Annotated in this window: 46 protein-coding genes (2 of these 46 running past the window's edge); 26 read left to right on the top strand and 20 right to left on the bottom strand. The window is 68.4% G+C overall.

What is annotated here, in order from left to right; translation table 11 throughout:
- The 6 genes from CFB43_RS21155 to CFB43_RS21180 form a co-directional block, all read left to right on the top strand.
- A protein-coding gene (locus tag CFB43_RS21155; RefSeq protein WP_089429048.1) for an acyl-CoA dehydrogenase family protein crosses the window boundary here: on the top strand, nt 1-376 show its 3' portion. 758 nt of this gene lie to the left of the window's left edge; only the last 376 of its 1,134 coding nucleotides appear in the window; its start codon lies off the left edge, out of view; it ends in the stop codon at nt 374-376.
- A gap of 154 nt (nt 377-530) precedes the next feature.
- Entirely contained in the window at nt 531-2,237 is a 1,707-nt protein-coding gene (locus tag CFB43_RS21160) for an AMP-binding protein (RefSeq protein ID WP_089496427.1), read from the top strand.
- A 110-nt stretch (nt 2,238-2,347) separates the two neighbouring features.
- Nucleotides 2,348-3,862, top strand: a complete 1,515-nt coding sequence (locus CFB43_RS21165; protein ID WP_089496428.1) for a CoA-acylating methylmalonate-semialdehyde dehydrogenase — start codon at nt 2,348-2,350, stop codon at nt 3,860-3,862.
- An 18-nt stretch (nt 3,863-3,880) separates the two neighbouring features.
- Nucleotides 3,881-4,780: a 3-hydroxyisobutyrate dehydrogenase gene (mmsB, locus tag CFB43_RS21170; RefSeq protein ID WP_059640845.1), complete on the top strand. Its 900-nt coding sequence runs from the start codon at nt 3,881-3,883 to the stop codon at nt 4,778-4,780.
- Nucleotides 4,780-5,571, top strand: coding sequence for an enoyl-CoA hydratase (locus CFB43_RS21175; protein ID WP_089496429.1), 792 nt, complete (start codon nt 4,780-4,782; stop codon nt 5,569-5,571). Before mmsB ends, CFB43_RS21175 begins: the two co-directional genes overlap by 1 nt.
- Nucleotides 5,568-6,707 (top strand): enoyl-CoA hydratase/isomerase family protein, encoded by a 1,140-nt coding sequence (locus CFB43_RS21180; protein ID WP_089496430.1) that lies wholly within the window; start codon nt 5,568-5,570, stop codon nt 6,705-6,707. Before CFB43_RS21175 ends, CFB43_RS21180 begins: the two co-directional genes overlap by 4 nt.
- 61 nt (nt 6,708-6,768) lie before the next feature.
- Here the strand turns inward: CFB43_RS21180 and CFB43_RS21185 are convergent, their stop codons facing one another.
- On the bottom strand, nt 6,769-7,674 hold the full coding sequence (locus CFB43_RS21185; protein WP_089475351.1) for a LysR family transcriptional regulator: 906 nt from the start codon (nt 7,672-7,674) through the stop codon (nt 6,769-6,771).
- Between the two features lie 171 nt (nt 7,675-7,845).
- Between CFB43_RS21185 and CFB43_RS21190 the strand changes: the two genes are divergently transcribed.
- Entirely contained in the window at nt 7,846-9,384 is a 1,539-nt protein-coding gene (locus tag CFB43_RS21190; protein ID WP_089496431.1) for an MFS transporter, read from the top strand.
- A gap of 42 nt (nt 9,385-9,426) precedes the next feature.
- Here CFB43_RS21190 and CFB43_RS21195 read toward each other — a convergent pair whose 3' ends face one another.
- From CFB43_RS21195 to CFB43_RS21230, 8 genes are all read right to left on the bottom strand, one after another.
- Entirely contained in the window at nt 9,427-10,800 is a 1,374-nt protein-coding gene (locus CFB43_RS21195) for an efflux transporter outer membrane subunit (protein WP_089496432.1), read from the bottom strand.
- A gap of 13 nt (nt 10,801-10,813) precedes the next feature.
- Complete coding sequence (locus CFB43_RS21200; RefSeq protein ID WP_089496433.1) at nt 10,814-12,883, bottom strand: MacB family efflux pump subunit; 2,070 nt, start codon at nt 12,881-12,883, stop codon at nt 10,814-10,816.
- A gap of 2 nt (nt 12,884-12,885) precedes the next feature.
- Complete coding sequence (locus tag CFB43_RS21205) at nt 12,886-14,079, bottom strand: efflux RND transporter periplasmic adaptor subunit (protein ID WP_089496434.1); 1,194 nt, start codon at nt 14,077-14,079, stop codon at nt 12,886-12,888.
- Between the two features lie 296 nt (nt 14,080-14,375).
- On the bottom strand, nt 14,376-15,104 hold the full coding sequence (locus CFB43_RS21210) for a class I SAM-dependent methyltransferase (protein WP_089496435.1): 729 nt from the start codon (nt 15,102-15,104) through the stop codon (nt 14,376-14,378).
- 55 nt (nt 15,105-15,159) lie between these two features.
- Nucleotides 15,160-15,741: an HD domain-containing protein gene (locus tag CFB43_RS21215; RefSeq protein ID WP_089496436.1), complete on the bottom strand. Its 582-nt coding sequence runs from the start codon at nt 15,739-15,741 to the stop codon at nt 15,160-15,162.
- Between the two features lie 96 nt (nt 15,742-15,837).
- A complete protein-coding gene (locus tag CFB43_RS21220; protein ID WP_089496437.1) occupies nt 15,838-16,047 on the bottom strand; it encodes a hypothetical protein in 210 nt (69 codons plus the stop codon).
- Nucleotides 16,048-16,164: 117 nt separating this feature from the next.
- Nucleotides 16,165-16,731: a helix-turn-helix domain-containing protein gene (locus tag CFB43_RS21225; protein WP_089498093.1), complete on the bottom strand. Its 567-nt coding sequence runs from the start codon at nt 16,729-16,731 to the stop codon at nt 16,165-16,167.
- 65 nt (nt 16,732-16,796) lie between these two features.
- Nucleotides 16,797-17,471: a hypothetical protein gene (locus tag CFB43_RS21230; RefSeq protein ID WP_089496438.1), complete on the bottom strand. Its 675-nt coding sequence runs from the start codon at nt 17,469-17,471 to the stop codon at nt 16,797-16,799.
- 339 nt (nt 17,472-17,810) lie between these two features.
- Between CFB43_RS21230 and CFB43_RS21235 the strand changes: the two genes are divergently transcribed.
- From CFB43_RS21235 to CFB43_RS21245, 3 genes are all read left to right on the top strand, one after another.
- Nucleotides 17,811-19,214 carry an HdeD family acid-resistance protein gene (locus CFB43_RS21235; protein ID WP_089496439.1) on the top strand — a complete coding sequence of 468 codons (1,404 nt, stop codon included), beginning with the start codon at nt 17,811-17,813 and terminating at the stop codon, nt 19,212-19,214.
- A gap of 95 nt (nt 19,215-19,309) precedes the next feature.
- Nucleotides 19,310-19,888, top strand: coding sequence for a hypothetical protein (locus CFB43_RS21240; RefSeq protein ID WP_089496440.1), 579 nt, complete (start codon nt 19,310-19,312; stop codon nt 19,886-19,888).
- Nucleotides 19,889-20,098: 210 nt separating this feature from the next.
- Nucleotides 20,099-20,830: a ribonuclease T2 gene (locus tag CFB43_RS21245; RefSeq protein ID WP_069252254.1), complete on the top strand. Its 732-nt coding sequence runs from the start codon at nt 20,099-20,101 to the stop codon at nt 20,828-20,830.
- A 48-nt stretch (nt 20,831-20,878) separates the two neighbouring features.
- On the opposite strand, the gene CFB43_RS21250 is transcribed toward CFB43_RS21245, so the two are convergent.
- Nucleotides 20,879-22,339, bottom strand: a complete 1,461-nt coding sequence (locus CFB43_RS21250; protein ID WP_089496441.1) for a fatty acid desaturase family protein — start codon at nt 22,337-22,339, stop codon at nt 20,879-20,881.
- A 61-nt stretch (nt 22,340-22,400) separates the two neighbouring features.
- On the opposite strand from CFB43_RS21250, the gene CFB43_RS21255 reads away from it, so the two are divergent.
- Nucleotides 22,401-23,111: a hypothetical protein gene (locus CFB43_RS21255; RefSeq protein WP_089496442.1), complete on the top strand. Its 711-nt coding sequence runs from the start codon at nt 22,401-22,403 to the stop codon at nt 23,109-23,111.
- 9 nt (nt 23,112-23,120) lie between these two features.
- On the top strand, nt 23,121-24,236 hold the full coding sequence (locus CFB43_RS21260) for a hypothetical protein (protein ID WP_089496443.1): 1,116 nt from the start codon (nt 23,121-23,123) through the stop codon (nt 24,234-24,236).
- Here CFB43_RS21260 and CFB43_RS21265 read toward each other — a convergent pair.
- Together CFB43_RS21265 and CFB43_RS21270 are read right to left on the bottom strand one after the other, a co-directional pair.
- Complete coding sequence (locus CFB43_RS21265) at nt 24,224-25,123, bottom strand: hypothetical protein (RefSeq protein WP_089496444.1); 900 nt, start codon at nt 25,121-25,123, stop codon at nt 24,224-24,226. The two genes, CFB43_RS21260 and CFB43_RS21265, sit on opposite strands and share 13 nt — an antisense overlap.
- Nucleotides 25,120-26,007, bottom strand: a complete 888-nt coding sequence (locus tag CFB43_RS21270; RefSeq protein ID WP_089496445.1) for a metal-dependent hydrolase — start codon at nt 26,005-26,007, stop codon at nt 25,120-25,122. Before CFB43_RS21270 ends, CFB43_RS21265 begins: the two co-directional genes overlap by 4 nt.
- A gap of 95 nt (nt 26,008-26,102) precedes the next feature.
- On the opposite strand from CFB43_RS21270, the gene CFB43_RS21275 reads away from it, so the two are divergent.
- From CFB43_RS21275 to CFB43_RS21285, 3 genes are read left to right on the top strand one after another with little or no spacing between them, the layout of a single operon-like run.
- Nucleotides 26,103-27,041 (top strand): fatty acid desaturase, encoded by a 939-nt coding sequence (locus tag CFB43_RS21275; protein ID WP_089496446.1) that lies wholly within the window; start codon nt 26,103-26,105, stop codon nt 27,039-27,041.
- Nucleotides 27,041-28,639: a GH3 family domain-containing protein gene (locus tag CFB43_RS21280; protein ID WP_089496447.1), complete on the top strand. Its 1,599-nt coding sequence runs from the start codon at nt 27,041-27,043 to the stop codon at nt 28,637-28,639. Before CFB43_RS21275 ends, CFB43_RS21280 begins: the two co-directional genes overlap by 1 nt.
- Nucleotides 28,632-29,780 (top strand): aromatic ring-hydroxylating oxygenase subunit alpha, encoded by a 1,149-nt coding sequence (locus tag CFB43_RS21285; RefSeq protein WP_089496448.1) that lies wholly within the window; start codon nt 28,632-28,634, stop codon nt 29,778-29,780. The genes CFB43_RS21280 and CFB43_RS21285 overlap by 8 nt, the downstream gene beginning before the upstream one ends.
- A gap of 16 nt (nt 29,781-29,796) precedes the next feature.
- Here CFB43_RS21285 and CFB43_RS21290 read toward each other — a convergent pair whose 3' ends face one another.
- Both CFB43_RS21290 and CFB43_RS21295 read right to left on the bottom strand, forming a co-directional pair.
- Nucleotides 29,797-30,750 carry a fatty acid desaturase family protein gene (locus tag CFB43_RS21290; RefSeq protein WP_089496449.1) on the bottom strand — a complete coding sequence of 318 codons (954 nt, stop codon included), beginning with the start codon at nt 30,748-30,750 and terminating at the stop codon, nt 29,797-29,799.
- A gap of 252 nt (nt 30,751-31,002) precedes the next feature.
- Nucleotides 31,003-31,638, bottom strand: a complete 636-nt coding sequence (locus CFB43_RS21295; protein WP_089496450.1) for an isochorismatase family cysteine hydrolase — start codon at nt 31,636-31,638, stop codon at nt 31,003-31,005.
- A gap of 376 nt (nt 31,639-32,014) precedes the next feature.
- Between CFB43_RS21295 and CFB43_RS21300 the strand changes: the two genes are divergently transcribed.
- Nucleotides 32,015-33,028, top strand: a complete 1,014-nt coding sequence (locus tag CFB43_RS21300) for a hypothetical protein (protein WP_089496451.1) — start codon at nt 32,015-32,017, stop codon at nt 33,026-33,028.
- Between the two features lie 198 nt (nt 33,029-33,226).
- Here the strand turns inward: CFB43_RS21300 and CFB43_RS21305 are convergent, their stop codons facing one another.
- A complete protein-coding gene (locus CFB43_RS21305; protein ID WP_011354359.1) occupies nt 33,227-34,141 on the bottom strand; it encodes a glutaminase in 915 nt (304 codons plus the stop codon).
- A 222-nt stretch (nt 34,142-34,363) separates the two neighbouring features.
- Between CFB43_RS21305 and CFB43_RS21310 the strand changes: the two genes are divergently transcribed.
- The 3 genes from CFB43_RS21310 (at nt 34,364) to CFB43_RS21320 (ending at nt 37,217) form a co-directional block, all read left to right on the top strand.
- Entirely contained in the window at nt 34,364-35,074 is a 711-nt protein-coding gene (locus tag CFB43_RS21310; RefSeq protein WP_039366515.1) for a response regulator, read from the top strand.
- Nucleotides 35,075-35,138: 64 nt separating this feature from the next.
- Entirely contained in the window at nt 35,139-36,269 is a 1,131-nt protein-coding gene (locus CFB43_RS21315; RefSeq protein ID WP_046548399.1) for an ATP-binding protein, read from the top strand.
- Nucleotides 36,270-36,593: 324 nt separating this feature from the next.
- The gene (locus CFB43_RS21320; protein ID WP_089496452.1) at nt 36,594-37,217 is read left to right on the top strand and encodes an FMN-dependent NADH-azoreductase; all 624 of its coding nucleotides are present in this window, start codon (nt 36,594-36,596) and stop codon (nt 37,215-37,217) included.
- A 51-nt stretch (nt 37,218-37,268) separates the two neighbouring features.
- Here the strand turns inward: CFB43_RS21320 and CFB43_RS21325 are convergent, their stop codons facing one another.
- A complete protein-coding gene (locus CFB43_RS21325; protein WP_089496453.1) occupies nt 37,269-39,686 on the bottom strand; it encodes a patatin-like phospholipase family protein in 2,418 nt (805 codons plus the stop codon).
- Nucleotides 39,687-39,955: 269 nt separating this feature from the next.
- Between CFB43_RS21325 and CFB43_RS21330 the strand changes: the two genes are divergently transcribed.
- From CFB43_RS21330 to CFB43_RS21355, 6 genes are all read left to right on the top strand, one after another.
- A complete protein-coding gene (locus CFB43_RS21330; protein WP_089496454.1) occupies nt 39,956-40,996 on the top strand; it encodes a rod shape-determining protein in 1,041 nt (346 codons plus the stop codon).
- 234 nt (nt 40,997-41,230) lie between these two features.
- Nucleotides 41,231-41,890 carry a YdcF family protein gene (locus CFB43_RS21335; RefSeq protein WP_089496455.1) on the top strand — a complete coding sequence of 220 codons (660 nt, stop codon included), beginning with the start codon at nt 41,231-41,233 and terminating at the stop codon, nt 41,888-41,890.
- A gap of 51 nt (nt 41,891-41,941) precedes the next feature.
- Complete coding sequence (locus CFB43_RS37870) at nt 41,942-42,163, top strand: hypothetical protein (RefSeq protein WP_144023086.1); 222 nt, start codon at nt 41,942-41,944, stop codon at nt 42,161-42,163.
- A gap of 316 nt (nt 42,164-42,479) precedes the next feature.
- Nucleotides 42,480-50,486, top strand: a complete 8,007-nt coding sequence (locus tag CFB43_RS21340) for an autotransporter-associated beta strand repeat-containing protein (protein ID WP_089496456.1) — start codon at nt 42,480-42,482, stop codon at nt 50,484-50,486.
- 155 nt (nt 50,487-50,641) lie between these two features.
- The gene (locus CFB43_RS21345; RefSeq protein WP_089496457.1) at nt 50,642-52,864 is read left to right on the top strand and encodes an amylo-alpha-1,6-glucosidase; all 2,223 of its coding nucleotides are present in this window, start codon (nt 50,642-50,644) and stop codon (nt 52,862-52,864) included.
- A gap of 380 nt (nt 52,865-53,244) precedes the next feature.
- Nucleotides 53,245-53,496, top strand: a complete 252-nt coding sequence (locus CFB43_RS21355) for a hypothetical protein (protein WP_011354368.1) — start codon at nt 53,245-53,247, stop codon at nt 53,494-53,496.
- Between the two features lie 502 nt (nt 53,497-53,998).
- Here the strand turns inward: CFB43_RS21355 and penR are convergent.
- On the bottom strand, nt 53,999-54,889 hold the full coding sequence (gene penR / locus CFB43_RS21360; RefSeq protein ID WP_089433036.1) for a beta-lactamase transcriptional regulator PenR: 891 nt from the start codon (nt 54,887-54,889) through the stop codon (nt 53,999-54,001).
- A 128-nt stretch (nt 54,890-55,017) separates the two neighbouring features.
- On the opposite strand from penR, the gene blaPEN-bcc reads away from it, so the two are divergent.
- A complete protein-coding gene (gene blaPEN-bcc, locus CFB43_RS21365) occupies nt 55,018-55,938 on the top strand; it encodes a PEN family class A beta-lactamase, Bcc-type (RefSeq protein ID WP_089496459.1) in 921 nt (306 codons plus the stop codon).
- Nucleotides 55,939-56,416: 478 nt separating this feature from the next.
- Here blaPEN-bcc and CFB43_RS21370 read toward each other — a convergent pair whose 3' ends face one another.
- The 3 genes from CFB43_RS21370 to CFB43_RS21385 form a co-directional block, all read right to left on the bottom strand.
- On the bottom strand, nt 56,417-56,617 hold the full coding sequence (locus tag CFB43_RS21370) for a hypothetical protein (RefSeq protein ID WP_089496460.1): 201 nt from the start codon (nt 56,615-56,617) through the stop codon (nt 56,417-56,419).
- 572 nt (nt 56,618-57,189) lie between these two features.
- Complete coding sequence (locus CFB43_RS21380; protein WP_089441908.1) at nt 57,190-57,558, bottom strand: antibiotic biosynthesis monooxygenase family protein; 369 nt, start codon at nt 57,556-57,558, stop codon at nt 57,190-57,192.
- A 33-nt stretch (nt 57,559-57,591) separates the two neighbouring features.
- Nucleotides 57,592-57,671, bottom strand: partial view of a MarR family winged helix-turn-helix transcriptional regulator gene (locus tag CFB43_RS21385; RefSeq protein ID WP_089496462.1) — the 3' end only. The gene runs 367 nt beyond the window's last position; 80 of the gene's 447 nt are visible here — the last part of the coding sequence; its start codon lies off the right edge, out of view; it ends in the stop codon at nt 57,592-57,594.

Consider the following 57,671-nt stretch of genomic DNA (forward strand, 5'->3'; position numbering starts at 1 on the left):
CGCGCGCGCCGCATTCGACAAGGCACGCCGCTATGCGGGCGAGCGCGTGCAGTTCGGCAAGCCGATCGCCGAGCACCAGGCGATCCAGCAGAAACTCGCCGACATGGCCGTGCAGATCAACGCCGCGCGCCTGCTCGTGCATCACGCGGCGAAGCTGCGCACCGCCGGGCTGCCGTGCCTGTCGGAAGCGTCGCAGGCGAAGCTGTTCGCATCCGAGATGGCCGAACGCGTGTGCTCGGACGCGATCCAGATCCACGGCGGCTACGGTTACCTGGTCGATTACGAAGTCGAGCGTCACTATCGCGACGCGCGCATCACGCAGATTTACGAAGGCACCAGCGAAGTGCAGCGGATGGTGATCGCTCGGCAGCTTTGAGCCGCGGCGGTTACCCCGGCGACGACATCGCGCAGGGCACGAGGGCAGCGCGGCGAACGCGGCACGCAACGACGTGACCGTGCGCCGCAACGGAGGCAACCGGGCATGGGCTGCAGCGCATGTCCGGTTCGACGCATGGAGACTGGAGGACACGATGACGGTACAGGCATTCCTGGACGCGCGCGACTTTCTGCTGCGCCATCGCACCGACTACGAGACCGCGTACCGCGAGTTCGAGTGGCCGGTGCTCGACGCATTCAACTGGGCGCTCGACTACTTCGACCCGATGGCGCGCGGCAACGACCAGCCCGCGCTGTGGATCGTCGACGCGGCGACCGGCACGGGCGATCCGTATTCGTTCGCGCAGATGTCCGAGCGCTCGTCGCGGATCGCGAACTGGCTGCGTTCGATCGGCGTCGTGCGCGGCGACCGGATCCTGCTGATGCTGCCGAACCGCGTCGAGCTGTGGGACGCGATGCTCGCCGCGATGAAGCTCGGCGCGATCGTGCTGCCGGCCACCACGCAACTGTCGCCCGACGACGTACGCGATCGCGTGCAGATCGGCGGCGCGAAATACGCGATCGTCGACGAGAACGAAACCGCCAAGTTCGAACAGCCGGATCTCGGCCTCGCGCAGAAGATCGTCGCCGGCGCGCCGCGCGCGGGCTGGCTCGCGATGAACGACGGCTATGCGGCGAGCGCCGATTTCGAGCCGGACGCCATCACCCACGCGAACGATCCGATGCTGCTGTACTTCACGTCGGGCACGACGTCGAAGCCGAAGCTCGTCGAGCATACGCACCGCACTTACCCGGTCGGCCATCTGTCGACGATGTACTGGGTCGGCCTGCAACCGGGCGACATCCACTGGAACATCAGCTCGCCGGGCTGGGCCAAGCACGCGTGGAGCTGCTTCTTTGCGCCGTGGAATGCGCAGGCGTGCGTGTTCGCCTTCAACTACGCGCGTTTCGAGCCGAAGGTCGTGCTCGATGCGCTCGTCAAATACCAGGTGACGACGCTGTGCGCGCCGCCGACCGTGTGGCGCATGCTCGTGCAGCAGCCGCTCGCGTCGTTCGACGTGAAGCTGCGCGAGATCGTCGGCGCGGGCGAGCCGCTGAATCCCGAGATCATCGAGCGCGTGAAGAAGGCGTGGGGCATCGCGATCCGCGACGGCTACGGCCAGACCGAGACGACCTGCCTGATCGGCAACTCGCCGGGCCAGCCGGTCGTCGCGGGCTCGATGGGCCGGCCGCTGCCGGGCTACCGGATCGAGCTCCTCGACCCGGACGGCACGCCGGTGACCGAAGGCGAGGTCGCGTTGCCGATCGGCGCGGACGTCACGCGCCCGGTCGGGCTGATGAAAGGCTATGCGAACAACCCCGACGCGACGGCCTACGCGATGCGCGACGGCCACTACCGCACGTCGGACATCGCGATGCGCGGCGACGACGGTTACTACGTGTACATCGGCCGCGCGGACGACGTGTTCAAGTCGTCCGACTACCGGCTGAGCCCGTTCGAACTCGAAAGCGTGCTGATCGAGCATCCGGCGATCGCCGAGGCGGCCGTCGTGCCGAGCCCCGACCCCGTGCGGCTGTCGGTGCCGAAGACCTTCATCACGCTGCGGCAGGGCTACGAGGAGAGCCCCGAACTCGCGCTGGACATCTTCCGCTTCTCGCGCGAGAAGCTCGCGCCGTACAAGCGCATTCGCCGCCTGCAGTTCGCGGAGCTGCCGAAGACGATCTCGGGGAAGATCCGCCGCGTCGAATTGCGTCGCCGCGAGATCGAGCGCGGCGACGATGCCAGTGAACGGATGCCCGGCGAATACTGGGAAGAGGATTTCGCCGCCGAACTGAAGTGACGTGACCGCGGGCTGTGCGCGCCGCATTCCGCGGCCGCCGCCCGCAGCCGAATTGAACCGGCCGCGCGGCGATATCGCGCTTCGCGGCCCTCTGCCAGGAGATTGGATCGATGAACGCGAATTCGAAAGACGTGCCGACGGTCAAGCTGCTGATCGACGGCGCCTTCGTCGAGTCCGCCACGAACGAGTGGCGCGACATCGTCAACCCGGCGACGCAGCAGGTGCTCGCGCGCGTGCCGTTCGCGACCGTCGCGGAAGTCGACGCGGCCGTGCAGGCCGCGCACACCGCCTTCGCGACGTGGAAGAACACGCCGATCGCCGCGCGCATGCGCATCATGCTGAAGTTCCAGGATCTCGTGCGCACGAACCAGCAGCGCATCGCGAAGACGCTGACGGCCGAGCAGGGCAAGACGATTCCCGATGCCGAAGGCGACATCTTCCGCGGCCTCGAAGTGGTCGAGCACGCGTGCTCGATCGGTTCGCTGCAACTCGGCGAGTTCGCGGAGAACGTCGCGGGCGGGGTGGACACCTACACGCTGCGCCAGCCGCTCGGCGTGTGCGCGGGCATCACGCCGTTCAACTTCCCCGCGATGATTCCGTTGTGGATGTTTCCGATGGCGATCGTGTGCGGCAACACGTTCGTGCTGAAGCCGTCGGAGCAGGATCCGCTGTCGACGATGGAGCTCGTCGAACTCGCGGTCGAGGCCGGCGTACCGAAAGGGGTACTGAACGTCGTGCACGGCGGCAAGGAAGTCGTCGACGCGATCTGCACGCATCCGCTCGTGAAGGCGATCTCGTTCGTCGGCTCGACGGCGGTCGGCACGCACGTGTACAACCTCGGCAGCGCGCACGGCAAGCGCGTGCAGTCGATGATGGGCGCGAAGAATCACGCCGTCGTGCTGCCCGATGCAAACCGCGAGCAGGCGATCAACGCGCTCGTCGGCGCCGGCTTCGGCGCGGCCGGCCAGCGCTGCATGGCCACGTCGGTCGCGGTGCTCGTCGGCAACGCGCGCGACTGGCTGCCGGACATCGTCGCGAAGGCAAAGGCGCTGAAGGTCAATGCGGGCGCGGAAGCCGGCACGGACGTCGGGCCGGTCGTGTCGAAGGCCGCGAAGGAACGCATCCTGTCGCTGATCGACGCGGGCGTGAAGGAAGGCGCGAAGCTCGAGCTAGACGGCCGCGACGTGAAGGTGCCCGGCTACGAGCAGGGCAATTTCGTCGGTCCGACGATCTTCTCGGGCGTGAAGACGAACATGTCGGTCTACACGCATGAAATTTTCGGGCCCGTGCTGGTCGTGATGGAAGCCGACACGCTCGACGACGCGATCGCGCTCGTCAACGCGAATCCGTTCGGCAACGGCGTGGGCCTGTTCACGCAGAGCGGCGCGGCTGCGCGCAAGTTCCAGAGCGAGATCGACATCGGCCAGGTCGGCATCAACATCCCGATTCCGGTGCCCGTGCCGTTCTTCAGCTTCACGGGTTCGCGCGGCTCGAAGCTCGGCGATCTCGGCCCGTACGGCAAGCAGGTCGTGCAGTTCTACACGCAGACCAAGACGGTCACCGCGCGCTGGTTCGACGACGACACGACGGCCGGCCCGGTGAATACGACGATCCGGCTGCATTGAGCGGCGGAGGACACGAACATGAAAATCGGTTTTATCGGCCTTGGCCACATGGGCGCGCCGATGGCGCTGAACCTGCTGAAAGCAGGCCATGAAGTACATGCGTTCGACCTGAGCGCCGACGCATTGCGCGCGCTGCAGGACGCCGGCGCACAGGTGGCCGCGTCGCCGCGCGATGCGGCATCGGGCGCGACGTTCGTCATCACGATGCTGCCGGCCGCCCCGCACGTGCGCTCGGTACTCACCGGCGAGAACGGCGTGCTCGCCGGCCTCGGCGCGGGCGCGACCGTGATCGATTCGAGCACGATCGACCCGGCGAGCGCGCAGGCGTTCGGCGCGCTCGTGCGCGAGCACGGCGGCGCGTTCGTCGATGCGCCCGTGTCGGGCGGCACCGGCGGCGCGGCGGCCGGCACGTTGACCTTCATGGTCGGCGGCAGCGATGCGGATTTCGAGCGCGTGAAGCCGGTGCTCGCGGGCATGGGCAAGAACATCGTCCACTGCGGCGCGACGGGGATGGGGCAGGTCGCGAAGGTCTGCAACAACCTCGTGCTCGGCATCTCGATGGCGGCCGTGTCGGAGGCGATGTCGCTCGGCGTCGCGCTCGGCATCGACCCGAAGGTGCTGGCCGGCATCGTCAATACGTCGACGGGCCGCTGCTGGAGTTCGGATACGTACAACCCGTATCCGGGCGTGATCGAGACCGCGCCGTCGTCGCGCGGTTACTCGGGCGGTTTCGGCACCGACCTGATGCTGAAGGATCTCGGCCTCGCGAACGATGCCGCGAAGCAGGCGCGCCAGCCCGTCTATCTCGGCGCGCTCGCGCAGCAGCTGTACCAGACGATGAGCAGCCGCGGCGACGGCCAGCTCGATTTCTCGGCGGTGATCCGCCTGTACCAACCGGCAACGAAGAAGGACGCGTGATGATCGAACTCGACTACGTCGACGACGGCGCGATCGCGTGCGCGACGCTCAAGCGTCCGCCCGCGAACGCCTTTACCGCCGACGGGCTGCGGCAACTGCAGGAAACCGTCGCCGAACTGAATGCGAACCCGCGCGTGCGCGCGCTGGTGATCACCGGCGACGGCCCGAAGTTCTTCAGCGCGGGTGCCGATCTCAACACGTTCGCCGAAGGCGACCGCGCGGTGGCACGCGCGATGGCGTCGCGGTTCGGCGCGGCGTTCGAGGCGCTGCACGACGCGCGCGTCGTGACGATCGCGGCGATCAACGGCTACGCGATGGGTGGCGGGCTCGAATGCGCGCTCGCGTGCGACCTGCGGATCGCGGAGACGCATGCGCAGATGGCGCTGCCCGAACCGTCGGTCGGCCTGCTGCCGTGCGGCCTCGGCACGCAGACGCTGCCCTGGCTCGTCGGCGAAGGCTGGGCGAAGAAGATCATCCTGACCGGCGCGCGCGTCGACGCGGCCACCGCACTGCGGATCGGCCTCGTCGAGGACGTCGTGGCGTCGGGCGCATCGCGCGATGCCGCGCTGGCGCTGGCACGCAACGTCGCCCGGCAGAGCCCGCATGCGGTCGCTTACAGCAAGGAGCTGATCGGCCTCGCGCGCCGCGGCGTGCCGCGCGGCGCGGCGCTCGCGGTCGAGCGTGAACGTTTCGTCGACCTGTTCGACACGAACGATCCGCGCGAAGGCGTGGCTGCATTCCTCGGCAAGCGCGCGCCGCAGTGGCACAACGACGGAGAGCCGCAACGATGAGCACGCCGGTGACGAATCACGACGCGTTCGCGGAGCAGGCACCGGAGGTGCTGTTCCGCGTGGTGAACCGCGTGGCGCTGATCACGCTGAACCGGCCGGCCGCGCTCAATGCGCTGTCGTACCCGATGATCGGCGAGCTGGCCGCGCTGCTCGAGCGCTGCCGCAACGACGACCAGATCGTCGCGGTCGTGCTGCGCGGTGCGGGCGAGAAGGGTTTCTGCGCAGGCGGCGACGTGCGTGCGCTGTACCGGATGGTCGCGCAGCGCGAAACCTGGCTGCCGTTCTTCGTCGACGAATACCGGCTCGACTACGCGATCCATACGTTCCCGAAGCCGGTGGTCGCGCTGATGGACGGCGTGACGATGGGCGGCGGCATGGGCCTCGCACAGGGCGCGGCGCTGCGTGTCGCGACCGAGCGCAGCAAGATCGCGATGCCGGAGACGCGCATCGGCCTCGTGCCCGATGTCGGCGCGACGCATTTCCTGTCGCGCATGCCGGCCGAACTCGAGCTGTACGTCGGGCTGACCGGCGCGATGCTGTCGGGCGCCGACGCACTTACGGCGAAACTCGCGGATCTGTGCGTGCCGTCCGCGTGGCTCGACACGTTCGAGACGCGCATCGAAAGCGTCAAGTGGGAAGGCGATGCATTGCCGTTGCTGCGCAAGGTGTTCGAGCCGCCGTGCAACGTCGTGCCGCACGCGGCGCTCGACAGCCAGATGCCGTGGATCGTGCGTCACTTCGACAAGCGCTCGACCGTCGAGCGGATCGTCGCGACGCTGACGCAGGATCTTGCGCGCGAGGAGCTGTCGCGCGAGCACCGTCAATGGCTGCAGGCGACGCTCGATGCGCTCACCGGCCACTCGCCGACGATGCTGTGCGTGACCCGCGAGGCACTGCTGCGCGGCCGCCAGATGACGCTGGCCGAATCGTTCCGGATGGAGCTCGGCATCGTCGCGCGCGCGATCGAGGAAGGCGACTTCTGCGAAGGCGTGCGCGCGCATCTGGTCGACAAGGATCGCAAGCCGCGCTGGGCACCCGCGTCGCTCGTCGAGCTGCGCGCCGAACGCGTGCGGCATTTCCTGACGTCGCCGTGGAAGTTGTTCGCGCATCCGCTGGCCGATCTCGGCGCGGCGTGATGCTCCGACGCGCCCCCGCGGCGCGTCGGATTCATTTCATCCCATCCCATCCCGTCTCACCTCACCGTTCGATCATCGGCGGCACCGCCTGCGCGAGCGCGTCGATCACGCAGCGCGTCTTGCGCGGCAGGTAGCGCGTCTTCGGCCAGATCGCGTGGATGTCGCCTTCGCAGACGAAGCAGCGGTCGAGCACGACCGTCATCTCGCCGCGCTTCACGTAATGATCGAGCAGCCAGCTCGGCAGCCACGCGATCCCGAATCCCGACGCGCCGGCCGCCGCGATCGCCTGCACGTCGTCGAAACTGAGCTGGTGCGGCATGTCGACCCGCACCGTCGAGCCGTCCAGCGCACGCAAGTCCCACGGTTGAACCACGCCCGAGCGTGAATACGCGATCGTCCGGTGGTCTTTCAGGTCGTCGAGCGTCTTCGGCATCCCGTGGCGGGCGAGATACGACGGCGCCGCGCCGAGGCTGCCGTATTGCGTGCCGAGCCGCCGCACCGCGAGGCTCGTGCTGTCCGCGAGCGTGCCGATCCGCACCGCGAGGTCGATGCCTTCCTCGACGAGATCGACGAAACGGTCGGTGATCGACACGTCGATCCGCAAATGCGGATAGGTGCGCGCGAGATCGAGCACGATGGGCGTCACGCAGTGATGCCCGAACGCGAGCGGCACGCTCAGGCGCAACTTGCCGCGCGGCTCGTTGCGGCCGCAGTCGAGGTCGGCTTCGGCCGCTTCCAGTTCCGCGAGCGCGCGCACGCACCGGTCGTAGTACGCCTGGCCGTCGTCGGTCAGGCTCTGGCTGCGCGTCGTGCGCTGCAGCAGCCGCGCGCCGAGCCGCTTCTCGAGCCGCGCGATCGCTTTGCCGACGGCCGAACGCGTCATATCGAGGCGCTCCGCGGCGAGCGCGAAGCTGCCCGATTCCACTACCTGGACGAAGGTCGTTACACCGTCGAGTCTGTCGGTCATGGGCGGGATTGAGTCCTGAAATTCCCCAGTCTGGAGAAATCCGTGCGTCAATGGGGATGAAGATTCTCACTATAGTACCGATTCCTGTTCAGCGTGCGTCGCCGGCCGCACGCGGAGCATCCCTCTTACCTGGAGGCGCGCGGCCCGTTGCCGGGTCGCGGCGCAATACGCATGACGCAATCCGACTCCCGCAGGAATGCGGTCGCGCTCGCGGCCGTCTGTCTCACGTCGCTGATGTTCGGCCTCGAGATCTCGAGCGTGCCGGTGATCCTGCCGACGCTCGAACACGTGCTGCATGGCGATTTCAACGGCATGCAGTGGATCATGAACGCGTACACGATCGCGTGCACGACCGTGCTGATGGCCGCCGGCACGCTCGCCGACCGGTTCGGCCGCAAGCGCGTGTACGTGATCGGCACCGTGCTGTTCGGCGCGACGTCGCTGCTGTGCGGGCTCGCGCCGAACGTGCCGATGCTCGTCGCGGGGCGGCTGCTGCAGGGCGCCAGCGGCGGCGCGATGCTGATCTGCCAGATTGCGGTGCTGTCGCACCAGTTCCGCGAGGGCCGGGAGCGTGGCCGTGCGTTCGGGATCTGGGGGATCGTGTTCGGCATCGGGCTCGGGTTCGGGCCGATCGTCGGCGGCGCGATCGTCGCGCTGGCAAGCTGGCCGTGGGTGTTCCTCGTCCATGCGCCGCTCGCGGCCGTCGCGCTCGTGCTGATCGGCGGCGCGGTGCAGGAGTCGCGCGATCCGCACGCGGGCAGGCTCGACGTCGCAGGCATCGTCACGTTGTCGCTCGCGGTGCTCGGCCTGGCGTTCTACATCACGCAAAGCGCGGCGCTCGGGCTGACCAGCGCGGCCGGCCTCAGCGTGCTCGGCGCGACCGTGCTGGCGCTGGCCGGCTTCTTCATCGCGGAACGCGCCAGTGCGCGGCCGATGTTCGATTTCTCGGTGTTCCGGATTCGCGCGTTCACCGGCGCGATCTTCGGTTCGATGGGGATGAACTTCAGCTTCTGGCCGTTCATGATCTACCTGCCGATCTGGTTCCAGGTCGCGCTCGGCTACGACAGCGTGACGGCCGGCCTCGCGTTGCTCGCATACACGTTGCCGACGCTGGTCGCGCCGCCGTTCGGCGAACGGCTCGCGCTGCGCTACGGGCCGGGCGTCGTGATCCCGGGCGGCCTGTTCACGATCGCCGCGGGGTTCGCGCTGATGCGGATCGGCAGCGCGGCCGACCACGCCAGCTGGATCACGATGCTGCCCGGCTGCGTGATCGCCGGCATCGGGCTCGGGCTCACGAATACCCCCGTGACCAACACGACGACGGGTGCGGTGCCGAGCTCGCGGGCCGGGATGGCGTCGGGCATCGACATGAGCGCGCGGATGATCTCGCTCGCGCTGAACATCGCGGCGATGGGTTTCGTGCTGGTCGCGGGGATCGTCGCGAGCCTGAAGGGCGGTGTCGCGGGCACGATCGGCGATGCGGCGCTGCGCCGGCTCGCGCAGGAGATTGCGTCGGGCCGCACGGACGGATTGCACGAGATCGCACCGGCGCTCGCGCAGGCCGACCCGAGCGGCGCGGCGTTGCACGCGGCGCTCGTGCACGGATTCGGCTGGGTGATGGTGTACGGCGCGGCGGGCGTGGCCGTGCTCGCGACGGCGAGCGCGGTGGCGTTCGCGCCGGCGCGGCGCAGAGCGCCCGTGTGTGAATGACACCGCGCCTGATCGGCGCGGCCGGCCCGGTGCGCGCTTCGGTCAGGACATCCCGCCGCCGAGCGCGCGGTACAGCGTCATCTGGTTGTTGAGCCGGTTCAGGCGCGTCAGTTCGTCGGCGCTTTGCGCGTCGCGCAGCCGCTGCTGCTGGTCGAGCCACGGCTGCACGGCGGTCGCGCCGGCCGCGAAGCGCGCGGCGGCCAGCTGTTCGGCGCGCTGCGCCTGGGTCAGCGACAGCGCGCGCTGCTCGGCTTCGCGTTCGAGCTGCACACGCGCCGACAGCGCGTTCTCGACTTCCGCGAGCGCCGTGTAGAGCTTCTGGCGGAACCCGACGACGGCTTCCTCGTACTGCGACTTCGACACCTTGATCTGCAGCTGCATCGTGTTCCACTGGATGAACGGCAGTGCCAGGCCGAGCCCGAGCGTGCCGACCGGATTCATCAGCACGCGCTCGAGGCTCGTGCTCGACGTACCGGCCTGCCCGGTCAGCGTGAAGGTCGGATAGAAGCTCGTGCGCGTCGCGTCGACTTGCGCCAGCGATTCGCGCAGCCGGAATTCCGCCGCGCGCAGGTCGGGACGCCGGCCGAGCAGGCTCGCGGGCAGGCCGGCCACGACTTCCGGCGGCGCCGCGACGGGCAGTGCGGATGGCTCGGCCGCGCGCTGCTGCGGCGGCCGGTCGAACAGGATCGCGAGCGCGTGGCGATTCTCGGTGCGCTGCTGGATCAGTTGCGTCTGCGCGGCGCGTTGCGCGGCGAGGCTCTGTTCGGCCTGCGCGAGATCGAGCCCCGACACGGCGCCGGCCGTGTGCCGCGACCGCACGACCGCGAGCGTGCGGACTGCATACGCGATGTTCGCGTCGCCGAGCGCGATCTGCCGGTTCAGATAACCGATCTGCCAGTACAGCGACGCCGTCGTGCCGATCAGCGACAGCCGCGCGGCTTCGAGATCGGCGGCCGTCGCGTCGGCTTCCCAGCGCGCGGCGTCGCGCAGCGCGGCCAGCCGGCCCCACAGGTCGATTTCATAGCTGAGCGAACCGGTCACGCCGCTCGTCCGGCTCATCCGGTGCGTATCGAGCGTGCGCGACACGGCGCCGTTCGCGCCGACCGACACGTTCGGCGTCAGGTTCGTATCCGCGAGCCCGGCTTGCAGTTGCGCGCGGTACACGCGGATCGCCGCGATCGCGAGGTCGTTGTTGGCACGCAGCGCGTCGTCGATCAGCGCGTCGAGTTGCGGATCGCCGAAGCTGCGCCACCAGTCGCGTGTGGTGGCCGGTGCATTGGCGGAAACCGGTGCCTCCCAGTTCGCGGGCATCGCGACAGGGGGCAGCGGTTCGTGGCGCGCGCCGGCGCAGCCGGCGAGCAGCGCGGCCGCGCACGTGACTGCGCCCAGGCGGTGAAGCGGTGAGGAATGCGTCATGACAGGTCTTTCTTCAATCGCGCGCGAGCGCATCGATCGGATCGAGCCGCGATGCGTTGCGCGCGGGCATGAAACCGAAAATCACACCGGTGAGCGTCGAGCAGACGAACGCGGTCACGATCGCGCCGGCCGAGAACACCATCTTCCACTGCACGACGAACATCGAGAACAGCGCGCCGAGCCCGAACGACAGCGCGATGCCGATCGTGCCGCCGAGCAGGCAGACGAGCACGGCCTCGACGAGAAACTGCTGCAGGATGTCGGATTGGCGCGCGCCGACCGCCATCCGGATGCCGATTTCGCGCGTACGCTCGGTGACCGACACCAGCATGATGTTCATCACGCCGATCCCGCCGACGACGAGCGAGATCACCGCGATCAGCGACAGCAGCAAGGTGAGCGACTGGCCGGTCTTCTCGACGGTCTTCACCACGCTGTCCATGTTGTACGTGAAGAAGTCCTTGCGGCCATGGCGCTGCGTCATCAGCTTTTCGAGGCTTTTCTCGGCGGCGGCGCTCGGCTGCCCGTCGCGCACGCGCACGGTGATGCTGTCGAGATGGCGTTGCCCGAACAGGCGCCCGCTCGCGGTGGTGTACGGCACCCACACGTTCAGGCTCTTCACGCTGCCGAACGCGCTCTTCTTGTCGGCGGTCACGCCGATCACGACGCACGGCACGTTGTCGATCAGGATCACTTCGCCGATCGGGTTGCGCGTCGCGCCGAACAGCTTGCGGCGCGTGTTCTGGTCGATCACGGCCACCTGCACCTGGCGGCGCACCGCGTCCTCGTCGAATGCGACACCCTGCGCGAAGCGCATCCCGCGCGCCTGGAAGAAGCGGTCGCCGACGCCGCTCACGAGCGCAGTCACGTCGACGTTGCGGTAGCGCAGCAGCAGCGTGCGCGACGTTTCGGGCGTCGCGCTGTCGACGTACGGCTGCTCGGCGAGCGCGGCGACATCGGCGGGCACGAGCGTCTGGATCGCGTCCGCGCGGCTGTCGCCCCAGTCGGTGCCCGGATAGAGGTTGATCGTGTTCGTGCCGATGCTGCCGATCTCGTCGAGCATGTAGCGCTTCGCGCCTTCGCCGATTGCGACGATCGACACGACCGACGTGATGCCGATAATGATGCCGAGCATCGTCAGCAGCGTGCGCAGCCGGTGCGATACGAGTGCAATCCACGCCATCCGGCAGGCCTCGGCGAAGCGGCCGGAGCCGGCGGCGAAGCGTGGCGTGCGCGTGCCGGGTTCGGTATCGGCGTGCGCCTCGGTGTCGACCGGTGCGGGCGGCGGTAACGTGTCGTGGCGATCACGGGCGGGTAGTGCGCTGGCTTCCGCTTCGGTCGCTTGTACTGCTTCCGCTGCGTCGACGCCCGCTTCCGCGAGCGCTTCCGCATAGTGCCGATTCGGCCGGTCGGCGACGATCTCGCCGTCGCTGATCTCGATGATGCGCTTCGCGTGGCGCGCGACGGCCTGGTCGTGCGTGACGATGACGATCGTATGGCCGAGCGCGTTCAGCTCGTGCAGGATGCGGATCACGTCCTGGCCGCTTTTCGTGTCGAGCGCGCCGGTCGGTTCGTCGGCGAGGATCACCTGGCCGCCGTTCATCAACGCACGCGCGATGCTCACGCGCTGCTGCTGGCCGCCGGACAGTTGTCCGGGCCGATGGTGCGCACGATCCGCGAGCCCGAGGCGTGCGAGCAGTTCGCGTGCGCGTGCGTGCCGTTCGGCGCGCGGCGTGCCGGCATAGATCGCGGGCATCTCGAGGTTCGCGACGGCGTCGACGTGCGGCAGCAGGTGGTAGCGCTGAAACACGAAGCCGAAATGCTCGCGACGCAGTTGCGCGAGCTCGTCGCTGTCGAGCATGTGCGTGTCGCGGCCGCCGACCGTGTAGGTGCCTTCGCTCGGGTGGTCGAGGCAGCCGAGGATGTTCATCAGCGTCGACTTCCCGGAGCCCGACGCGCCGACGATCGCGACGATCTCGCCCGCGTGGATCGACAGGTTGACGTTGTTCAGGACAACGACATCCTTGTCGCCGGCCGGAAAGCGTCGCGTGACGGCAGCGAGTTTCAGCAGGGGCTGGCCCATCGTCACACCACGTCCGCCAGCGGCGCGTGGTCGTCACCGGCCGCTTCGCCGATCACGACGCGTTCGCCGTCCTTCAGGCCGGCCAGGACTTCGACGCGCACGTTGTTGTTGATGCCGATGCGGATGCTGCGCGTTTCCGTGCTGCCGTCGGGGCGCAGCACGCGCACCGCGTAGGTGCCGTCCTTGCGTTTTTCGCCGAGCGCGGCGGCCGGAATGCTGAGCGCGTTGCGGGCGTTGCCGAGCACGATGTTGACTTGCGCGGTCATCGAGATGCGCAGCCGATGCTCGGGGTTCGGCACTTCGAACAGCGCGTTGTAGAACACGGCCGAATTCGGCTTCGTGCCGCCGCCCGCACCGCCGCCGAGCGGGCTCTGCGCTTCGGCATAGTTCTGCGGCGCCGGCTCGATCGCGCGCAGCTTGCCGTAGTGACGCTTGTCCGGTTCGCCGAGGATCGTGAAATACGCGGTCTGGCCGGCACGCACGCGGATCACGTCGGCTTCCGACACCTGCGCCTTCACGGTCATCGTGTCGAGATCGGCGAGCTTCAGGATCACCGGCGCCTGCTGCTGCGCGATCACGGTCTGGCCTTCCTGCGTGACGACCGCGACGACCTCGCCGTCGATCGGCGCGACGATGCGCGTGTAGCCGAGGTTCGCCTGCGCGGTCTCGATCTGGATGCGGGCCGAGCGGATCTGCGCGGCGAGCGACGCGAGGGTCGCACGCTGCACGTCGAGCGTCGCGCGTGCGGCCTCGAACGATTCGCGCGAGGTCGCATCGTCGGGCAGCATCGCCTGCTGGCGCTTGAACGCGAGTTCCGCCTGCGTGAGTTGCGCGGCGGTCGATTGCTGTTGCGCGCGCAGGCTTTCTTCGCTGGCGCGCGCCTGGCGCAGCGCGTTTTCCGAGATCACGGGATCGATCTCGGCGAGCCACTGGCCCTTCGTCACCTTGTCGCCGAGCTTGACTTTCAGCGATTTCAGCTGCCCCGACACCTGCGCACCGACGTCGACCTGCTTGAAGGCCTGAAGCGCGCCGGTCGCCAGCACCGCGTTCTCGAGATCGCCGCGCGAGACGGGCGCGGACAGGTATTGCGGATGCTTGTCGGGCGCGCACGCCTTCAGCGTGACGCCGGCGGCGATCGCCACGACGGCAAGGGTAGCCAGCACGATGCGCCGGCGGCGATGGGTCTTCTGAGTCATGAGCGTGCGGCGAGGATCAGGCAGTGCCGGCGATGCGTGCGGCCGGGCGGGACGATCCGGTCGGCGTCGCCTGTCGGGCAGGTTGCCCGCGACGGCATCCGCGTACGCATCGCGCGGGCGTGCCGAGTCGAATCAGCCGCTCATGGTAAGCGAGGACATCACGCCAAATCGTGTGGAAATTGTGCTGAATTGTGCGAACGCCGCACCGGAGCGGAGGCCGTGCGGCGCGATTGCCGCGGTCGGTGAGCGCGGCGGGCGAGGGGCCGCGTGCGTGTCGCGGCGTGCGCTGACGTGCGTTATCGCTGCGCCGCGACGAGCGCCATCATCGGCCGGTCGCGTTCCTCGTCGAGCGCGGGCAGCGCATCGACCTGCGCCTGCGTCGGTCCCCATTCGTCCAGGTGCGTGAGCGTGAAGCCGCTGCCGATCAGCAGGTTCACGAGCGTGCCGAGCGTGCGGTGCTGCTTGACGACGCCCGGCGCGAGCCAGTCGGTCACGCGTTCGCCTTCATGCTGGTAGCCGTCGAGCGGCCAGGCGCGGTTGCCCTGCGCATCGACGACGAAGCCGGGCCGGCGCGGCGCCGTATAAATGGGGTGCTCGATCGAGAACACGAGCCGCCCGCCGGGCACGAGCGCGCGATGAATCGTGCGCAGCAGCGTGTCGAGGTGCGCGACGTAGTGGAAAGCGAGCGAGCTGTAGGCCAGATCGAACGCGGCGTTGGGCAACGCGAGCGTTTCGAGATCGGCGCGGCGGTACGTGATCGCCGGGTGCGCGGCGGTCGAGGCCGCGCGTTCGAGCATGCGCTCGGAGACATCGATGCCGAGCACGCTTGCCGCGCCCTGGTCGGCCGCCCAGCGGCTGAACCAGCCGTAGCCGCAGCCGAGGTCGAGCACGTTGCGGCCGCGCAGGTCGGGCAGCAACGCGCGCAGCGCGGGCCATTCGGGTGCGCCGTCGAGGCCGTGAATCGAGCGGTTCAGGCGGCTGTAGCCTTCGAAGAAGGCCGGGTCGTCGTAGATGTTCTGCGTCATGCGTAGCGCCTCGTGCGGGCAGGGTGCGCGGTGCCGCACGCCCGATCCCGCGAGCTTACGCGCGCTGCCCGCCCGCGTCGATCCGGCGTTGCGTGTCCGCGTCGACGATGTCGCGGATCGCGCTGAACAGCGGCGCGGCGGCGGTGTAGCGGCGGCCGTAGCCGAGATTGAACGCGTAGTCGAAATCGGGCGGGTTGCTGCCCTGGTTGTGCTGCAGGATCGTCTCGAGCTTGTCGAGCGCCTTCGCCGCGCGTGCTTCCGGCGTCGCCGCCGCGTCGTATTCATCCCACAGCGCGACGATCTCGTCGCGCCGCGCGGGATCGAGCGATGCGGTCAGCGTCAGCAGGTCGTCGCGTTCTTGCGCGCTTTTGTCGGGGTGCGCGGCTTGCTCGATCGCGGGAATGTCGCCATGCAGCGCCTCGCCGAGATCGTGGACGATGCACAGCTTCAGCAGCTTCAGCGTGTCGATGCCGGGCAGCGCGTCGGCGAACACGAGCGCCATCAGGCACAGCCGCCAGCTGTGTTCGGCCGTGCTTTCCGCGCGCCCGGACGACGTGTGGCCGCTGCGCAGCACATCCTTCAGGCGTTCGGCTTCGCGCAGGAAAGCGAGCCGCACGTGGATCGTATCGGGGGTCATGGTCGGCGTCCTTGCGATGAGCCGCCTAGCGTAATGCGGGTGGGCGCGGGTCGTCCACGCATGAAATATGCGTGGCGGGGGCGCTTTGCCGGGCCGCTACTTCACGAAAAACCCGGCCCAGCAGAACAGCGCGAAGAAGCCCGTTTGAATACCGACGATCAGGCGGAACAGCCTGGGGCTGCTGCGGCGCGCCACCCGCCTGCCGCCGGCGTTGGCCACACCCGAGCGAAGCGCGACCAGCACGGCGGCGCCCGTATAGAGAATGAACGCGACGATCACGAGTTCTCGCATGACAAGCGTCGACATGTGGCATCTCCCTTGGGTGTGCTGCCATTCACGTTGGTATTGGTTGCGTGGCATGCCGGACACGTTGAGGGTTGCCGCACCGTTGCCGGTATGCGGTGCTTCATCGCGACCCGGCAATCACGCATCCTGGAGCGTCTCCACGAGCCGCACGGCCGAGCCGTCCGACAGCGTCATCCGCGTCCACCGGCACATGCTGCCGTGGATCGGTACGACGCGCGATGCATTCGCACCGGTGTCGAATTCGACGCTCGGCGGCCCCGCGTGGTCATGCCAGCCGAGCGTGTCGAGCGCGGTTTCCATGCGGACGATCTCCGGCGTTGCGTAGCGCCACAGCGACGTGCCGAGCAGCATCGACAGCGGTTGCGAGAATTCGGCCGCGCGCGCCGGAGAAGAAGCGAGCAGGCGGTGCGTGAGGTCGCACACGAGGTGCATGCGGCCCGCGCTGCCCGCGACGAGCCGCGCGAGCGCGTGATCGCCGGCCGAATCGAGGCGCGCGGCGAGCAACCGCTCGGCGGTCGCGCGCTCGTCGGGCGACATCTGCTGGCGGCCGGCTTCCCAGCGGGAGATCGTCGATTGCGCGACGCCGAACAGCTCGGCCGCATGGCTCTGCTTGACGCGATGCAGCGCGCGCCAGCGCTTGAGTTGCGGGCCGAGCGGCGGGGCGTGAAGCGGTGAGGCGGTCATGGTGGTGCTCCGTTCGGGGTGCGCATCGCGCTCGCGCCGCGTTGCGGCGGCGATGGAGGGAATCGTCATTCCGTTGGCGCCTGAATCGTGACGAGTTCGACGGGAACCAGCGCGGCGCCGCCGAGGACAAGATTGCCGTCGGCGGTGGCCGTGATCGGCGTGGGTTCGATCGCGAGATTCATGATTGCCACGGCCTCCGTCACATGCCGGGCATCAATCGTGTAGGGCCGGTCGAGCAGCTGCGCTGCCACCTTGGGCGGTATCTCGAAGCCTTGGGTGGCGTAACGCATTCCGGCGATGCTGCCTTCGAGCGCGAGACCGTCGTGTACGACGACAAACCCATGCGCGGCCGCCGTTACCCGATCGATTGCTGAAGCGCCATCCGGCAGCACGACGCGGAAATGGCCTTTGACATGGCCGCCCACCGCCCGGAATCCGTTGAACGACCAACGCAATGATGTCCGGTAGCTTGCCGACATGGCGGATCGCAGCGAGTCGGGCAGATCGAGGACGAAGTGGACGGGGCGGCCCAGCACGATCAGCTTCGCATGGTCTTTCGTGACCATGAAGCCGGATACTGCTTCATCGTACGGCTGTTCCCGAACCAGCCCCGACTTGAAAAACGGATCCTCGGGCGGCGGCTGTTCCGTGTGTACTGGTGGTTCGTGGCAGCCCGGCAGCGCGATGCAGCCCGCGATCAAGGCGGCGTGCCAGCACCGGCGTGCGATCGATATGGTCATGGTCTTGTCCCGTCTTGTGCGGTTCGGTTCTTTCGATGCCCTCGTAGCGGGATTCTGGCGGATCCACTGCGCGTTGTCGAACGGGAAATCTGCCGTGGCAGCAGTCGATGGCCCCTGACCGTGCCGTGCCGACGACGTTGTCGCCGCCGCTTTCAACCGTCTCCGCCATATCTTATTATTCGGCCAGTGCGGAGGGATACCGGCCACCCACGGTCATGTCGAGGCATGACGCGCCGGTACGAATTACCGCTTTTCGGCCAGCACTCTGCACGAGGCACGGTCGAAACGACAGGAAACGCGTGACCCGCGCGTATCCCAAAAAAATGACGAGAGCGCGCGATGGTACGACTGGTCTTGCTGCTGCTGGGCATCGAATACTTGCGCACCCGCTGGCGCGGCCTGACCGTGCTCGGCTGGGTGTGGGTCGTCGCGGGCGTCGTGATCTTCGTCGATGCGCTCGACGGCGCGTTGCACTTCCCGATCCAGATCTTTGCGTGGCTGTTCCTGATCGAGGGGCTCGCGACGCTTGCCGTGGCCGGCAGCGGCGTCGGCGGGCAGCGCATCCTGCGCTACGTGAAGGGGATCGTGGTGGTGGTCGCCGCCGGGCTCGTGTTCGCGGGGCATCACCATGGCCATTTCCTGCTGTCGATGATCTTCGGCACGCTGTTCCTCGTCGACGGGCTGCTGCAGTGCACTGCAGCGTGGATGGTGCGCTATCGCCGCTGGAACGTCGCATTCGCATGGGGCGTCGTCGAGATCCTGCTGGCGATCTTTTTCTACCAGCCGTATCCGACGCACTACGTGGGCACCGTGCCGTACTGCCTCGGCCTGCTGCTGATGTTCGGCGGGATGCACATGCTGAGCCTCGCCGCGCGCGTGCGGCGGCTGACGCGCAATCCGGCGTTCGCGACGTCGCCGGCGCCGGCGCTCGCGCCCGATCTCGACGACGCGCGCGACCGGCCGCATTTCGCGCAATCCGAATGGGACGGCCCGCCGGCCGACGGCGAGCATGCGCTCACCGTGCACGTGTGGACGCCGACCGGCACGTCGAAGGCCGAAGCGCAGCGCTATCCGGTGATCGACCGCTATATCGCGGCCGTGGACGTCAACGGTGTGATCTCCACCGGGCACGCGGCACTGGAGTCGCCCGAGGGCGTCTATATCAGCCTGTATCCAGGCGTCGAAATCGATCGTTCACCGGACGAATTCACGCGCATCCTGCGCGCGACCCGCGAAAACGACGTGCCGGGCTTGTTCCAGCCCGACTACGCGACCGAATCGAAGGCGTGGTGCCCGTCGACCGTGCGCGTGCGGATCCGCAACTACGATCCGTCGAAGCTGGATGCCTTCTGGACGTCGTACCGGCAGAACGTGACGTACAACCTCACGCACCGCAATTGCTCGAGCACGGTGTCGAACGCGCTCGAAGCCGCGCTCGACGGCGCGGTGTGGCGGCTGAAGGGCGCGCGGGCCGGGTGGGGCGCGTTCGTGCGGCTGCTGCTCACGCCGGAGCTGTGGGTCGCCGCGCAGATCCGCAAGCGCGCGGTGACGATGGCCTGGACGCCCGGGCTCACGCTCGACTATGCGCGCGCGCTGAGCATGCTCGCCGACCCGCGGCCGTTCGCGTGGTGGAAGGTCGCGCGCTCGGCCGTGAAGGCGATCATGACGTCGCGCCGCACGTGGCGCGAGCAGGACCACGCGGCGCTGTCGCCCGGCGGACCGGAGGCAGCGTCGATGAAGTGAGCGCATGCCGCCGGACGCGGGCCCGGCGTCACTGTGGCCGCCACCGTGCGGCCGCGCGAGGTTGCCCGCCACGAGACCCCCCAACGTAAACAACAATGAACAAGACGAGAGCCTTCCGCATCCTGATTCCCGCCGCGCTGGCGCTGACGAGCGCCGGCTTCGCGCAGGCGAGCGCGGACGAGGTGCCGCGCATGAGCGACGACGTGTACCGCATGTCGGTGTCGTTCTGCTCGAACGTCGCGGCCGCCGAGAAGATCGAGTGCCAGGGCGACATGATCGCCGCGGGCAGCCGGATCGTCGCGGCGATCGGCGGCCTGCCGCCGGCCTCCGCCACGTCGATCGACGAAGGCGCGCGCAACAAGCTGCCGGCGGCGGAGCGCAAGGGGCTCGCGCCGGTCGAGCCGCGCGCGATCGACAAGGATGACGACCTCGCCGGTCTCGCCGGCATGGTGCGTCTGTGCGACGTCTACGAATCCGAACCGGCGTCGCGCGCGCGGCATCACGCGGCGCTGAAGCAGCAGGCGCCGGACGCTGCACCGCGCGTCGAGGCGTTGCTGACCGATGCGTCGACGGCGGCGCGCCAGCGCGTCAGCATCGGCGTGTGGCAGATCCTCGCGCTCGAAGGCCCCGAATCGATCACGCGCGCGTGCACGCAGCTGGGCACCGGGTCGTGAGGGGCGGCGTGCCGCCGCATCGGCGGCGCGCTTCAGACATGTGACGCGGCGCGCGACGCGCCGGCGCGTACCCGCACCTGTGCGCGTGCCGCCGGAAATCTTTCGTCCACCTTCACATTCGTGCCATGTTGCGTCGGCAACAATCGCGGGCAGACATTCGACAACCTTGCGGCGCATCCCGCGACCGCAAGCCTTTTCCGAGGAAACGCCATGCTCAAGACGCTCGCCCGCGCCGCTGCCGCACTCGCCGTCGCTTCCGTTTCACTGCACGCCACCGCGCAGACCAGCTACGACTACCTGTTGCTCGCCGCGTCGTGGGAGCCCGGCTTCTGCGCGTCGCACGACACGCCCGAATGCACGAACCTCGCCGGCACGTACGCGGCGACGAGCCTGTCGCTGCATGGCCTGTGGCCGAACAATTACGACGGCAACCAGCCGTTCTACTGCGGCGTGCCGCAGAACGACATCGACCTCGACAATGCGCACCAGTGGTGCAGCATGGATGCGTACCCGATCAGCAGCGCGACCCGTAACACGCTGTCGACGTACATGCCGGGCGTCGCGTCGTGCCTCGACAAGCACGAGTGGTTCAAACACGGCACCTGCTCGAATTCGGCATCGCCCGACGCGTACTGGAACCAGGCGTCCGGCATGATCAGCCGGCTCGGCAACACGTCGTTCAACGCGTTCCTGCAGGCGAACGCGGGCAAGACGGTCACGCGTAACCAGTTGCTGTCGGCGTTCGAAGGTGCATTCGGCAGCAACACGCGCAGCGCAGTGTCGCTGAAGTGCACGAAGACGAATGGCGTCAGCTACTTCACCGAAGCGTGGATCGCGGTGAAGACGAATGCGACCACGCAGTTCCCGAGCGCTGCATCGCTCGTGACGGACGGCAATACGCAGGGCACGTGCCCGACGTCGGGTGTGTATATCGCGAAGTAACGGGGAAGGAAGGGGCGGTGCGCGCGACATCGGGCGCGCCGTCGCTTGTTACGGCTTCGGCGGGAGGCCCGACCACAGCAGCCGGGCCAGTTCCGGTGCGTCGAGTTGCGGCTCGTGTTCGTCGATCGCGTCGGGCAGTGCATGCCACGGCACCGCCGGATTCCGGTGATGCTGTAGATGAAGGTTGATGTGATACGGCCACACGAACACGCGGCCGATCCAGCCCGTTCGCCATGAATACGTCCAGTCGGCCCAGCCGGGCGTCGCGTGCGGGCCGCCGCTGTGCTCGGCCATGCTGCGGATCTTCTGCAGCAGGACCGACAGCGTGAGCAGCGTCACGAACCACAGCGCGGCGACCAGCAGGATCGTCTGCACGGTACAGGCCCATACGAGCAGCGCGACGATGACTCCCCACACCGCCGCGGCTGCCAGGAACGGCCGGCCGAGCCGCGTGTTCTGTCCGCCCGCGCGCCGGAATGCCGCCATGTTGCGCACCATGTTCAGCACGAGCAGGTCGTCGAGGAACTGCCGCGCAAGCGGCCATGCGTCGAGCGGCCGGAACTGCCACGGCTGGTCGTGATAGAGGAACTGCCGCTCCGGGTCCTGCGCGGTGCCGAGATGCCGGTGATGCGCGAGATGCAGCGGCCGGTAGAACTCGATGGGCACGAGCCCCGGCACGCCGATCGCGACGTTGATCAGGAAGTCGTTGAAACCGCGGCGGCGCGTGAGGTGATAGTGGGTCGCGTCGTGATACAGGATGAACAGCGCATGCTGCCGCGTCGCGACGACGAGTACGGCAAGCGCATACAGGTACCACGCGCCGAGCGCGGTGGCCACCCGGATCGCCACGACGATGCACGCCCATTCGAGCAGCGCGGCCGCCATCGTGCGCAGGTCGACTTTGGTGCGCAGCAGCGCGAGCGTGAGCGCGCCGGCCGCGATACCGGTCGCGCCGCCCCATGCGACGTCGGCGGCACGATGCTGGCCGGTGGTCAGGACCGTCACCATCAGCAGCGCGCTCCACGCGGCGAACAGCACGGCTGACCGTTGCCGCAGCGCCAGCAGCACGATGGCGATCGCGACCGGCAGCGCGACGTGCCCGCTCGGCGACGCGGCAAGCGGCGTGTCGATCCGCTGCAGCCACGCGATCCAGCCGTCATGAGCGGGCGGCCATGCGACGGCGGTCGGATGCAGCAGATGGCACACGAGGCAAATGCCGGCCGCGAGCGTGCCTGCGAAGAGCGCCGGCAGCAGCCATGCACGGCCACGCCCGAGCCACACGAGCGCGGGCATCACGAACAGGTAGCTGAGGTAAAGCGGCACGGTGCCGGGCAGCAGCGGAACCGCGCGATCGAGTGCGCTCGCCGGAATGATCGTGACCGGCCCGAGCGGCAGGTGCGTGACGAAGGAGTAGAACGCGCCCGTCACGACGAGATAGGCGACGAGCAGCCGCCATGGCCGGGCGATCGGCGCGTCGTTCGCATCCAGGCGGGAAACGGCGTTGGACATGGCGGGAGCAGGCGAGTAACGGGCTATCATAGCAAGCTGTTCAGTCTTGCAGGAGTACCCGATGGAGTTGCGTGCCACCGCCGTCGAACGTGCGGCCCTGGGCCCGGACGACATCGACCGGATGTTCTCGTTGTATGCGGCGTCCTATTGCGACACGGTTCGTGCGCAGTTCGACCGCGACCTCGGCGACAAGACGCACTGCATCGTGCTGCGCGACGGCGGCGGCGCGATCCAGGGCTTCTCGACGCTCAAGCAGTACGAGACACGCTGGCGCGACGCGTCGATCCGCGTGATCTTTTCCGGCGACACGATCATCGATCCCGCGCACTGGGGCACGCAGCATCTCGCGTTCGCGTGGATCCGCCACGCGGGCGACGTGTGGCGGCAGGCACCCGCCGTGCCGCTGTACTGGTTCCTGATCTGCAAGGGGCATCGCACCTATCGCTACCTGCGCGCGTTCGCGCGCGACTACGCGCCGCGTGCCGATCACCTGACCGCTCCGGTCACGCAGGACCTGATGGATTACCTGGCCGCGAGCCGCTACGGGCACGCGTACGACTCCGCCACCGGCCTGCTGTCGTTCGACACGCCGCAGGGCCGGCTTGCGCCCGTGCTCGCGGAGGTGCCGGCCGCGCACCGGCGGCTGGCCGACGTCGACTACTTCCTCGCACGCAATCCCGGCTACGCACAGGGCGACGAACTCGTGTGCCTGTGCGAACTGTCGGCGTCGAACCTGCGGCCGCTTGCGCGCCGGCTGTTCGACGGGGTGTGAGCCACGCGCATGCGGATCCGTCTCGCGCAATCGGCCGACAACGCGCGCATTCTCGATTTCCAGTCCCGTCATGCGATGCAGGGCAGCCTGCCGCTGCGCTTCGATCGTGCGCCTGACTACTTCGCGCTGCATCGCTGCCACGCGCCGCATCATGAGGTCTGGCTCGCGGAAGATGAGCGTGCGTCGTTGAAGGGGCTTGCGAGCCTCGTCGTGCGCGACGGCTATCTCGGCGAGCGCGCGCAGCCGGTCGCCTATCTCGGCGACCTGCGGCTGATGCACGACCGGCGGCTGTCGCGCGAGTGGACCGACTCGGTGCGCGCGCGCTTCGCGACGCTGCGCGCCGACGCCGGCGTGCAGCATGCGTATTGCTGCATGATCCGCGATAACCGGCTCGCGGTGCAGTCGCTGGTCCGCTCGCGGCGCGAGAACCGGCTGCGTTTCACGCACTGGCACGGCTACGAGAACGTGTCGATCTACGCGCAGCGCGGGCTGTCGTCGGTGCCGCGTTGCGTGCCGGGCGTGCGGATCGTCGATGCGCAGCCGCATCATGCGGACGCACTGCGCGCGTTTCTCGATGCCGAATCGCGCCGCCAGCCGTTCGGCGGCGTGTTCTCCGCGGACGAATTCGCGCGACGGCTCGACACGTGGCCATCGTTCGGCATCGACGCGTTCCTGCTGGCGCTCGACGCGTACGACAACCTGGTCGGCTGCGTCGCGCCGTGGGATGCGGGCGAGATCAAACGGATCGTGCTCGAACGGCTGCCGTTGCCGCTGCGGGCGGTCCGTGTCGCATTCAATGCGGTCGCACCCGCATTGCGCCGCCCGCGTATCGCGGCGCCCGGTGAGCCGTTGCGAGACGTCTATCTGACGCACCTGCAGGTGCGCGACCGCGATCCGTCCGTGTTCGCGGCGCTGCTCGATGCCGCGTGGTTGCGCGTGCGCAATAGCCATGCGCTGATGCAGTTGTGCCTGTACGACGGCGATCCGCTCGGGCCGGCGCTCGCGCGCTACCACGCGACGCGTACGCCGATGGATCTCTATACGCTGTCGACCGGCGAGCCGGTCGCGCCGATCGACGGCCTGCTGGCCGGCCGCGTGCCGGGTTTCGAGATCTACCTCGTCTGAGCGCGCGTGACGTGCAGCAGGTCGGCGAACGCGAGCCAGAAGCGGCCGGCGTCGAAGCCGAGCCCGCCGAGTACGGGCTGGCCGTGGTCGAGCCGCGGCAGGCAGACCTGCGGGATGCCGGGCATCACCTGGTGGTCGAGATAGAACTGTCCGTCGTGCGCGCAGCCGGGACGATGCCCGTTCAGCCGCCCGTGATGCGAATCGAAGCGCGTGGACGCCTCGACGGACCAGCTCACGCCGTGCACGAGATGCAGGTCGGGCGGCAGCGCGGCAAGCATTGCGCCGACGCGCGGATCGCGCCGGCTGCTGATGTCGCGCGTGCCGGCGTCGGCCCAGCGCGTGCGCAGCATGCGGCGTGCGATGCGGTCGGGCCACGGTGCGGCCACGTGCGACGGCATGCCGTGGCGGAAGATCGTATCGACGATCGCGGACGGCCCGCACGGCGGCTGCATCAGCGCGAGGCCGGCACAACGCGCCGCCAGCGCCGGGTCGACGACGAGCGCGGCGAGCGTGTCGATGCCGCCCTTGCTGTGCGCAAGCGCGACGAATTCGCCGCCGGCCGGCAGGTGCTTGCGCAGGTATGAACCGATATGCGCGCCCTGATCAAACACGCCGCGCGCGGAACGCACCGGCACCGTCAGCACGCGATAGCCGGCCGCGCCGAGCGTCTGCCGCGCGCCGCGATTGCAGCCGGGCAGCCATTCCGAATACAGCCCGGCGACGAGCACGACCGTCGTCGTCAGCGGCAGGCGGGCGGCGCGCCGTGTCCAGCCTTCGATGAACGCGTCGGTCCGGTCGAGGTTCGGCACGGCACGCGTGAACGGCGTCGTCGGATAGTGGCGCCGCCAGTCGTCGAACCCGTCGGGCGTCCACGGCGCGCGTGTCATGCGTGTGACTCCGGCTCGGGTTCGGCAGTGGCCAGATACGGTTCGAGTGCGGCGCGTGCCGCGCGCAATGCCGCATCGCTGTCGAGGCGGTCGGGATGGAACCGCGGCGAGAACCAGAACAGCCACATCGGCATCACGCGCGTGAAGATGCCCGGCGCGACGAACAGCCAGCGCAGCAGTTGCAGCCAGCCGCGCAGGTTCCAGGTCTGCCCGTCGACGGCGACGAGGCGGTGCACGAAATAGATCAGGTCGATCACGAAGTAGACGGAGATTCCGAGCATGGCCGCGCAGCGCACGACATAGCGCCGCACCGCGTTCGGCATGGCCGCCGTGAACACGTCGAACGCGACGGTCTTGTGCTCGGTTTCCTCGATCGCATGCCAGCGCCACACGGCCGCCATCGTCGGATCGGTGCCGTCGAGGATCGCCGGGTCGCTCAGCAGGCGGTGCGCGAGGATCGTCGTGTAGTGCTCGAGGCACGCCGTCAGCGCGAGCCGCGTGACGGGCGCCACCTGTCGCGCGGCATTGCGCTGGCGTGTTTCGAGCAGCGCCTCGAGCGCGTCGACCGGCACGTGCTGCGACGCGAGGCGTGCGTTGTAGCGCCGGTGCACGCGGATATGCGACGCTTCCTGCCGCACGAACGCGTCGACGTCGGCCGCGAGCGATGCATCGCCGCCCACCTGGTCGCGAAACGGCCGCACGCTTTCGATGAAGAAGCGCTCGCCGAGCGGGAACATCACGGAAAACGCGTCGAAGAAGCGCGTGACATGGCACGTGCCGCGATACCAGAAGCGCGGAATGCGTTCGTCGATCGCGAAGCGCACGTCGCGGGTCGGCATGCGCGACGCGGGGCTGTCGGTGCTCGGGTGGCGAAACGGCCGCATGCTAGTTCCGCCCCGCCAGGGACGGGCCGCGGGCCGTTACCGGCGGCTGACGCATCTGTTGTATCCTCCCGTGCAAACAACCGCCATTCCGAGCCATGAACCGACCGAGCGCGCAAGCCGCCGCCGCGCAGACCCGACGTTACGACCGGGCGAACCTGCTCGTGCTCGCGCTGCAGAGCGTGGTGTGGGCCGGCACGCTCACCTGGCTCTCACATACCGGCGCCGGCGCGATCAAGTGGCTCGTGCTCGTGCCGTTCTGCCTCGTGATGCAGGGCGTGTTCTCGATGATGCACGAAACCTTCCACGGGTTCGGGCATCGCCGGCCGATCGCGAATTATATGATGATGTGGTGGGCGTCCACGATGTTCGGCGCGGCCGCGACACTCATTCACGTGAACCATCTCGGCCATCACGTACGCAACCGCACGCGCGCCGAGCGCGCGGATTTCGCGACCGCGGACGAATCGCTGCTGCGCAAGCGCATCGAATACTACGCGGCGATCCTCGGCGGCATCTGGCTCGGCAGTTTCGTCGGCAGTTTCGTGCTTGCGCTGGTGCCCGGTCGCACGATGCAGCGGCTCGCCGCGCGCGGCGACGACAACACCTACGCGGCCGCCTTCAAGGAATTCACGACGGCCGACTTCCGCCGCATCCGCTACGAAACGCTTGCCGCGGTCGGCGCCTGGCTGCTGGCCGGCTGGCTGCTCGACTGGTCGGCGTCGGCGGTGCTGGTCGCGTATGTCGCGTTCGCGTTCTCGTGGTCGTCGCTGCAATGGGTGTACCACATGCGCACGCCGCTCGACGTCGTCGAAGGCACGTACAACATGCGCGCGCCGACACCCGTGCGCTGGCTGCTGCTGAACTTCAACTACAACCTCACGCATCATCGCCGCCCCGCATTGCGCTGGCAGGACATGCACGCGGTGTCGGACCTGCGCGAGACACGGCCGCTGTGGTACGGCTGGCTCACGATTTTCGCGCCGCCGCGCCGGCTGCCCGACGATCTCGCGCAACTCGACAAGACCTATTTCTGATGGATATCTTCGCCCGCAGCCCGGCCGACGCATGGCGCACGTTCGCACGCGCCGCGCAGCCGGACGTCGATCGCTGGCAAGCCGGCCTCGACGCACCGGGCGACACGCAGGCGCGGCGGCTGACGGCGCTGCTCGCCGCGAACCGCGATACCGCATTCGGACGCCGGTTCGGCTTCGACCGGATCGACAGCCCTGCGCAGTTTCGTGAGCGCGTGCCCGTGCATGCGGCCGCCGATTTCCTGCCGTGGCTCGATCGCGTGTCGCACGAAGCGGAACCGGTGCTGACCGCCGAGCGTCCGGTGTTCCTCGAACGCACGAGCGGCAGCACCGCGCGCCAGAAGCTGATTCCCTATACGCCCGCGTTCCTGCGCGAACTGCAGGCCGCGATGATCGTATGGCTGGCCGACATGTATCGCGCCTGTCCGGCGCTCGGCGAAGGGCGCGCGTACTGGTCGATGTCGCCGCCGCTGCAGGCGCCCGGCGTCGCGCCCAACGGGATTCCTGTCGGCTCGGCGAGCGATCTCGACTACCTCGGCGACAGCAGCGCGGCCGCGCTCGCGTCGACGCTGCTCGTGCCGCCGCTGACGGGTAACGCAGCGACGTGGCGACGCGAGACGCTGCGAGCGCTCGTTGCGGATGAAGCGCTCGCATTCATCAGCGTATGGAGCCCGACGTTCCTGACGAGCGTGCTGCGCCCACTGTTCGATCGCGACGCTGCCGACAGCGCGCGCGATCTCGCGTGGGTCGACGCATCGCTGCCGGCCGACCGCCGCGCCGCGCTGCGCCGTGCGATCGAGGCGGGCGATTGCCGTGCGCTGTGGCCGCGCCTGGCCGCCGTGAGCTGCTGGCTGGACGGCCCGAGCAAGCATTACGCCGACGCGTTGCGCGTGCGGTTTCCGCAGGCGCAATGGCTGCCGAAGGGGTTGTTCGCGACGGAAGGTGTCGCGAGCATTCCGTTCGGCACGGGCGACGGTTGCCCGCTCGCGATCGGCAGTCACTACCTTGAATTCGTGCGCGACGACGGCAGCGTGTGCGACGTCGAAGGGCTGCGCCCCGGCGACGACGTGCAGGTGCTGCTGACCACGGGCGGCGGGCTGTATCGCTATGCGCTCGGCGATCGCGTGTGCGTGGTCGGCATGACCGCGCGCACGCCGCGCATTGCGTTCGTCGGGCGCGCGGCGGCGAGCGTCGATCTCGTCGGCGAGAAGCTCGACGAACAGCTTGCGGCCGCCGCGCTGAACCGCGCGCGTGGACAACACAGCGAAGTCGGCGCATGCATCGTGCCGTGCGTGGCGAACGAAGGGCTGCCGCACTACGTGCTGTGCGTTGCCGGCGACATCGGCACCGATGCAGCCGACGCAATGTGCGCAGCCGTCGAAGCCGAACTGGTGCAGGCGTTCCACTACGCGCACGCACGCCGCCTCGGCCAGCTCGGCCCGCTGCGCGTGCGCGTACTGGGCCGATCGCCGGCGCGGCTCGGCGACCTGCAGCAGCAGGCGTCCGAACGGGCCGGCATCCGCGCGGGCGACGTGAAGCCATGCGCACTCGTGACGCGGTTGCCGGTGGCCGGCGCGCTGCTGGCGATGACGAATGACTGACGCGATGAACGACATGATCGAACCACGCGGATGCGGGCACGACTGCCCGTCGCGCGATGCGGCGGCGGCGCACGAGCATGCGCCGCCGGCCGATGGCCTGCACGAGCAATGGTTCGTCGCGTGCACCGAACGCGAACTCCCGCGCGACAAGCCGCTCGGCGTGCGGATCCTCGATACCGGCATCGTGCTGTTCCGGCAGCGCGACGGCCGGATCGCCGCGCTGATCGACCAGTGCGTGCATCGCGGCACGCGGCTGTCGGCCGGCAAGGTCGATCGCGACACGCTCGTGTGCCCGTATCACGGCTGGCGCTACGACGGCGAAGGGCAGGTCGTCCATGTGCCGAGCATCGACGGCACGCAGCCGACGGGCCTGCCCGGCCGCTATCCGTTCCGGCAGCGCACGCTGCCCGTGCAACTGCTCGACGGGCTCGTGTGGGTGTACCTCGGCGCGGGCGATCCGTCGGCGCGCGCGATTTTCCGGATGCCGTTCCGCGATGTCACGCCGTGGCAGTCGTACTTCATGGTGAACACGTTCGACGGCGACATCGCGATGCTCGCGCAGAATTTCATGGACGTGCCGCATACGGTGTTCGTGCACGACGGGATCTTTCGCAGCAGCCGCGGCCAGGCGATGGAAGCGACGGTCGCGACGACACGGGACAGCGTGGCCGTCACCTATCACGACGGCGATGACAAGATCGGCTTCTGTCTCGACTGGCTCACGAACCCCGATCGCGTGCCGCTCGCGCACGTCGACCGCTTCATCGCGCCGAACGTGACGCGCTGCGACTACCTGTGGGGTGAACGTTCCGGTTTCCTGATCGTCAGCCAGATCACGCCGATCGATGCGCGCCGCTCGCGCGTCTATACGTACATCGCCTATCGCTTCCGGCTGCCGCGCTGGATGCTGCGCGCGCTGCGGCCGCTGCTGAACCTGTACACGCACCTCGTGATCCAGCAGGACGTGCGGATCATGCGCGCGCACCGGCAGGGCCTCGACAACGCGCCTGACTTCCGTCCGCACAACGTGCGCGCCGACATCGTGCACGTCGCGATCGACCGGCTGCTCGATGCGGTGAAACGCGGCGAGCCGCTGCCGGCCGCGCAGTGCGGCGAGAAGGTGATGCGGTTCGAGCTGTAGACGCCGCGCGGTGTGTCTAGTGCGCGGGGCCGGTCTGGCCGGATGCGGGCGGCGCGAACGCGGTGCCGTCCGTCAGGCAGCGGTGCACGGCCGGCAAATGTTCGAGCGCGAGCGCCGGATACGCGTGATGCACCTGGTGATAGCCGATGTTGCGCGGATACAGCACGAGCTTGCCGATCCAGCCGAATGTCATCGTGCGTGTCATGTGCCAGATCGATTCCGGCGCGCGTTCGTCGATCTCGACGTGCTGATGTTCGAGCAGCACGCGGTTCGCGTTCATGATGCCGCCGACGATCCACGGCAGTCCGTAGTACGTGAAGAACGGCAGATCCCAGTGCACGACGGCCGCGATCGCGAGCAGATAGCCCGCGCAATGCGGCAGGTCGGCGCGCGCGCAGGCGATGACTTCAGGGTGACGGCGCAAATCCTGGTGCGAACGGTCCTGCATGAAGCCGCGCGCATACCATGGCCGGAACGCGGGCCACGCGAGCGCGAGCGGCGCCATCAGCGCGCGCAGCGGCCACCAGACCGGCAGCAGCGCGCCGCGCAACATCATCACGCGCTGCACCCAGCCGCCGCGCGCGGCCAGCCGGTGCAGGTACGGATCCTCGGCGGTGCCGACCGCGCGGTGATGGCGCAGGTGGTGATAGCGCATCGCGGCGATCGACGAACCGATCGTCCAGCCGGCGAGTACTTCGACGAGCGCGAGCGGTAGCGTCATGCGCCGCATCGGGAGGTGGCAGGCGTCGTGCAGGATCACGCCGAATGCCTGCAGCCGGCCCGCGATCAGCAGCACGGCCGCGACATAGACGAACGGATTCGGCACGAAGCGGATCGCGGCCCAGCACAGCAGGATGCCGAGCCAGTCGATGCACGCATAGCGGACGAGCCGCCATGGCCGTGCGCCGGCTGTGAAAGGCAGCGTGCGGTTCAGTTCGGCAGGCGTCGGCAGGGCGGATGGCGTAGGCATTCGATGAGGTCGGGCGCACCGTCGATGGCGCGCGTGCAGGCGTATCGGCGGCAATATACACCGGATTCTTCAGACGAAGAGAGGTAGCGTTCAACGCCTGGCGCAGGGTGTGCCGAACCATCGCATGGCCGCGTGCGCGGCTTCGTCGACGTTCGACGCATCGCCACTGGCTCTCTCGACGACACCGTCGGGCCGTGCGAGCCCGGCGCGCAGTCCCTGCCGGTCTTTCGCATCGCCCGCGCGACCGCTTGTTTACTCAAGCAGCCGCAACGCGTCCGCGAGCGACAGCACCGTCGTGCGCGATTCGAACGCGGTGGCGAACAGATGCTCGTGAACCACCGGGTCCGGGTCGTAGCAGCAGTCCTTGACCGTATACAAGCGGAAGTCCGCATCGCTCGCGTGGGCGATCGACGACAGCATCACGCCCGTCGACGCGATGCCGACCATGATCAGTGAATCGACACCTTGCTCGACCAGCCGCGCCTGCAGATCGGTGCCGTAGAACACGCTGGCGCGGTGCGCGACGATCAGCGGCTCGTCGGGCTGCCGGCCGAGCTCCGGGCACGGGCCGTCGTTGATGAAGAGGCCGAGCTGCTTGATGCCCTGGCCGTTCTTGTTGCGCGGGCTGACTTCCGGATAACCGGGGCTGAACCGGAGGGTCGCGAACCAGACGCCGATGCCGCCGGCCCGCGCCGCATCGCAGAGCCGGCGCGTATTGGCGAGCAATTCGGGCGCGACGGACGGAAAGAGGCCGAGGATGTCGGTCTGGTAATGCATGACGAGCAGCGCGGTGCTCGACGGCACGATGGCGGGAATCGGCGCGGACGGGCTGTCGCCGGGAGTCGTGCGGGTGGTCGTTGCGATATCCGGTGCGTGTTGCCGAGTCATGAACGAGAGTCTCCGATAGCCCGCGGGGAATGTCAGCGTCCCCGATTTGTACCGGAAAATCGGGGACGCTGCCGATGCGATTTTCGTAGGAGCGTTTTATCGTGCTGCGAGCCGGTGACCGTCACGCCGGCGTCGCATGCCTGCCTGCCGGCAATGTACTGGCGGTCGCCTTCATCGTCTCCGACGATAGTCGATCGCTGAATCCGGAATTCAGCGATGACGACGGATCGGATCATGGCCGCCCGACCCTTTGCCTATAAGGGACGGCGGCCGAAGTTGTGCGGATTGCCCCTATTACCCCTATTACCCGAGGCTGCCTATAATCGTCATCAACTTGCCCGAGAAATCGCGGTTACCAAGGTGAGGGGGTGTCCAAATGGGACAGTGCCGTCGCATCTATTCGCGCTTCGTCCTCGCAAGCTCGATCGCCGGTCTGGGATGTCTGGCAGGCGCAGGCCTCGCGTACGCAGAGGACAGTCCTTCGAGCGTGCCGACCGGGTTCAAGCCATCGGAAAGAACGATCAACGTCTATGCGGTGTATGGCGACGGACGCGCGACCAACGGCGGCGATATGCATTGGCGTGCCTACGAAGTCGGCTTCGGCGATGTCTTGAATGACTACCTCTCGGTCTACCTCGCGTATCTGAACGAGGGGCATCCCCTCGATCACCACCGTGACGGCTTCGCCGCCATAGGTTCGTTTCGTTGGCCGGTCGGCGATCGCCTGGCGCTCGAGTTGTCGGCGGGGCCGTATTTCAGCATGGACACGACACATGTCGACGACCAGCCGCGCAATGAAAAGCGATGGGGCGTGCGCGCCTCGGCAGCGGTGCGGTATTACGTCGTTCCCAACCGCTTCTTCCTCAAGGTGCAGTACAACCACGTGCAGATGATCGACGGATTCAACTCCGACGCGGTGCTCTTCGGCATCGGCTCGGACTTTGGCGGCGATCCTGGCCCGGCTTTGTCGGACGGCAAGACGCAGGTTGGCGTTTGGGCCGGGACATCGCAGACGAACCGTCCCCAAGTGCCGATCGAAAAAGGGTATATGGTCGAAGTCAAGCGGCCGCTCGGCAATGCGTGGGCCTATTCGGCGAGCTTCGTCTACGAAGGCAATAACGGCGTCGCCGGCCGAAGAGGCGTGGCGGCGCAATTCTGGTATGTCGCGCCGATCAAGAGCAAATGGACGCTTTCGGCAGGTGTGGGCCCATATCTCTCGCATGATCGGGACGAGGTCGCGAGTAAAACGAGACTCAATGCCTTGCTCAGCGCGCAGGTGACCTATCAGGTAACGAACGATTGGGCGGCGAGCTTACGCTTTAATCGTGTCGCAACCGGCAACGACAAGGACCAGGACATGTTCATGGTCGGCGTGGCGCGCAATTTCTAGCGGCTCGGCTTGCACCGAATCGACATCGGCCTGCATGCGAGTGACCGTTTTACCGTCGGAAACGGCCTTTTGGAAGTCGGCGTGTTGTGCGGCCCAGTTGGGTCGAGCGCAGCCGATGGCCGAATTCCCCATCAAGCGCACGCGCCGATATGACGCTGCCGCCGTTGCGCCAGGTGGCGCTCGACTAATCCCGCCACCTCAAAAAATCGACCTTCCCGAATAAGTCGTCAACCACTCCAGCGCCAGCGTCCCTGCCAGCGAGTTCCCGTTTGCATCGAGCCCCGGCGCCCACACGCACACGGCCATCTCGCCCGGTAGCACCGCGACGATCCCGCCGCCGACGCCACTTTTCGCGGGCAGCCCGACGCGATACACGAAATCTCCCGCCGCATCGTAGGTGCCACAAGTCAGCATCAGCGCCGACAGCCGCTTCGCGGAACTCGAATCGACGATCCGCTCGCCGGTGACCGGCGCGACACCGCCGTTCGCGAGGAACAGTGCCGCGCGCGCGAGCTCGACGCAGTTCATCGTGATCGCGCACTGGCGGCAATACGCGTCGATCACCGTGTCGGGCGGCATCTGCATGTTGCCGAAGCTCGCCATGAAGTGCGCCATCGCGCGGTTGCGCTCCGCGTGCTGCAGTTCCGATTGCGCGACGCGCGAATCGTAGTCGATGTCGTTCGCGCCGATCAGCCGCCGCACGAATTCGACGAGCGCCGTCTCGGCCTTCACGAAGCGGCGGCACAGCACGTCGGTGACGACCAGTGCCCCGGCGTTGATGAACGGATTGCGCGGCTTGCCGCGCTCGCTCTCGAGCTGGACCAGCGAATTGAACGCGTTGCCGGACGGCTCGCGGCCGACCCGTTCCCACAGTTCGTCGCCGAGCAGCTGGAACGCGAGCGTGCACGCGAACAGCTTCGAGATGCTCTGGATCGAGAAGCGCTCGTACGCATCGCCGACCGTGCAAACGTTTCCGTCCAGCGTCACGACGGCCATCCCGAACTTGTCGGCGGGCACTTTCGCGAGTTCGGGGATGTAGTCGGCAACCCGGCCCTGGCCAATCCAGGGGGCGAGTTCGGTGTGGATGCGTTCGAGGATCGTCTGGTAATTCATCAAGTCAGGCGGGTAGGTGAGTGGCCGGATTCCGGCGAGCCCGTATGGAACCGTCCCGGCGCCGATTCGTCAAGCTCGGACGATATCGAGCCCTTATTTTCAAGACCTCTGAACAGGCAATCGGCCGCCGCAGTATCATGCGGTACGTTTCGGCCAATGGCCGGCGTCCGGCACCCCGCCGGCGCCGCCGCCGCGGCTTCCCCGATGACCCGACCGCTGCCCATGTCTTTTCGCATCCTGCTCGTCGAAGACGACACCCGCCTGTCCACGCTGATCGCCGGCTACCTGCGCAAGAACGACTATGAAGTCGACACTGTGCTGCATGGTGACGCCGCGGTGCCGGCGATCCTGTCCATTCGTCCCGATCTCGTCATTCTCGACGTGAACCTGCCGGGCAAGGACGGCTTCGAAATCTGCCGCGAGGCCCGCAAGCAGTACGACGGCGTGATCATCATGGTGACGGCGCGCGACGAGCCGTTCGACGAACTGCTCGGCCTCGAGTTCGGCGCGGACGACTACGTGCACAAGCCGGTCGAGCCGCGCATCCTGCTCGCGCGGATCAAGGCCCAGCTGCGCCGCGCGCCCGCGCGCGTGACCGAGAGCACCGCGCCGCAGCCCGAGCGCTACGCGTTCGGCAAGTTCTCGATCGACCGCACCGACCGCTCCGTGGTGCTGCCCGACGGCAGCACGCCCGACCTGACGTCGGCCGAATTCGACCTGCTGTGGGCGCTCGTCTGCCATGCGGGCGAAGTCGTCAGCCGCGACGACCTGATGCTGCAGTTGCGCGGCGTCGAATTCGACGGCCTCGACCGCACGATCGACGGGCGCATCTCGAAGCTGCGCCGCAAGCTGCGCGACGACGCGAGCAACCCGCAGCGGATCAAGACGATCCGCAGCAAGGGCTATCAATTCAGCAAGCACGCGTGGGAATGACGCGGCGTTCGCACGACGCCGTCACGTTCCGCGCGGGCACTCCACCCGCCGGCCGGGAGCCGAGATGATCCGACGAACCCGTTCGCACCCCGATGCACCGCCGCTGCCGACACTGCGCTACGTCAAGTGGCGCTGGCTGCATTTCCGCCGCGCGTGGACCGACACGCGCGCCGACCGCATCCCGAGCTGGTCGCGCCTTTACGTACGTACCTACCTTCACCTGCTCGGCCTCGTGCTGCTGACCGCGCTCGTGCCGGCGCTCGCGCTGTGCGTCGAATTGTCGCCGCAGGTCGTGTGGCATGCGTTCGACTCGCTGCCCGGCGACATCTGGATCGTGCTCGTCTTCGTGTTCGCCGCACCCGCGCTCGCGGCGTATCGATGGATGCGGCCCGTGTGGTCGGATCTCGTGATGGTGCGCGAGCGCGCGATCGACTTCACGGGCGGACGCTTCAACACGCGTGCGCGCGAATCGCACAGCGTGATCATCGGCCCGCTCGCGCGGACGCTGAATGCGCTCGCGATGCGCATGGAACGGCTGATCGCCGCGCAGCGCGATCTGACGAACGGGATCTCGCACGAGCTGCGCACGCCGCTCGCGCGCGTGCGGTTCGCGCTCGAAATGCTGCGCGAACCGGGTTCCGCGGCCGAATACCAGGGCGCGCTCGAGAGCATCGCGCAGGACGTGACCGAGCTCGAAGAGCTGATCGACATGAGCCTCACGTATGCGCGGCTCGAATACAGCTCGCTGCAGTCGAATCTCGAGATGACGGCCCCCGTCGCGTGGTTCGAGCATCAGGTCAGCGATGCGCAGCTGCTGTATCCGGAGCGCGCGATCGAGTCGCGCATCGCGATCGCATCGGACCTGCGCGTGAAGATGGACCGGCGGCTGATGTCGTATGCGATGCGCAACCTGTTGCGCAACGCGAGCAAGTACGCGAAATCGCGGATCGTCGTCGGGATCTCGCTCGTGCACGGCAACATCGGGATCTTCGTCGAGGACGACGGCCCCGGCGTGCCGGAGAGCGAACGCGAGCGAATCTTCGACGCATTCGTGCGCCTCGACCGCCGCACCGGCGGCTATGGCCTCGGCCTGTCGATCACGCGACAGGTGCTCCATGCGCACAACGGCCGGATCGCGGTCGTCGATCCCGTCGAGCTTGGCGGCGCGCGCTTCGAGATCAGCTGGCCGGTCTAGCGATACACCGCGCGGGCGCCGAGCCCGACAGCAACAACGGCACGACAGCACGACACCACGACAGCACACAGCGGCGCGCGCCGGACTCGAGCGCGTCGCCGGCCGTTCCCGCCGTACCTTCCCCGTCTCGATGCCTCCCCACACCGCCATCGCGTGGCGATTCGTTTGCCACGCGTACGCGCTTTGCTTTACGATTGCAATTGCAACTATATCGGCGGGCCGATCCCTGACAGCGCAGGCGGTCGGCCCGCGACGCAGCAATGAAGCCGGGGCCGCCACGATGGCCGCTCCCTTGTTCATGCATTCCTGTCCGGGTCACCCATCATGCGGCTGTTGAATATCGTGTCTTCTCCCCGCGGCGCCAGGTCGGCTTCGATCGCGGTCGCCAATGCCTTTGTCGATGCGTACCGTGAGACGGGCGCCACGATCGACGTCGATATGCTGAATGTCTGGGAGGAGGACTTGCCGGACTTCGACAGCGAGGCGATCGGCGCCAAGTACAAGGGCGTCGCGAACGCGCCGATGGATGACGCGGAGCAGTTGATCTGGCGGCGCATCCAGTCGCTCGTGAAGCGTTTTCAGGCGGCGGACCGGATCGTCGTCGGCGTGCCGATGTGGAATTTCGGCTATCCGTACAAGCTCAAGCAGCTGATCGATCTCGTCAGCCAGCGGAACATGCTGTTTACGTTCGATGGCACGGCGTACGCGCCGTTGCTGGAGATTCCGCGCGCGGTGGTGATCCATGTTCGCGGGCAAAGCCGGGAACCCGGTGCGGGCGCCGACAATCCCGGTTTCCGGCATCAGGCCGACTACATCGAATTCTGGTTGAGGTTCATCGGCGTGAGCGAGGTCAGGAGCCTGACCGTCGAACACACGTGGGGCGCGCGGGCCAGCGACAGCATCGAACGGGCGCAAGCCCGCGCGGTCGCGATGGCCGCGGCATTCTGACCCGGGCCGGGCGGCGCGATGGATGCCGCCGAAGCGGCATCCGCGCACGGCTCAGTACGTGCGGCCGAGCTGCAGGTAGAAGTTGCGGCGGCCGCCGGGCGCGAGCGCGACGCCGATGTACACGGGCCCGAACGCGGTCGACAGGCTCGTGAAGAACGTATAGCTCTGCTTGAGCGCGCCGCCGCCGACCTTCTGGCCACTCGACCAGACGTTGCCGACTTCCGCGCTGGCGCCCACCGACAGCGCCTTGACCGGCGACGCGTTGAACGTCATCAACTGGTTCATGTAGGTCACCTGCGCATACGCGAGCTCGTTGCCGTTCAACTGGTCGGCCGCATACGCGGACAGATGCTGGAAGCCGCCGAGCGTGAAATTGAATGCGTTGATCAGGTTGGTGCCGCCGATGCTCTTGCCGCCTTCGATCGTCGCGCTGACGCTGTGCCGGCCGAACTGCTGCGCGACCATCGCCTTGCCGTAGATCTCGGTGTAGGGCGCGGTGTTGATGCTGTCGTCGAAGTCCGACGCCGAGCCCCCGTTGCGCGACACCAGCGAGCGTTCGACGCGCAGCTCGGTGAAATAGCCCTTGCGCGGGAACAGCGGATCGTCGAGCTGGTCGATCACGAGCCGTGCGCGCGCGGTCAGCGCCTGCGACGTGAAGCTGGGCCACAGCAGCGTCTGGCCGTTGCCGTCGTCGAACGGCACGTTGTAGGTCGGCGAGCCGTGCCCGGTCACGTAACCGAGGCCGATCCGGAAATCGCCGAGTCGCCCGATCGGCAGCCCGAAATCGAGGCCGGCACGTGCGGTCTGCATCAGGTACTGCGTGATCTTCACGTCGCCGGTGTCGTCGTACAGGTTCGCGTAGCGGCGCTGGTATTCCGCGTACGGCGACAGATAGACGCCGTAGGCCATCGACAGCGGCTGGCGGAACTCGATGCGCGCCGATTGCAGGTCGCTGCCGATCGTCGTGTCCGCGCGGAATTCGAGCCCGGATTCGGTGAGCCACGGCCGCCGGTAGCCGACGTGCAGGCGGAAGCCGCCCTCGTCGGTCGAACTGCTCGACATGCCGAGCCCGAACAGCAGGAAGTTCGGCCCCCAGTATTTCTCGCGCGCGTCGATCTCGAGCACGTTTTCGTTGCCGTGGCTCACGATCTGCTGCGTGACGCTCTCGAAGTTGCCGCCCGTCGTGAGCCCGAGCAGATCCTGGCTGACGGTGTCCGGATCGTAGGTGTCGCCGGGTTTCACGTGCAGCGCGTTGCTGACGACCTGCTTCGGCACGCCGCCGGAGGTCTTGATGTCGATGCGCGTGATCCGGATCGGCGGCGGCAGCGGCTGCGCGTGCGCGGACTTGTAGGCCGCGTACTGCTCCGGCGTGAGCGCGAAGCGCTTCAGCTTAGGCAGCGCCGCGGTCGCGGCGGCAGCACCTGCGGCGATCGCCTGCTTCGCGTTCTGGAAATCGGTGAACGCGAGCGCGCCGAGGTCCGGCGTGAGCAGCACGTCCTGCGCGTCGAGCTGCTTGCGCTGCGCGGTCACGTTCTGGCGGATCAGGATGCCGACCATCTGCTGCATCACGTCGGCCGGCGACGCGAGCGCGTCGAGCGGACGCAGTTGCGAGCCGATGTCGACCGCGATCACGACGTTCGCGCCCATCTGCCGCGCGGTGTCGACGGGCAGGTTGCTGACGAGCCCGCCGTCCACGAGCGCGCGCCCGTTGATCTCGGCCGGCGCGAACAGGCCCGGCATCGCCATGCTCGCGCGGATCGCGAGCGGCAGCGAGCCGTGGTCGAGCACCACCATCTGGCCCGTCTGCAGGTCGGTCGCAACCGCACGGTACGGGATCGGCAGGCGGTCGAACGGCTGGTTGGTCGGCACGGCGGCCGTCCAGTTCGCGAGCAGCGCCTGCAGCCGGTTGCCCTGCACGAGGCCGACCGGCACCTTCACGCCTTTCTTGCCGAAGCCGAGCGTCAGCCCGTTGATGTACAGGCGCTCGTCCTCCCGGCTGGTTTGCGGCAGGTCCGCGCGCTCCGTCACGTCGAACGCGATGTCCGCGAGGTTGACCTCCGACAGCCGCTTCTGCATCTCGCCGGCGGCCATGCCGCTCGCGTACAGGCCGCCGACCACGGCGCCCATGCTGGTGCCCGCGATGCAGTCGATCGGGATGCGGTTGTCTTCCAGTACCTTCAGGACCCCGAGGTGCGCGTAGCCGCGGGCGCCGCCGCCGGACAGCACGAGGCCGATCGACGGGCGGCCGGCCGGGCCGCCGTCGGCTTCGCAGGTGTGCCCGGATGCGGCGGGCGTGGCAGCCGGCGTGCTGGCGGCAGCGACCGGGGCGGCGATCGGGGCGGTGGTGACCGCGGCGGCGGAGTCGGCGACCGGCAGCGGTTGCGCGGCGACCGTGCAGCACCAGAGGGCGACGAGCGTCGTGCAAAGCGGGCGCACCCGCGCCCAGCGGAAGGAAACGGTCGCTGTCATGGAGGAAATACCTGGCGTGATCGGGCGTCTGAGGCCTGCCGGGAGCAGGCAAGACCGAGAGATTACCGTGTTTTACAGGCGCAATGCGAGAGGCTGTTGCGTAGCCGGAGGTGTCCCGGCCGGCACTTTTGACAATTGTTTCGCGAAAAAATCATCGGAATTGCCTAAAGTATCGGAACGATTTGCCGCTAAGTTCGTGATGGGGCGGCATGGACGCGCCGCGAAATGCAGCGCGGCTGCCCGGGTCCGTTCGATTACAAAGGTTTGATATGTCGACACCGCTGTTCGGAAAGTTGTTTGCGCAACCCGTTGCGATCGACCCTGGAACGGCGAGTACGCGGATTTATACGCACGAACGCGGCGTGGTGCTGAACCAGCCGTCGGTCGTCTGCTTCCGCAAGGCCGGTGCCGGTGCGACTGACGCCCGGCCGACGCTCGAGGCCGTCGGCGAGCTCGCGAAGGCGCTGCTCGGCCGCGCACCGGGGCATCTCGAAGCCGTGCGGCCGATGCGGCACGGCGTGATCGCCGACGCGCACGCGGCCGAGCAGATGATCCGCAGCTTCATCGACATGTCGCGCACGCGTTCGCGCTTCGGCCGCCGCGTCGAAGTCACGTTGTGCGTGCCGTCCGACGCGACGGCCGTCGAGCGCCGCGCGCTCCGTGAGGCCGCCTTTGCCGCGGGTGTATCGGAGGTCGAACTGATCGAGGAATCGCTGGCGGCCGGGCTCGGCGCGGGCCTGCCGGTGACCGAGCCGGTCGGCTCGATGGTCGTCGATATTGGCGGCGGGACGACCGAAGTCGCGGTGATCGCGCTCGGCGGCATCGTCTACCGCGAGGCGATTCGCGTGGGCGGTAACCAGTTCGACGAGGCGATCGTCAACCATGTGCGCAACCTGTATGGCGTGCTGCTCGGCGAACAGACGGCCGAACACGTGAAGCAGACGATCGGTTCGGCCACCAGCGCGGTGCCGCGCCGGTCGACGCGCGCGGTCGGTCGGGGTGTCGGCGACGGGCTGCCGCGCTCGATCGAACTGTCCAACCACGACGTGGCGGACGCGCTGGCCGCGCCGCTCAAGCAGGTGATCGGCGCGGTGAAGTCGGTGCTGGAGAACGCGCCGGCCGAGCTCGTGACCGACATCGCGAATCGCGGCGTGGTGCTGACGGGCGGCGGCGCGCTGCTCGCGGATATCGAACGCCTGCTGTTCGACGAGACGGGGCTCGTCGCCCGGATCGCCGACGAGCCGGCCACCTGCGCGGTGCGCGGCGCGGGCGAGGCGATGGGGCGGCTCACGATGTGCCAGGTCGACTGATCCGGGTCGTGCCGGCCGGGCGTCGCCGAGCGGCGCGCGCATGTGCATCCATTCGATCTCCGTAATGCGTACCCGCGTCGCCGGGTAGGTGTCTCCGGTCGACTTTCAGGAAGGCCGTCCGCCGTCCGGCATCGGTCCGTCGCGTGGACACCCGAACGCGCACCGTGCTAGCGTGACGCGCGCGTCCGGGGCGGGGCAAGCCGCTACGCCCGACGACCTGAGAGACCGAAAACCTTGAAAAACCACACCAAACGGGGCGTGTTTGCCCGCCTGGGCCGCCTGCTGGCCGTCGTCGCGTGCCTCTGGATCGTCGCGGCCGTTGCGCTCGTCGCGTCCGGGATGCGAATGCCGAGCGAGCGGGCCGACGTCGCCGTGATCTTCGGCAACGCGCTCGACGAGGCCGGCGCGCCGAAGCCCGTGCTCGCCGCCCGGCTCGACGTGGGTGTGCGCTGCTACCGCACGGGGCAGTGCCCGGCGTTCCTCGTCAGCGGCGCGATCGACGGCCCGGGGCTGAACGAGGCGACCGCGATGCGCGACTATCTCGTGGCGCGCGGCGTGCCGGCCGACCGGATCGCGGTCGACGACCAGGGCGACAACACGCTCGCGACCGCGCAGCACACGCTCGCCTATCTGCAGGCGCATCGCGTGTCGCGCGTGGTGATCGTCAGCCAGTATTACCACCTCGCGCGGGCGCGCCTCGCGTTCGAGCGCGTCGGCATCGCGCGGGCGGACATCTCCGCTGCGTATCCGCGCCGTTTCCAGTTGCGCGACGTCTACTCGAGCTGGCGGGAAGTGCCGGCCTACGCGGTGTATGCGGTGCGGCTGTGGGTGAACCCCGATGCGCGACCGGTTTCGTTTCGGCCGATGCTTTATCTGATGAGCCTGTTCGCGTAACGGGGGATGGTGTTCGACCGATACGCGACGGAAATCGAAAGGATCGGTTAAATGCCGGATCTGCTTTCTTTTGTCGGATGCGTGACGACGTGGGGATTATCTCGTGTCGATATCTTTCGGGCTCGCGGATATTGCACTGCAATAAAGCATTGTGATAATCACGCCGGTATCGGTATTTTCACCGATGCGGCGGTTCCGGTATTTTTTGATGAATATCAAATCAGCTGGCAAGCGGCATCCAGAATTGCCTGTCTGAAGCGCTCCGATAAGTAAAAAATACGCGTTCGCCGCACCCCGATATGCAAAGGTAAAGATCGACTGGTAAAGCCTGTTTTTTTGAACTAGCCTTGTCTGACAAAAGCAGGGCGGGAATCAAATCAACCAGAAAATCGCTGCAGAAAAACAGGGGCCACCGACATGTCATTCGGCTAGTTTCACGCCCGCCTGCCAGGGCCATTTAAAGATTCGCCCATGAATTAGCCGACGTCGCGTCGCGACAGCCGGGGGGCACGCTTTTGTCCGCGATTTTCTGCGGCCGGCTGTTCGATTTCACGGTAATGCCAATTCCAATAACATAACGAGGGAAAGCATGAATCTTGCGCGTTCGAAAAAATCCGGCGAACCGTTTCCGAAATTGTTATTGCCGACGGGTGTTTTTCTGGCGCTGTCCGGCGCCGGTATCGTGCCCGCCTATGCGACCTGTACCACCGCGGGCACGACGGTGACCTGCTCCGGGGTCGCCAACCCGCTTGCGCCGAGTTACTCGAACAGCGCGAACAACATCAACGCGACCGTCAATGCCGGCTCGAGCCTCGGCGTACTGCTCGGCGTCGGCGGCACCGCACTGTCATTGACGGGGAGCAATACCCACCTGACCAACAACGGCACGATCGACCCGTCGGCGCTCGGCACCGGGCTCGGCGTGCTGTCGAGCGGCACGGTGATCGGCAACGCGGCGGCGAGTGCCGGCACCACCGTCACCAACAACGGCACGATGAACGGCTCGACCGGCGTGGCGATCAGCGGCGTGACGGGCATGGCGCTGTCGGTCCAGAACGGCACCGGCGGCACGTCGAACATCACCAACACCGGCACGATCGGCTCGAACGCGCTGGTCGGCGCGACACTCGTCGGTGCGGACGCGCCCGTGGTCGCCGCGTACGGCGGCGCCACGGTCAACATGACGAACAGCGGGACGATCACCGGCCGCGTGTCGCTCGGTTCGAACGGCACGCCCGGGGCGGGCAACTCGTTCGTCAACTCGGGCACGATCAACGGCAGCGTGTCGATGGGTGCGAACAGCACGAACGCGTTCACCGCGGTGACGGGCTCGTCGGTCAACACGGCCGGCGGCACCGGGGGCGCACTGAACATCACGGTCGGCCCGATCACGCTCGGCGTCGCGGCGACGGGCACGGTCGACGGCGGCGCGGGCGGCGACAACACGCTCAGGCTGCAGCAGGGGGCTGGCGCGAACGGCACGATCGCGGCCAACAACTACATCAACTTCAATCACGTCGATGTCCAGAGCGGCAACTGGACGATCAACGGCGCGTCGACCGCGCAGGACGCAACGCTGGCGGGCGGCGTCGCGATCATCAACAACAACGCGTCGCTCGGCACCGGCACGATCACGGCCACCGGCGGTGCCCTGCAGGCGGGGGCGGTCGGGCTCAACGTCAGCAACAACGTGAGCCTCGGAGCGGGCGGCCTGACGGTGCAGGGTTCGACCGGGCTCACGCTGTCGGGTACGGTATCGGGCGGCGGCGCGCTGACGAAGAACGACAGCGGGACGCTGACGTTGTCCGGCGCGAACAACTACACGGGCGGCACGAACCTGAACGCAGGCGGCCTCGTGGTCGGCAACAACGGGGCGCTCGGCACCGGCGCGCTGAACGTCAACGGCTCGGCCACGCTCGACTCGAGCACGAACGCGACGCTCAACAACACCGTCAATCTCGCCACGGGCACGACGCTGACGGTCGGCGGCAGCAACAATCTCGGGCTGGCCGGCTCCATCAACGGCAACGGCGGCCTCGTGAAGAACGGCGCGGCGACGCTGACGCTGACGGGCACGAACACCTACACCGGCGACACGACGATCAACAGCGGCACGCTCGCGCTGGGTGCGGGCGGCAGCCTCGCGGCATCCGGCACGGTGAACCTGAGCAGCGCGGGCGCGACGTTCGACCTGAGCAACGCGTCGGGCACGCAGACGGTCGGTGCGCTGGCGGGCGCGGCCGGCTCGAACGTGAATCTCGGCGGCAATTCACTGACGTTGAACGGCAGCGGCAATGCGACGTACGCGGGCACGATCGGCGGCACGGGCGGCGTGACGCTCTCGGGCACGGGCACGCAGACGTTGACCGGCGCCAACGTGTACACGGGCGGGACGAACCTGAATGGCGGCAACCTCTCCGTCGGCAGCAATACGGCGCTCGGCCTCGGCGCGGTGAACGTGAACGGCTCGTCGACGCTCGACGCGACCGCCAACGTGTCGCTCGCGAACGGTGTCAACATCGCCGCCGGCACGACGCTGACGCTTGCCGGCAGCACCAATCTGGGCCTGAGCGGCACGGTTTCGGGTGGCGGCGGTCTCGTGAAGAACGGCGCGGCGACGGTGACGCTGTCCGGGGCAAACAATTACGCCGGCGGCACGACCCTGAACGCGGGCGGCCTGGTGCTCGGCAACCATGCGGCGCTCGGCACGGGCGCGCTGACCGTCGGCGGCGCGGCGACGCTCGATACGAACACGAACCTGTCGGTCAACAACGCAGTCAACCTCAACACCGGTTCGACGCTGACACTGGGCGGCAGCAATGCCCTCACGCTGAACGGCGGCATCACCGGCGCGGGCGGTCTTGTGAAGGACGGCGCGGCGACCACGACGTTGACGGCCGCGAACACCTATACGGGCGGCACGACGATCAACGCGGGCACGCTGGCGATCAGCGGGGGCGGCAGCCTCGCGGCGACCGGCGCGGTGAACCTGGCCGGCGCGGGTGCGACGCTCGACGTGAGCGCCGCGACCGGTGCGCAGTCGATCGGTGCGTTGTCCGGTGTGGCCGGGACGAACGTCGCGCTGGGCGGCAATGGGCTGACGCTGGGCGGGACCGCCAGCGGCACCTTCAGCGGCGCGATCGGCGGCACCGGCAGCCTGACGCTGGCCGGCACCGGCACGCAGACGCTGAACGGCGCGAGCACCTACTCGGGCGGCACGAACCTGAACAGCGGCAGCAGCGTGGTGCTCGGCAACAACGGTGCGCTTGGCAGTGGCACGGTGAACGTCGCGGGCACCGCGACACTCGACACCAACACGAGCGTGTCGGTCGCCAACGCGGTCAGTCTCGGCAACGGTTCGGCGCTGACGCTGGGCGGCAGCAATGCGCTCGCGTTGAGCGGCGGCATTTCCGGCGCGGGCGGTCTCGTGAAGAATGGCCCGGCGACTACGACGCTGACGGGCGCGAACACTTACACGGGCGGCACGACGATCAACGCGGGCACGCTGGCGGTGGGCGCCGGCGGCAGCCTGGCGGCGACGGGCGCGGTGAACCTGGCAGGCGCGGGCGCGGCGCTCGACCTGGGCGCGGCGACCAGCGCCCAGACGATCGGTGCGCTGTCGGGTGTCGCGGGGACGGCCGTCAACATGGGCGGCAACGGGCTGACGCTGGGCGGGACCGCCAGCGGCAGCTTCGGCGGCGTGATCGGCGGCACCGGCAGCCTGACGCTGGCCGGCACCGGCACGCAGACCCTGACGGGCGCGAACGTCTATACGGGCGGCACGAACCTGAACAGCGGCGGCCTGGTGCTCGGCAACAACGGGGCGCTCGGCGGCGGCGCGCTGAACGTCGGCGGCGCGGCGACGCTCGACACGAGCGCGAGCCTGTCGGTCAACAACGGGGTCAATCTCGGCACCGGCGCGACGCTGACGCTCGGCGGCAGCAACGCGCTCACGTTGAACGGCGGCATCACCGGCGCGGGTGCCCTCGTGAAGAACGGCGCGGCGACGACGACGCTGACGAGCGCGGCCACCTACACGGGCGGCACGACGATCAACGCGGGCACGCTGGCGCTCGGTGCCGGCGGCAGCCTGGCGGCGACGGGCGCGGTGAACGTGGCCGGCGTGGGCGCCACACTCGACCTGAGCGGCGCGACGGGCGCGCAGACGATCGGCGCACTGAGCGGCGTCGCCGGCGCGGCCGTGAGCCTCGGCGCGAACGGCCTGACGCTGAGCGGGACCGCCAGCGGCAATTTCGGCGGCACGATCGGCGGCGCCGGCGGCCTGACCGTGGCCGGCACGGGCACGCAAACGCTGTCCGGCACGAACACGTACACGGGCGGCACGACGATCAACGGCGGCAGCACGCTGGCGCTCGGCGCGGGCGGCAGTCTCGCGTCGACGGGTTCCGTGAACCTCGCCGGCACGGGCGCGACGTTCAACCTGAGCGGCGCATCGGGCCCGCAGGCGATCGGCGCGCTGACCGGGGTGGCCGGCACGAACGTGGACCTCGGAGCGAATGCGTTGACGTTGAACGGCAGCACCAATGGCACGTTCGGCGGCGCGATCGGCGGCACCGGTAGCGTGACGTTCGCGGGTACCGGCACGCAGACGCTGACGGGCGCGAATACGTACACGGGTGGCACGACGATCAACGGCGGCAGCACGCTGGCGCTGGGTGCGGGCGGCAGCCTCGCGTCGGGCGGCGCGGTGAATCTCGCCGGTGCGGGCGCGACGTTCAACCTGAGCGGCGCATCGGGCCCGCAGACGATCGGTGCGTTGAATGGCGCGGCCAGTACGAACGTGGATCTGGGCGCGAACGGGCTGACGTTGAGCGGGACTGCCAGCGGCACGTTCGGCGGGGTGATCGGCGGCACCGGTAGCGTGACGTTCGCCGGTACCGGCACGCAGACGCTGACGGGTGCGAACACCTATACGGGCGGCACGACCATCAACGGTGGCAGCACGCTGGCGCTCGGCGCGGGCGGCAGCCTTGCATCGGGCAGCGCGGTGAATCTCGCCGGCACGGGTGCGACGTTCAACCTGAGCGGCGCATCGGGACCGCAGACGCTCGGCACGCTGAGCGGTATCGGCGGCACGAGCGTGAACCTGGGCGCGAATGCGCTGACGTTGAACGGCAGCACCAACGGCACGTTCGGCGGCGTGATCGGCGGCACCGGCAGCGTGACGTTCGCGGGTACCGGGACGCAGACGCTGACGGGCGCCAATACGTACACGGGCGGCACGACCATCAACGGCGGCAGCACGCTGGCGCTCGGCGCGGGCGGCAGCCTCGCGTCGGGCGGTGCAGTGAATCTCGCCGGCACGGGTGCGACGTTCAACCTGAGCGGCGCATCGGGCGCGCAGACGATCGGCGCGTTGAACGGCGCGGCCAATACGAACGTGAACCTCGGCGCGAACGGGCTGACGTTGAGCGGCACCGCCAGCGGCACGTTCGGTGGCGCGATCGGCGGCACCGGCAGCGTGACGTTCGCGGGCACCGGCACGCAGACGCTGACGGGCGCGAATACCTACACGGGCGGTACGACGATCAATGGTGGCAGCACGCTGGCGTTGAGTGCGGGCGGCAGCCTCGCGTCGGGCAGCGCGGTGAATCTGGCCGGCACGGGTGCGACGTTCGACGTGAGCGGCGCGACGGGCGCGCAGACACTCGGTGCGTTGAACGGCGCGGGCGGCACGAACGTGAACCTCGGCGGCAACGCACTGACGTTGAACGGCAGCACCGGCACGTTCGGCGGCGTGATCGGCGGCACCGGCAGCGTGACGTTCGCGGGTACCGGGACGCAGACGCTGACGGGCGCCAATACGTACACGGGCGGCACGACCATCAACGGCGGCAGCACGCTGGCGCTCGGCGCGGGCGGCAGCCTCGCGTCGGGTAGCGCGGTGAATCTCGCCGGCACGGGCGCAACGTTCAACCTGAGCGGCGCATCGGGCGCGCAGACGCTCGGCACGCTGTCCGGCGGCACCGGCACGAACGTGAACCTCGGCGCGAATGGACTCACGCTGAACGGCAGCGGCAACAACACGTTCGGCGGCGCGATCGGCGGCACGGGCAGCGTGACGTTCGCGGGCGCCGGCACGCAGACGCTTACGGGCGCGAATACCTACACGGGCGGTACGACGATCAATGGTGGCAGCACGCTGGCGCTGGGTGCGGGCGGCAGCCTCGCGTCGGGCAGCGCGGTGAATCTGGCCGGCACGGGTGCGAAGTTCGACGTGAGCGGCGCGACGGGCGCACAGACGATTGGTGCGCTGAACGGCAGCGCCGGCACGAACGTGACCCTCGGCACGAATGCGCTCACGCTGAACGGCAGCGGCAACGGCACGTTCGGCGGTGCGATCGGCGGCGCGGGCGGCGTGACGTTCGCCGGCACCGGCACGCAGACACTGACGGGCGCGAACACCTACACGGGCGGCACGACGATCAACGGCGGCAGCACGCTGGCACTCGGCGCGGGCGGCAGCCTCGCGTCGACGGGCGCGGTGAATCTCGCGGGCGCGGGTGCGACGTTCGATGCGAGCGGCGCGACGGGCGCGCAGACGATCGGCACGTTGAACGGCGCGGCCGGCGCGTCCGTCAATCTCGGGGCCAATGCGCTGACGTTGAACGGCAGCGGCAACGGCACGTTCGGCGGGACGATCGGCGGGGCGGGCGGCGTGACGATCGCCGGCACCGGCGTCCAGACGCTGACGGGCGCGAACACGTACACGGGCGGCACCACGATCGCGGCCGGCGGCGCGCTGCAACTCGGCAACGGCGGCACGTCGGGCAGCATCGCCGGCAATGTCGTCGACAACGGCGCGCTGATCGTCAACCAATCCGGCAACGTGACGATCGCAAGCGTGCTGTCCGGCACCGGTTCGCTCACGCAGGCCGGCAGCGGGCAACTGACGCTGACGGGCGCCAGCACGCTGAGCGGCCCGACCACGGTCAGCGCGGGCACGCTCGCCGTCAACGGTTCGCTCGGCCAGTCGACCGTGACCGTGCAGAACGGTGCGACGGTCACGGGCACCGGCACGATCGGCGGCCTCGTGGTGCAGGGCGGCGCGACGGCGGCCGCGTCGCAGCCGGGCGCGGCGCTGAACGTGGGCGGCAACGTCACGTTCCAGCCGGGCTCGACGTTCCAGGTCGCGGCCTCGCCGCAGCAAAGCGGCAGTCTCGCGGCTAGCGGCACGGCGACGCTGAACGGCGGCACCGTGCAGGTGCTCGCGAACCAGAGCGGCTACCAGCCGAGCACGACCTATACGATCCTCTCCGCGGGGTCGGGCGTGCAGGGCACGTTCAGCCAGGTGAATGCGAACTACGCGTTCCTCGCGCCGACGCTCAGCTACGATCCGGATCACGTGTACCTGCGGCTGGTCTCGAACGGTACCGCGTTTCCCGATGTCGCGACGACGCCGAACCAGCGCTCGGTCGCGGGCGCGCTCGGCGGGCTCGGCGCCGGCAACCCGCTGTACGACGCCGTGGTGACGACCGATGCGACGACCGCACGCCGCGCCTACGGGATGCTGGACGGCGAACTGCAGGCGAGCCTGAAGAGCATGCTGCTGCTCGACAGCCGCTATGTGCGCGACGCGGTGACGGATCGTGTCCGCCAGGGCCTCGCGCCCGGATCGGGCCCGCTCGCGGCGCTGTCGTCGGGGGGCGCGGCCTTGTGCGGCGACAACACGGCCGGCGCGGTCGACCCGACGCTGCCGCCGGAACGCCGGATCGGCTCGCGCGACGGCTGCTACGGCGGCACGCCTTACCAGCCGGTCGTCTGGGGGCAGGCGTTCGGCGGCCGCAGCCGGCTCACCGGCGACGGCAACGCGTCGACGGTCAACCGCAGCATGACGGGCTTCATCGCCGGTGCCGACATGGCGCTCAACGACAAGTGGCGGGCTGGCCTGGCCGCGGGCGTCACGCACAGCTCCCTCGACAACGACCAGAGTTCGTCGGCGTCGGTGAACAGCTACTACCTGTCGCTGTACGGCGGCGCGCAGTACGGCGCGCTCGGTGTGCGCGGCGGCGCGTCGTACACGTGGTACCGGATCAACAGCGACCGTTCGCCGGGCTTCGCGGGCTTCTCCGATCACGATTCGGCCGGCTACGACGCGAATTCGGCGCAGGTGTTCGGCGAAGTCGGCTACGCGCTGCCGGTCGGGCCCGTGGCGATCGAACCGTTCGCGGGCCTCGCGTATGTGAACCTGCACACCGACGGCTATACGGAAACCGGTGGCGCGGCCGCGCTGCGCGCCGGCGGCGAGACGACGCACGTCGGCTTCTCGACCCTCGGCGTGCGCGCCGCGTCGCAGCTCGGCTCCATCGCGAGCGGCACGTTCACCGCACGCGGGACGGTCGGCTGGCGGCATGCGTTCGGCAACGTGACGCCGTCGTCGGCGTTCACGTTCGCGAACGGCGGCACGTCGTTCCAGGTATCGGGCGTGCCGATTGCGCGCGACAGCGCCGTGCTCGAGGCCGGCATCGACGCGAACATCACGAAGCGCCTGACGCTCGGCCTCACGTACAGCGGCCAGTACGGCAGCGGCGTGCGCGACAACGCGATACTCGGCAACATCCTGTGGAAGTTCTGAGCGGTCACTGATGTGCCTGAACGCGACGCCATGCGGCGACGGCAACGTCGCACGGTGTCGCGGCTTTTTCCTCGCTGCGCACGTTCCCCGTTCTGTCCTATCCTGTGCGAAACACGCGACGCGCCGCGCGTTGCGGACCCGACACAGGAGCATCGATGCCGAATCACGCTGAAGCCACGACGACCCAGGCGCCGCAAGTCGCGCCTGTTGCCCCGATCGCACCGACGGGCCCCGCCTTCATCGCGCCTGAAGCCGATCCGCAGGCACTGGCGCGCAACAACCAGTACGTGCTGAAATCCGGCGACGCGTTCGTGGTCAGCGACGCGCTCGGCGACATCGGCGGTCACGACGACGGCCTGTTCGTCGACGACATGCGCGTGCTGTCGAAGTGGCGCCTGACCTTCGGCGGTCGCGCGCCGTCGCTGCTGTCGGGCGCGACGAGCGCCGACAACGCGTCGTTCACCGCCCACCTGACGAACCGGCCGCTGCCGCCGCTCGGCGGCCACGAAACGCCCGAGGGCGTGATCCACATCGAGCGGATGCGCGTGCTCGCGGGCGACGTGCTTTACGAAGCGCTGACGCTGACGAATTACGGCGCGAGCGAAGCCGAGGTGCCGCTGTCGCTGTCGTTCGCGGCCGATTTCAAGGACATGTTCGAGGTGCGCGGCACACAGCGCCCGAAGCGCGGCACCGTGGTGGCGCCGCGCGTCGACGCGGGGGCGGTGCGGCTGCGCTATGACGGCCTCGACAGCGTCGAGCGCAACGTGACCGTGCATTTCTCGCCGGCGCCCGATGCGCTGTCGGTCGATCGTGCCGATTACACGCTGACGATCGCCGCGCAGGCCTGCGTGTCGATCTACCTGACCGTCGACGCGACGCTCGGCCCCGCGCATGCGGAAGGGCCGGGATGCGGCCGCGTCGCGCTGCGCACCGCGCTCGTCGGCGTGCACCGCGAGATGCGCGCGCGGCGCGAATCGATGGCGCGCGTGAACACCGGCAATCCGCTGTTCGACGCGTGGCTCGACCGCTCGCTCGCGGATCTCGGGCTGCTCACGACGCAGCTCGACACGGGGCCGTACCCGTATGCGGGCATTCCGTGGTTCTCGACGCCGTTCGGCCGCGACGCGGTGATCACGTCGCTGCAGATGCTGTGGCTGCAGCCGTCGCTCGCGCGCGGCGTGCTGCGCTTCCTGGCCGAGCACCAGGCGCGCGAGACGTCCGCATTCCGCGACGCGGAGCCCGGCAAGATCATGCACGAGTTCCGCCGCAGCGAGATGGCCGCGACCGGCGAGGTGCCGTTCGCGCTGTACTACGGCGGGGTCGATACGACGCCGCTGTTCATCGTGCTCGCGGGTGCCTACGTCGAACGCACCGGCGACGATGCGCTGATCGACGAGCTGTGGCCCGCGCTCGAGCGTGCCGCGCAATGGGTGATCGACAAGTGCGACCGCAATCCTTACGGACTGCTCGATTACCAGCGCACGTCGGAGCGCGGCCTCGCGAACCAGGGCTGGAAGGACAGCCACGATTCGGTGTTCCACGCCGACGGCCGTTTCCCGGACGGGCCGATCGCGCTCGTTGAGGTGCAGGCGTATGCGTGCGCGGCGCTCGATGCGATGTCGATGTGCTCGCACCGGCGCGGCCACGCGGCCGATGCTACCCGCTATGCGTTGCGCGCGAAGACGCTGCGCGAGCAGGTCGACGCGCTGTTCTGGATGCCGGAAGGCGATTTCTACGGCATCGCGCTCGATGGTCATGGCGACCTGTGCCGCGTGTTCGCGTCGAACGCGGGCCACCTGCTCGCGTTCGGTCTGCCCGACGCCGAGCGCGGCGCGGCGGTCGCCGGCGTGCTCGGCTCGGCGCTGTTCCAGACGGGGTGGGGCATCCGCACGCTCGCGGCCGGCCAGCCGCGCTTCAACCCGATGGCGTATCACAACGGCTCGGTGTGGCCGCACGACAATGCGCTGATCGCGCGCGGGCTGGCGCGCTACGGCGACAAGACCGCCGCGGTGAACCTGCTGCGCGCGCTGTTCGAGGCGGCGGTGAGCTTCGAGATGCGCCTGCCCGAACTGTTCTGCGGGTTCCCGCGCCGGCGCGGCGAACCGCCGACCGCGTATCCGGTGGCCTGCCTGCCGCAGGCGTGGGCGGCCGGTGCGCCGTTCATGATGCTGCAGGCCTGCCTCGGCGTGAGCATCGACGCAGCGCGCCACGAGGTGCGCGTCGAGCGCCCGACGTTGCCGGAAGGCGTCGACTGGCTGCGGATCGACGCGTTGCGCGTCGGTGACGAAACCGTGTCGCTCACGTTCCGCCGTGTCGACGGCCAGGTCGTCGCGGCGGCGGAGCAGCCGGGCCGCGTGAAGGTGGTCGCGGTGCTGTAGGGCCTGTTCACGCTAATAACGGGCTTGCGAACGTGCCTTGCCGGCTGCAGTGCAAGAAGCAAGGAGCGCCGTTTGGCCGAGCCAAACAAGCGACGCGCGACGCCGCAATGCGGCCGGCAAGGCACGTTCCCCTGTTTGGAAAAAATCATTCGTGGGGCTGGCCCCCAGAAGGGCCGATCGCCGCGTCATGCTCCTCGCGAATACGTCGAGTATTCGCTTCGTCGCAATCCTTGCGCTCGGCCCTTCTGGTGGCCAGCGCAAGCCCGTTATTAGCGTGAACAGGCCCTAGCGCGGCGAGAACGTTGCGCGATGTCGCGCCACGTTCGCGCGCAGCGGCATAGAATCGTGACATGACCCTTGAACGATGGCGGAGGTAGACGATGACGACCGACAACCGGCCCGACGACAGCGAGCACAAGCTCGAGAATCTGGAAGCGGCGGTCGACCACCTGCACAAGTCGATCGAATCGCAGAGCATCGCGGTCGGCGCGGCGAAGGGCATCCTGTTCAGCCTGATCGAAACGCTCGGCGCGCTGATCGGCGATCCCGACCTGCCCGAGCACGCGCGTTCGGGTTACGAGGCGTTGCGCGACAAGGCGAGCGAATTGCGCGGCGGGCTCGACCGGCATTGATGCCCGGATGGCCCCGGCCCCGGCGCCTGCCGCACGGGCCGCGCCGGGGCTGCCCGATTCTGTAGATGAAGCACAAAACCCCGTGCGCTCAATGAGTTAGGTGGCCGGTACGCAGGATATCCACAAGCTTGCCAACACAATCTGTGGAGAACCGTCCGGCCCCCGCGCCGGGTGCGGCGCGGGCCGTGCGAAAGCGCCGGCGCTGCCACAGGGTTGACCTCGCAAGGTCCGTATATTGAATCCCCTTTTGTATCAGGATGTTACGCGCCGCATTTGAGGGATATCCACAGGCTTGCCAACATATTCTGTGGATAACTCGCAATCGATTGCGTCGCGACAGTTGAGGATCGGGCCGTCGGGGGCCGGCTCGCGACGCCCGTGAACAGAGGCTGCCCGATGTCTGCGTCGGCGCGCTAATTCGTGCGCGATCAAGGGCTTAGGTCCCGGGTACCCAGGATATCCACATCCTTGCCAACACTTTCTGTGGACAAGCCGGGCCGTGTCATTCGGCCTGCGCCGTCGCGGCCGCCTCGGCCACGATCCAGTCGCGAAAGAGCGTCATTGCCGGCGTGAGCGGTTTCGACTTCAGCGAAGTGAGCCAGTAACCGCCGGCGCGCACGTCGATGTCGAGCGGCCGCACGAGCAGGCCGAGCTGCAGTTCGCGCGCGAACATGCACGCCGGCGCGAGCGCGACGCCCGCGCCTTGCATCGCGGCCTCGACCATCAGCCGCGACGAATCGAACACGGGCCCGTTGACCGCCCACGGCGCGAGCTGCGCGGCGTCGAACCAGCCGTGCCATTCGTCGGTGCGGTACGAGCGCAGCAGCGTTTCGTTCGCGAGATCGGCCGGTTGCGCGAGGCGCCGCGCGATGTCCGGCGCGCACAGCGCGGTGAGCGGCGCGTCGAGCAGGCGCTCGTTGCGCGTGGCCGGCCAGTTGCCTTCCCCGAAGCGGATCGCGAAGTCGAGGCCCTCGGCGGCCAGGTCGACGACGTTGTTGTTGGTCCGCATCCGCAGCTCGACGAACGGATGCGTATCGCCGAACTGCTTCAAGCGCGGCATTAGCCAGCCTAGGGCAAAGGTGCCGACGACACCAAGCGTCAGCACCTCGTGGAAGCGCCCGCCGTCGAACTGCTTGAGCACGGTCTCGATGCGGCTGAACGCGTCGCTGAGCACCGGCAGCAGCGCGCGCCCCTCGTCGGTGAGCCCGAGGCCGCGCGGCAGCCGTGTGAACAGCGTGCAGCCGAGCCGCTCCTCCAGCGAGCGCACCTGCTGGCTGACCGCGGCCTGGGTCACGCTCAGCTCGAGGCCGGCGCGGGTGAAGTTCAGGTGGCGTGCCGACGATTCGAACGCGCGCAGCGCATTGAGCGGAAGATGAGGGCGGAGCTTGGTCATAAGAATTTCTTTTGTCAGCGCTCAATTATCGTTGCTTGTCAGGCAACCGTAAAGTCCCGATAGTGCTGTCTCGCCGGCCGGGCGCGTTCAACATCCTTTCGCTCACATTCCACCACGAGACAACCGACATGACCTACTCATCGAAACGTCGAACCCTGTTGCTGGCCGCGGCGACGGCGCCGCTCGCATTGACCGTCGCCGCATGCGCGTCACGGCAGACCGCGGCGCCGGACGAGGCAACGGCCGCAGCCGTGACACCCGCTGCCGCCGGGCAGATGCTGGCCGAGCTCGAACGCAGCGCGGGCGGCCGCCTCGGCGTGTGCGCGATCGACATCGCGACCGGCCGGCGCGTGGAACATCGCCAGAACGAGCGCTTCCCGTTCTGCAGCACGTTCAAGGCGATGCTGAGCGCGGCGGTGCTGGCGCAGAGCGTCGATCGACCGGCGTTGCTGCAACAGCGCGTGATGTACACCCAGGCCGACCTCGTCAACTATTCGCCGGTGTCGGGCAAGCATGTCGACGACGGCATGACGGTCGCCGCGCTGTGCGAGGCCACGATCCAGTACAGCGACAACTCGGCCGCGAACCTGCTGATGAAGCTGCTCGGCGGCCCGTCGGCGGTGACGGCCTATGCGCGCTCGATCGGCGACGACACGTTCCGGCTCGATCGATGGGAGACCGAACTGAATACCGCGCTGCCGGGCGACCCGCGCGACACGACGACGCCGGCCGCGATGGCCGCGAGCATGCGCGTGCTGATGGTCGGCGAGGCGCTGCCGGCCGCGCAGCGTGCGCAGCTCGTCGCGTGGATGCGCGGCAACAAGGTCGGCGACAAGCGGATCCGTGCGGGCGTGCCGGCCAGGTGGACGGTCGGCGACAAGACGGGCACCGGCGACTACGGGACGACCAACGACGCGGGTGTCGTGTGGTCGCCGGCGGGTGCGTCGGTCGCGCTGGCCGTGTACTACACGCAGGCGCGTGCCGATGCGCGCGCGAAGGACGACGTGATCGCGTCGGTCGCACGCATCGTGGTTCGGGCATTCGGTTGAGGCGGGCGGCACGCCGTGCGTGACGCGATCCGCATGCATGCCGTGCCGCAACCGTGACCCGCGTGATCAAACGTTGTGCGATCAACGACTTAGGTCACGCATGCTCAGGATATCCACATGCTTGCCAACAAAAAGTGTGGACAAGCCCGCGCGCGGCCGCATCCGGCGTGGCGCGGGCCGCCGTGCCGCATTTGAGGCGGCGCGGACAAAGTCTTTCGGATCAAGCGCTTGGCCTTGGTATGCGCAGGCTATCCACACGCTTGCCAACACAATCTGTGGACAAGCCGGGTCGCTCGCGCGGAAGGCGCTCGTCACGTCGCGAAGGGGCGGGCGAGCGGCACTTTCCCGGCCGCGTGCCGCATTTGAGGCGGCGCGGACAAAGTCTTACGGATCAAGTGCTTGATTGCGGTATGCGCAGGCTATCCACATGCTTGCCAACACAATCTGTGGACAAGCCTGGCAGCCGCGGTCGCGACGATCAGGGCTGCCGATCGTCGACGGTGGGCCAGCGCGCGAACGCGAACACCCACAACATGATGAAGTTCAGGACCGGGACGAACATCGTCAGGATCCACCAGCCCGAATGCCCGGTGCGCCGCACGATGCGGACGTACGGATAGATGACGACGGCGACCAGCACGAGTGAGCCGACCAGCTGCCACGCGGTGAAGTGTTCCATGGTCTTCCTCGGAGTGAGGTGTCGTGGTGCGGCACCGGCGGAACGGCCGGCCCGTTGAGCCGTCGCGCGACGCCGATGATGCGCGGCCGCGTGCGGCTCGCATGATCTTGACGCGTGGCGGGCGCGAGCGTCAAGGCGACGGTGATGTGCTGCTGTTGCGCGGGATCGTGCGCTTGCGCGCGGGCCCGGGCCGCAGGGTGCCGCAACCGTGACGCCGCGCATGAACCGTAGCCCGATCAACGGGTTAGCGCAGGCGTGCGCAGGATATCCACAAGCTTGCCAACAAAATCTGTGGGTAAGTGGCGCCGCGCATGGCGGGCGCGTGTGAACCGACTGCGGCGTGCGGCGTCGTGGCGTCGTGATGCGAAGTGCGGCGAAGCGGTGTGTGCGATGGCCATCACCGGGGCCTCGTCTGCATCACGCGTGCCAAAGTCCGTCAGATCAAGGGCTTAGCGTTGCGGTGCGCAGGATATCCACAAGCTTGCCAACATTTTCTGTGGAGAAGTCCGGGGGCGCGAGCGACGCGCAACACCCTGGCTAATGCCACGCGTTGCCGCGATTCCCGCGTGCCCTCACGCGGTGCAGATACCGGCCACGCCGACTTTCTGGAACAGGTGCGGGCTCGCGACGGCGGACGACGGATAGGCCGACAGCTTGGCGACGAACTCGGGATGCGTGAAGGCCGCGCGAAATGCTTCAGTCGATTCCCAGATCGCGTAGTTCAGGTAAGTCGGACTGTCGCCGAGCGCGCGATGCAACTGGGTCGAGATGAATCCGGGCTGCCGCTTCATGAATTCGGCGTCGTCCTTCCACACGGCGAGAAAGTCCGCTTCGTCGGCGGCGGCCAGCGTGAATACGTTGACGAGGACGACCGGCTCCGCATCGATGGCGATCTGTTGCTGGATCGGAAAGGCCGGATCCATCGGCTTGAAATGAGGCATGGGAACTCCTGTGGGTGGGGGGCGGTTGCGCGCTCACGTCGGTGCATCGGCGCCGTGCGCGCGGGACATCGCCGACAGCACGCGGATCGCCGCATCCAGGTCAGCCGAACTGA

The organism is Burkholderia sp. AU15512 (assembly GCF_002223325.1).
Classification (GTDB): Bacteria; Pseudomonadota; Gammaproteobacteria; order Burkholderiales; family Burkholderiaceae; genus Burkholderia.

What these genes read in the sequence shown, in the direction of transcription:
- CFB43_RS21160 (WP_089496427.1), top strand. Translation starts at nt 531, where the DNA reads ATGACGGTACAGGCATTCCTGGACGCGCGCGACTTTCTGCTGCGCCAT.
- CFB43_RS21165 (WP_089496428.1), top strand. Translation starts at nt 2,348, where the DNA reads ATGAACGCGAATTCGAAAGACGTGCCGACGGTCAAGCTGCTGATCGAC.
- mmsB (WP_059640845.1), top strand. Translation starts at nt 3,881, where the DNA reads ATGAAAATCGGTTTTATCGGCCTTGGCCACATGGGCGCGCCGATGGCG.
- CFB43_RS21175 (WP_089496429.1), top strand. Translation starts at nt 4,780, where the DNA reads ATGATCGAACTCGACTACGTCGACGACGGCGCGATCGCGTGCGCGACG.
- CFB43_RS21180 (WP_089496430.1), top strand. Translation starts at nt 5,568, where the DNA reads ATGAGCACGCCGGTGACGAATCACGACGCGTTCGCGGAGCAGGCACCG.
- CFB43_RS21185 (WP_089475351.1), bottom strand. Translation starts at nt 7,674, where the DNA reads ATGACCGACAGACTCGACGGTGTAACGACCTTCGTCCAGGTAGTGGAA.
- CFB43_RS21190 (WP_089496431.1), top strand. Translation starts at nt 7,846, where the DNA reads ATGACGCAATCCGACTCCCGCAGGAATGCGGTCGCGCTCGCGGCCGTC.
- CFB43_RS21195 (WP_089496432.1), bottom strand. Translation starts at nt 10,800, where the DNA reads ATGACGCATTCCTCACCGCTTCACCGCCTGGGCGCAGTCACGTGCGCG.
- CFB43_RS21200 (WP_089496433.1), bottom strand. Translation starts at nt 12,883, where the DNA reads ATGGGCCAGCCCCTGCTGAAACTCGCTGCCGTCACGCGACGCTTTCCG.
- CFB43_RS21205 (WP_089496434.1), bottom strand. Translation starts at nt 14,079, where the DNA reads ATGACTCAGAAGACCCATCGCCGCCGGCGCATCGTGCTGGCTACCCTT.
- CFB43_RS21210 (WP_089496435.1), bottom strand. Translation starts at nt 15,104, where the DNA reads ATGACGCAGAACATCTACGACGACCCGGCCTTCTTCGAAGGCTACAGC.
- CFB43_RS21215 (WP_089496436.1), bottom strand. Translation starts at nt 15,741, where the DNA reads ATGACCCCCGATACGATCCACGTGCGGCTCGCTTTCCTGCGCGAAGCC.
- CFB43_RS21220 (WP_089496437.1), bottom strand. Translation starts at nt 16,047, where the DNA reads ATGTCGACGCTTGTCATGCGAGAACTCGTGATCGTCGCGTTCATTCTC.
- CFB43_RS21225 (WP_089498093.1), bottom strand. Translation starts at nt 16,731, where the DNA reads ATGACCGCCTCACCGCTTCACGCCCCGCCGCTCGGCCCGCAACTCAAG.
- CFB43_RS21230 (WP_089496438.1), bottom strand. Translation starts at nt 17,471, where the DNA reads ATGACCATATCGATCGCACGCCGGTGCTGGCACGCCGCCTTGATCGCG.
- CFB43_RS21235 (WP_089496439.1), top strand. Translation starts at nt 17,811, where the DNA reads ATGGTACGACTGGTCTTGCTGCTGCTGGGCATCGAATACTTGCGCACC.
- CFB43_RS21240 (WP_089496440.1), top strand. Translation starts at nt 19,310, where the DNA reads ATGAACAAGACGAGAGCCTTCCGCATCCTGATTCCCGCCGCGCTGGCG.
- CFB43_RS21245 (WP_069252254.1), top strand. Translation starts at nt 20,099, where the DNA reads ATGCTCAAGACGCTCGCCCGCGCCGCTGCCGCACTCGCCGTCGCTTCC.
- CFB43_RS21250 (WP_089496441.1), bottom strand. Translation starts at nt 22,339, where the DNA reads ATGTCCAACGCCGTTTCCCGCCTGGATGCGAACGACGCGCCGATCGCC.
- CFB43_RS21255 (WP_089496442.1), top strand. Translation starts at nt 22,401, where the DNA reads ATGGAGTTGCGTGCCACCGCCGTCGAACGTGCGGCCCTGGGCCCGGAC.
- CFB43_RS21260 (WP_089496443.1), top strand. Translation starts at nt 23,121, where the DNA reads ATGCGGATCCGTCTCGCGCAATCGGCCGACAACGCGCGCATTCTCGAT.
- CFB43_RS21265 (WP_089496444.1), bottom strand. Translation starts at nt 25,123, where the DNA reads ATGACACGCGCGCCGTGGACGCCCGACGGGTTCGACGACTGGCGGCGC.
- CFB43_RS21270 (WP_089496445.1), bottom strand. Translation starts at nt 26,007, where the DNA reads ATGCGGCCGTTTCGCCACCCGAGCACCGACAGCCCCGCGTCGCGCATG.
- CFB43_RS21275 (WP_089496446.1), top strand. Translation starts at nt 26,103, where the DNA reads ATGAACCGACCGAGCGCGCAAGCCGCCGCCGCGCAGACCCGACGTTAC.
- CFB43_RS21280 (WP_089496447.1), top strand. Translation starts at nt 27,041, where the DNA reads ATGGATATCTTCGCCCGCAGCCCGGCCGACGCATGGCGCACGTTCGCA.
- CFB43_RS21285 (WP_089496448.1), top strand. Translation starts at nt 28,632, where the DNA reads ATGACTGACGCGATGAACGACATGATCGAACCACGCGGATGCGGGCAC.
- CFB43_RS21290 (WP_089496449.1), bottom strand. Translation starts at nt 30,750, where the DNA reads ATGCCTACGCCATCCGCCCTGCCGACGCCTGCCGAACTGAACCGCACG.
- CFB43_RS21295 (WP_089496450.1), bottom strand. Translation starts at nt 31,638, where the DNA reads ATGACTCGGCAACACGCACCGGATATCGCAACGACCACCCGCACGACT.
- CFB43_RS21300 (WP_089496451.1), top strand. Translation starts at nt 32,015, where the DNA reads ATGGGACAGTGCCGTCGCATCTATTCGCGCTTCGTCCTCGCAAGCTCG.
- CFB43_RS21305 (WP_011354359.1), bottom strand. Translation starts at nt 34,141, where the DNA reads ATGAATTACCAGACGATCCTCGAACGCATCCACACCGAACTCGCCCCC.
- CFB43_RS21310 (WP_039366515.1), top strand. Translation starts at nt 34,364, where the DNA reads ATGTCTTTTCGCATCCTGCTCGTCGAAGACGACACCCGCCTGTCCACG.
- CFB43_RS21315 (WP_046548399.1), top strand. Translation starts at nt 35,139, where the DNA reads ATGATCCGACGAACCCGTTCGCACCCCGATGCACCGCCGCTGCCGACA.
- CFB43_RS21320 (WP_089496452.1), top strand. Translation starts at nt 36,594, where the DNA reads ATGCGGCTGTTGAATATCGTGTCTTCTCCCCGCGGCGCCAGGTCGGCT.
- CFB43_RS21325 (WP_089496453.1), bottom strand. Translation starts at nt 39,686, where the DNA reads ATGACAGCGACCGTTTCCTTCCGCTGGGCGCGGGTGCGCCCGCTTTGC.
- CFB43_RS21330 (WP_089496454.1), top strand. Translation starts at nt 39,956, where the DNA reads ATGTCGACACCGCTGTTCGGAAAGTTGTTTGCGCAACCCGTTGCGATC.
- CFB43_RS37870 (WP_144023086.1), top strand. Translation starts at nt 41,942, where the DNA reads ATGCCGGATCTGCTTTCTTTTGTCGGATGCGTGACGACGTGGGGATTA.
- CFB43_RS21340 (WP_089496456.1), top strand. Translation starts at nt 42,480, where the DNA reads ATGAATCTTGCGCGTTCGAAAAAATCCGGCGAACCGTTTCCGAAATTG.
- CFB43_RS21345 (WP_089496457.1), top strand. Translation starts at nt 50,642, where the DNA reads ATGCCGAATCACGCTGAAGCCACGACGACCCAGGCGCCGCAAGTCGCG.
- CFB43_RS21355 (WP_011354368.1), top strand. Translation starts at nt 53,245, where the DNA reads ATGACGACCGACAACCGGCCCGACGACAGCGAGCACAAGCTCGAGAAT.
- penR (WP_089433036.1), bottom strand. Translation starts at nt 54,889, where the DNA reads ATGACCAAGCTCCGCCCTCATCTTCCGCTCAATGCGCTGCGCGCGTTC.
- blaPEN-bcc (WP_089496459.1), top strand. Translation starts at nt 55,018, where the DNA reads ATGACCTACTCATCGAAACGTCGAACCCTGTTGCTGGCCGCGGCGACG.
- CFB43_RS21370 (WP_089496460.1), bottom strand. Translation starts at nt 56,617, where the DNA reads ATGGAACACTTCACCGCGTGGCAGCTGGTCGGCTCACTCGTGCTGGTC.
- CFB43_RS21380 (WP_089441908.1), bottom strand. Translation starts at nt 57,558, where the DNA reads ATGCCTCATTTCAAGCCGATGGATCCGGCCTTTCCGATCCAGCAACAG.